The sequence below is a fragment of the Fluviicola sp. genome, from assembly GCF_039596355.1.
In the GTDB taxonomy this organism is placed as follows: Bacteria; Bacteroidota; Bacteroidia; order Flavobacteriales_D; family Crocinitomicaceae; genus Fluviicola.
This window is the reverse complement of the sequence record NZ_JBCNJW010000002.1, coordinates 288,358-346,028: the sequence shown is the minus strand read 5'-3', so window position 1 is coordinate 346,028 and position 57,671 is coordinate 288,358. Positions and strand designations below refer to the sequence as shown.

The window sequence follows — 57,671 nt, the reverse complement described above, 5'->3', positions numbered from 1 at the left end:
CCGTGGTCGCCAGCCAGGATCAACGGAAAAGATCCCCGTTTCAGAATGGATTGTGTTTTGTCGGCAACGGCTTCAAAAACCTGTTTATATGGAAGAATGTTTTTAGCAAATTCGGTTGTGCTGGTTTGGTCAAGAAAATGATTGAAATCCGGTAAAGGGTGAAGCGGGTAGGCGCTGAAATAAGGATTGTCTGTTTTTCGTGCAGCCGTCATAATCGCTCCGGGGCCTAACGATGCACCTCTTGTTCCGGCTGTTAATTCTGAGTTGTTTACAATGATTTCAATTTTTCGATGCATAACAAATTGTTAATACGGCAAAAATACATATTTGCTTTCGTCTGAATCGCTTAAGTTATTCAAGGGATCGAAACCTTTTCAACAATTTTCCGTATCGCATTCATGTTAAAGACCTTATATGTTCGTAAAGCGCTCAGCAATACTTTTTGGAATCTGCTTGCTTTTCCTGGCATCCTGTGCTCCCAAAAAGCCGCTTGTCAGGGAAGGAACGATCATTTATTCAGTAGATTACCCGAACTCGAAAAAGAATGCGTTCCTCTACAGTATTCTTCCCAAAGAAGTGGAAGTGAGCTTCCTGAACGGGGTTGTGAGACATGACGTCAGCCGGGCCAATCTTCAGAATATTGTACTGTTCGACTGTAACCAAAAACAAGTTGAGATTTATTTTCAATACGGCGAAGAAGCTTTTAAAACAAAATTGACCCCGAAGGAAATGCAAAACATGCTCCGCGATCAGGCAACATACGACATCCGGTTTACAGATGAAACCGATACGCTGGCCGGATTCCAGGTCAAAAAAGCCATTGCCCGCGGGAAGAAAAACAAATCGGATGTCATCACACTCTGGTACACGGAAGAGATCGGCTTGAAAGATCCGAACTGGTACAATACCTTTCACGCCGTTCCCGGAGTATTGCTGGCTTATTCGATTGATCGTTTCGGAATCCGGATGGATTACCGGGCGAAAAAGTTTATCCCGAAAATGGATCAATCCAAAGAACGTTTGTTTACTTTGCCGGCTAAAGGAACGCATATCACCTACCGTGAGTACGACCAGAAAATGAATAATCTCTTTGCAACTTTTGAATAATATGTCCCGAATTCTCTGTGCGATTTTGATCGTTTTGACCACTTTTTTATCTCATGCCCAGCAACCGTTTTCGGGTGTCCTGAAATACAAAGCCAGTTTGCTGGCTCCTGATACCAATGCGGTGATGCGGTCCTGGGGGGTTAAGCTCTATACCAACGACACGATTGTGCGGGTGGAAACGGAAACGGAGCAGTTCGGAGTGCAGGTTTATATCCGGAATATGCATCTGAACAAAGCGTATTTGCTGCTTCAGCTTGATGGAGAAAAGTATGCCATTCAAACAGATTTGTCTAAAAAAACAGACTCTATTACCGACAAAGGATATACGGTGAAGAAAAAATCCGGATCGAAGAAAATTGCCGGGGTGAAGGCGCGGAGATACTTTGTGAAAGACAAAAACACAGCCGGTTTTTACTGCTATTTCGCCAAGAAAATGCCGAACAAATACCTGCAGGTTTACCCCGAAGTGAGCGGTTTGGCAGTCGATTATTACATTCCTTCCCAGGACGGACTGATTCACTACGAACTGGTGGAAAAGAAACCGGAAACGCTTTCGCGGGATCTTTTCGGAATTCCTTCGGATTACAAGCGGATCAGCTTTGAGGAATTCATGCATATTTTTTATCAGAATAATGAACAGTAGTTTGTTTATAGTTAAAGCGTAACCAATCATTCAAAGCGGCTTTATGTCCTTATCTTCGTAAGATACTTCGTGAAGAATGGCATTGGAAAACGAATACAGGCAAAAAGGCGAACAAGAGGCAGAAGAAAAGATCAAGAAAAATCCGAAGGCTGGCGTGAAAAAAGAACGCAAGTCGACGGATAATGCTTTGCTGGATCGCCTTCTGAACCGTTTCGACAAAAAAAGATTCAAGACAATTATGGGGATCGCCATGGTGCTGTTCTCCTTCTTCACGTTCCTGTCTTGTTTTTCCTATTTCTTTACCTGGAAAGCAGACCAGGATCGTGTACTCAATACTTCTTTGTTCACATTTCTTTTTGACGGAAACCCGCTGCCGGTAGAAAACTGGCTGGGGAAATTCGGAGCCTGGATGTCGCACCTGTTCATGTACCGCTGGTTCGGAATTTCTTCGTTTGCCATTTCCTTCATCATTTTCCTGATCGGATTCAAGTGGACACTGAATATCTTGCTTCTTCCGATCCGCAGATCGATTGCCGTTGCGGCTTTGTTCATGGTGTGGAGTTCCATCTTCCTCGGATTTTTTGTTGAACACATTGATTATTTGGGAGGAACCTTCGGATTTACCATCAACCAATGGTTAAAACTCACAGTAGGCGGTTTCGGAAGTTTTATCGCGATCGTTTCCCTGTTGTGGATTGTACTGGTAGTTTTGTTCAACGCTGATATTGTGTCGTGGTGGAACAAAGCCAAAGGTGCGAAAGAATCGTTTTTTGAAGACGATCATCAGCCGCTTCCGGCAAATACCGTTTCCGATATTCACGTGGTGAACACGATCCGCGAAGACCAGATCAAAGCAGATACCCGTGCAGAAGAAGTGGCTTTTGACGAAGACGAGGAGGAAGAAATTGAAGAAGAGGACGAAGATTATGGCGACGGCGAGGACGACAGTTTCATCGTCATCCAGTCCGGAGTAGAAAAAATGCCGGAACCGGAAATCCCGGTGCTGGAACCGATCGTGGAAGAAGAAGAGGAGGAAAGTGATTTCAAAGTAAGCATTGCAGCAACAGATGCCACGCTTTCAGATGATGAATTTAATTCCATTCGCCAGGAATACGGTGATTACGATCCTACTTTGGATTTGGCAGGCTACATGCTGCCTCCGATTGATTTATTGAAAGATTATGGAAACGGACAGGTATCGATCAACAAACAGGAGTTGGAAGACAACAAAAACCGGATTGTTGAAACGCTGTCTCACTACAAAATAGACATTGCAAAGATCAAAGCAACGGTCGGGCCTACGGTGACGCTATACGAGATCGTTCCGGCTCCGGGTGTGCGGATTTCGAAAATCAAGAACCTGGAAGATGACATTGCACTGAGTTTGTCTGCCCTTGGAATCCGGATCATTGCACCGATTCCCGGGAAAGGAACAATCGGGATCGAGGTTCCGAACAGCAAGCCGGATATGGTTTCCATGAAATCACTCATTGCTTCGGAAAAATTCCAGAATTCGGATTTCGAACTACCGATCGTGATGGGGAAAACGATTACCAACGAAACCTATACGTTCGACCTCACCAAAGCGCCTCACTTATTGGTTGCCGGTGCTACAGGACAAGGGAAATCCGTTGGATTGAATGCCATCCTGGTTTCAATCCTGTATAAAAAACACCCGGCTCAGGTGAAGTTTGTACTGGTCGACCCGAAAAAGGTGGAATTAACGCTTTACAACCGCATCGAACGACACTTCCTGGCAAAACTTCCGGGAGAAGAGGATGCGATTATCACGGATACTTCCAAAGTGGTTAATACGCTGAATTCTCTCTGTATCGAAATGGATGCGCGCTACGAATTGCTGAAAGAAGCACAAGTGCGAACCATCAAGGAATACAATGCGAAATTTATTGCCCGCAGATTGAACCCGGAAAAAGGACACCGTTACCTGCCATATATCGTGGTACTGATTGATGAGTTCGCTGATTTGATCATGACTGCAGGTAAAGAAGTGGAACACCCGATTGCCCGTTTGGCGCAGTTGGCCCGCGCGATCGGAATCCATTTGATTGTGGCAACGCAGCGTCCGTCAGTGAATGTGATTACCGGTATGATCAAGGCCAACTTCCCGGCGCGTATCGCGTTCCGCGTATTGTCGAAAATCGATTCACGTACCATTTTGGATTCTTCCGGAGCAGATCAGTTGATCGGTCGCGGGGATATGCTGATTTCACTCGGGCAGGATTTGATCCGCGTACAGTGTGGATTCGCCGATACACCGGAGGTTGAAGATATTTGTAAGTTTATCGGGGAGCAGCGCGCATATCCGGGAGCGTTGATCCTGCCGGAATACGTAGGAGCAGATGGTGGTGAAGACCGCGATGTGGACCTGGATGATATCGATTCGATGTTTGCCGAGGCTGCGCGAATTGTGGTCATCAACAACCAGGGATCGGCTTCCTTGTTGCAGCGAAAACTGAAATTGGGTTACAACCGTGCCGGACGTATTGTGGATCAGCTGGAAGGATACGGCATTATCGGGCCATTCCAGGGAAGTAAAGCCCGCGAAGTACTGTTTGGCGATCTGGAAAGCCTGGAAGAGTACCTGCGCTCGAAAGGAATCACGAATTGATTTTCTTTTATGTTTGGTTCATCCTTCGACAGGCTCAGTATGTTAATAGTTCAAATGTTTTGACCTTAAAACAACTTTTCCATTCTTCATTTTCAATTTTGTATTTTCTTTTTAACAGAAATCTAACAGCATTTTTTAAGCCGGATGCATGAATTGTGGCACAATTTCTGATATTTGCACAGAAATTTGTGAAACATGAAATACTTAATTATTTGCTTAACTCTATTGGGAAGTACCTTGTCATACAGCCAGGACGCAAAGGCTGACGCTATTCTGGATAAAGTTTCGGCAAAAATAAAAGGACTGAAAACCTTCTACGTAGAATTTAGCGCAACCATTAAAAACAGTACAAACGGAACGAATTCCAACTTGTCCGGGAAAGGATGGGTAAAAGGAGATAAATACTGTGCAACATACGGTGAAACAACCTTGATTTCAAATGGTTTGAAAACCTGGAGTATCGTAAAAGAAGAGAAAACGGTGTATGAAACGGATGCTTCCGGAAGTGATGAAGAATCGATCAACCCAAAGAAATTAATGACGATCTGGGAAACCGGTTTCAAAAGCAAGTACGAGAAAGAAGAAACATTGAACGGAGAGAAAGTACACGTAATTTACCTGTACCCGAAAAACCCGAAAAAAGCGAATTACCACACGATTGTTATCTACATTTCAAAAGAAGATAACGAATTGAAAAAAGCGATCATGAAGTCAAACGACGGTACGGTTTCTACGTTTACCATGACGAAGTTTACTTCTAATCCGGCTATCGAAGACAGCAAGTTTGTATTCGACAAATCAAAATACCCTGGTTATACGGTGGTAAAAGACTAAGAAGAAAAATTGATTTATTACGAAAAAAGTCGGGGCGGAAAATTTTCCGCCCCGACTTTTTTATTCCAATTCCCTGCTGGTTATTTCAGATTTGATTTATCAGAACTCATACAATTCAACCAGCGCTTTTTTGAAGCGTTCTGCCGGAAGGAATTGTTTTTCCAATGCTACTGCAAACGGAACCGGAGTATCAAGCGACGCCACGCGTTTAACAGGTGCATCCAGTGCATCGAAACAGTTTTCATTGATCAATGCAACGATTTCACCACCGATTCCACCGGTCATACAGTCTTCATGCAAGACAATTACTTTCCCGGTTTGGCGCACTGCTTCGTAGATCGTTTCCGTATCCAAAGGCAAGAGCGTTTTCAGGTCGATGAGGTTGGCAGAAATCTCAGGATGCGCATCCAGAGTCTCCATTGCCCAGTGAACTCCCAATCCGTAGGTAATGATCGTTAAATCGTCTCCTTTTCGCACATATCCAGCTTTCCCGATTTCCGTTGTGTAGTAATCGTCGTGAATATCTTCGCGGATGCTTCGGTACAGGAATTTGTGCTCGAAGAACAGAACCGGGTTCGGATCTTCGATCGCTGCATTCAGCAATCCTTTTGCATCACCCGGGAATGCCGGGTAAACGACTTTCAATCCCGGAGTATGGAAGAACCACGCTTCGTTACTTTGGCTGTGGAACGGTCCTGCGGCTGTATTTGCTCCGGTAGGCATACGCACAACCACATCGGCATTTTGCCCCCATCTCCAGTGAATTTTAGCCAGGTTATTGACGATCTGGTTGAATCCGCAGGTTACGAAATCTGCAAACTGCATTTCAACAACCGCTTTCATGCCGCTGATGGACAATCCTAAGCCTGTCCCTACGATCGCCGATTCACAAAGTGGCGTATTGCGCACACGTCCTTTTCCAAATTGTTCTACAAAACCTTCTGTCACTTTAAATACACCTCCGTATTCTGCAACATCTTGTCCCATGATGACCAATTCCGGGAAACGCACCATGCTTTGTCTCAGGGAATCCGAAACGGCATCAATCAGTCGTTTTTCAGTTTTGGAACTGCTTGCAGGAGCAATTACTTCTTGCGTATATGGAGCGTAAAGATCGTTTAATTCTCTGTCGAGATCTGCTTCAATCGGGCTTTCAGCAAAAGCAATGTCCAATCCTGCCTGGATTTCGTCTTTGATTTCCTGGTGAACCTGTGCAACGAGTTCTTCTGTTAGAACGCCTTGCTCCAGCAGGTATAGTTCGAAGTTCGCAACCGGATCTTTTTTCGCCCATTCGTCCTGAAGACCATCCGGGTAGTATTTTGTTCCGGAAGCTTCTTCGTGTCCGCGCATACGGAACGTCATACATTCCAACAGGAATGGGCGAGGTTTCTGGCGGATTGAATCGGCAATTTTGCGCACAGTGCGGATCACTTCCAGGACGTTGTTTCCGTCAACCTGGAACGCATCCATTCCGTAACCGATTCCTTTGTCGATAAATTGTTTGCAGCGGAACTGCTCGTTGCTTGGAGTAGATAGTCCCCAGCAGTTATTTTCGATGGCAAAAATCACCGGAAGTTCCCATACTGCCGCTACGTTCAGCGACTCGTGGAAATCTCCCTCGGATGCTCCACCGTCGCCGGTGAACACGATGGTTGCCTGGTTGTTTTCTTTCAGTTTGTTTGCCAGGGCAATTCCGTCAGCAATTCCGAGCTGAGGCCCCAGGTGGGAAATCATCCCCACGATATTATAATCTTTTGCTCCGAAGTGGAACGAACGGTCGCGTCCTTTGGTGAATCCGGACATTTTTCCCTGGAATTGGGCAAACAAACGACTTAATGGAATTCCCCTGGTTGTGAAAACACCCAGGTTGCGGTGCATCGGAAGGATAAACTCTTCCTGTTTCATCGCGTAAGCCGAACCAACTGAAATTCCTTCCTGTCCCCATCCGGAGAACCATTTGGAAATTTTCCCCTGGCGCAGCAAAATCAGCATTTTTTCCTCGATTAATCGCGGCTTGGCCATTGCTTTATAAATGGTAAGCAGTTCGTCGTTTTCGAAACCGGTTCGATCGAAATCAATCAATCGTTTTGTCTTTTCTTTTTCCATAATAAATATCGCACGCAAATGTACTTTAAATTGAAAAGTGAAAAGTGAAAAATTGAAAAAAGGAAGGATTTATGATTACGAATTGGTCGGTTCGAGTGCACAGCGTATCGGGAACGACAAGAGTAGTCCAGTTATTCTCGAGACACCTCCGTTGTACTTTGGTACTCGAACTAACTGGAAATGGGGTGTTGAAACAAAAAAAAACCGCCCTGATTGCTCAAGACGGTTTTTCGGGACTTTTATTTTTTCGATTATACCAGACCCTGGTCAATCATAGAATCAGCAACTTTTACGAAACCTGCAACGTTTGCACCTTTCACGTAGTCAACCGTTCCGTCAGCTTCTTTACCGTATTTCACACAAGCCTCGTGGATAGAAACCATGATTCCGTGCAATTTAGCATCAACTTCTTCAGAAGTCCAGCTCATACGAAGAGAGTTTTGAGACATTTCCAATCCGGAAGTTGCCACACCACCTGCGTTAGAAGCTTTTCCTGGTGAGAACAATACTTTTGCTTTTTGGAAAGCCAGGATTGCTTCAGGAGTAGAAGGCATGTTTGCTCCTTCAGCAACACAGATTACTCCGTTTGCGATCAAAGCTTCTGCTTCTTCACCGTTCAATTCGTTTTGAGTAGCACAAGGAAGCGCGATATCAACTTTCACTTCCCAAGGGCGTTTTCCTGCAACGAACTTCGCAGAAGGGTACTGCTTCACGTACTCTTCGATACGTCCACGCTTTACGTTCTTCAATTCCATGATGAAATCCAGCTTCGCAGCATCGATTCCTTCAGCATCGTAAATGTAGCCGGATGAATCGGAAAGTGTTACCACTTTTGCTCCCAGCTGAGTCGCTTTTTCACAAGCATACTGAGCTACGTTTCCTGAACCGGAAACAGCAACGATTTTTCCTTTGAAAGAATCCTCTTTCGTAGCAAGCATTTCTTTCGCGAAGTATACCGTTCCGTAACCTGTCGCTTCCGGACGAATCAAAGATCCTCCCCAGTTGCGTGCTTTTCCTGTCAATACTCCTGTAAACTCGTTACGAATACGTTTGTACTGACCGAACATGTAACCGATCTCACGACCTCCAACACCGATATCTCCAGCAGGAACGTCTGTGTCAGCACCGATGTGGCGGGATAATTCCGTCATGAATGACTGGCAGAATTTCATTACTTCGTTGTCTGACTTTCCTTTCGGGTCAAAATCAGAACCACCTTTACCACCTCCCATTGGAAGCGTAGTCAAAGAGTTTTTGAAAATTTGCTCGAATCCTAAGAACTTCAGGATAGAAAGGTTTACAGAAGGGTGGAAACGCAAACCTCCTTTGTATGGTCCGATTGCAGAGTTGAATTCTACACGATACCCTCGGTTTACCTGAATTTCTCCTTTGTCATCCAACCACGGAACGCGGAAGATGATGGTTCTTTCCGGCTCAACAATACGGTCTAAAATCTTAGCCGTTTTGTATTTTGGATTTTCTTCGATGAATGGAATAACTGTTTCTGCAACTTCCTGAACAGCTTGTAAAAATTCCGCTTCATGTCCGTTTGAAGCCTTCACTTTTTCCATGAAAGCGTCAATTTGAGCTTGGTATTTACTTGACATAATAACTAATGCATTTATTTTACGTGGAGCAAATGTAATTAATTTTAAAAATGAGCATGAAAATTTATGGAACATTAATTCGCAATTGAATTTTAATCAATGGGAAGGCTATTTTGTTTGTTAAAAGGCAATTATTGATAATATTTTCGAAAGGAGTAGACAACCTAAACTTAATAATGCCGTCTTTTGTACAATTAAAACCCAAATTGAAATGAAAAAATACATCCTGCTATGCGCCTTTGGTATTGTCTTTTCAAGCTTTGAATCGTTTGGTCAGGTATATGAAAAGATATATGAATTGTCCGGAACAGAAGTTCAAACTAAAATGAACGAAAATAAGATTGCCGGAATTGATATTCTATCAGGGGTAAAAGCTCATCATGTAATTGGAATTACAGGTGTCGGACTTTCTCAAAGAGCAACGCTGGAAACAATTCTGAATAATGATCCACGTATTACTTCTTTTATTCTAAGTGAAGACGGAACCTCTTTGGTTTTGGAATCACAGGCCGTTTTGACGAAAGAAGAATTTGCAACCCTGATTCAGACTATTAACGGTGTCATTACCGGATATGCTGTCGAATACGCTATCTAACCACGAAACGAGATTTTAATATTATGAAAACAATCAAGCATACTTTACTGGGATTGGGGCTGTTTTTTGGCTTGAGCGCTGCTGCTCAGGTTTCCCCTGGATCTTCCTGTTCACAGGCTGGATGTTCCATCTCAGGATCTTATCAAAACCTCACTGGAGTATCCAGTATGGGAACCTATTCCTGTTTGTATTCTACCCCGAATCCAAACTGGCTGGCGATCGGTATTGCCAATTCAGGTAGTATTCATCTCACGCTTACGCAGACGTCCAGCAGCGGAAGTTTAATCGACGTGGATTTTGCTCTTTACGGACCGTATACAAGCGTTTCTGCCGGATGTCCGATCGGACCAAGCACTCCGACGGTTGACTGTTCTTATTCCGCTTCTGCAACTGAATATGTGGATATTGCCAATGCAGTTGCAGGACAGGTTTATATCTTGTTGATTACAAACTTCAACGGTCAGTCCGGAACAATCAGCTTGCAGCCGAATACTTCCACACCTTCATCCGGAAGTATCAACTGTGCAATCAACTTCGGAGCAACAACCTCTCAAACCCCGGCTACCTGTAACCAGCCAACCGGAAGTGTAACTGTAACACCGGTAGGAGGTTATGCTCCGTACACGTATTCCTGGAACATTCCCGGAAACCCTACAACTCAGACTGTAAATAACGTTGCTCCGGGAACTTACACTGTAACGGTAACATCCGGTCCGAACCCGACAACCGGGCAAACGGTAAACCCAACAACGGCAACTGTTACTGTTACCAATATCAATGCATCCTACAGTGCAACATCCACTCCTGCTTCCTGTCCGATGGGGCATAACGGAACTGCAACGGCAAACTTCACCGTACCAGGGAACCCTCCGGGTGTAACCGCAACGTACCACTGGAGTGATCCGGCAGGACAAACCACTCAAACTGCAACAGGACTTTTGCCCGGAACATATATCTGTACGGTTACTTTGTCTAACGGATGTACCGGAACAGCAACAGCAACAGTTGGAGCGAACCCGGTTGCCTATACAAGTACTTCCACACTGGTTTCTTGTCCGGGTGGATCCGATGGAACTGCAACAGCAAACATGAACCCGGTAGTAGGAACCTTGTCTTATTCCTGGAATGATCCGAATGCACAGACATCGCAAACCGCGACAGGTCTTTCTGCAGGAAGCTACAGCTGTGTCATCACATCCAATATCGGGTGTACCGGAACAGTAAACGTAACTGTATCTGAAATTCCGGGAATGATCGCAAACTTCGACAGTATCGGGAATGTAACCTGTAACTCTGCAAATGACGGAGTGTTGCGGGTTGCCGTAACTCAGGGAACAGCACCTTACACTTACTCGTGGGATCATTCTGTTTCTACTACGAACATGGCAAATGACCTGTATGTAGGAACAACAACGGTGACAGTGACTGACTATAAAGGATGTACCATCTCAAAAAGCCAGACGCTGACTCAGCCGGATCCGCTTCAGATTACCTTCCTGACCCAGGATCAGATTATTTGTCCGGAAGCTTCTACTACCTTGAGCGTTCAGGGAACAGGCGGAAGCTCTCCTTACACATTCACATGGAAAGAAAACGGAACCGTGATCGGAACAGGAACTTCGATTGTAGTTGATCCGCTGACAACTCAAACACAATACTGTGTGGAACTGACCGAACAATGTGGATCTCCAAGTACGGATTCATGTATGATGATCAACTTCCCGACTCCGATCGTGCCGATCTATAATCCGAATAAGCCATATTCTTGTTTGCCTGGTGATCTGGTATTCTATTTAGACACAACAAACATCGATAATGACGATCCGATTGACTCAGTAGTGGTTAGTTTCGGAAACGGAGATATGGGAGTAGTTTATGGAAACGACAGCATCCATTACATCTACACGGCTGCTGGAATTTACACCATGAACGTAACGGTAACTTCAGAATTGGGCTGTGTGACAACAGGAACTTACCCGGGAATTGCAAACATCATTGCAAACCCTGTAGCTGATTTCACGATGTCTGCAAACCCGACAACTATTTTTGAAACAGTGGTGGTCATGCAGGACAAGTCGAGCCCGAACGTGGTGAACTGGACGTGGTATGCTCCCGGATCCAGCCCGAATCACAGTACGTATCAAAACCCGACGTTCCATTATCCGGAAGGAGTGATTGCAACGTACCCGATCCAGTTGATCGTTGAAACACCGGAAGGTTGTGTGGATACAGTAGAACACATTTTGTCTGTTATCAGCGACATCATCTTCTACGCACCGAATGCATTCACGCCTGACGGAGACGAGTTCAACCAAACATGGAAGTTCTATGTTTCCGGAATCGATGAGTACAACTTCGAATTGCTGATCTTCAACCGATGGGGAGAAATTATTTGGGAAACACACGATGTGAACGCTGCATGGGACGGAACATACAACGGGGTTCCGGTTACACAGGGATCATATACCTGGATTGCCCGCGTGAAAGAAGTCTACACCGATGCCAAGAAGACATTTAATGGTGTGATCAACGTTTTAGAGTAACACTTCGACTACTTTATCATATCAAAAATCCCTGTCAATTGCGGCAGGGATTTTTTGTTTATAGGTACTCGATAGCGAGTATTTTGAGTTAGTTGACCGGTGAAATAATGAACCATTTGATAATTAATTACTTAAAAGTTTGATTTTACTATTTCGTAACATGGATTTTTGAAAAAACAAACACTTTCAACTTTTTGCAATTGTTTGTTTATCAGTTAATTGATTGCTTATTTGTGTTTTTTTTGCATTTGCTTTAATCTCAAGCAACCTGTACTTAAAAAAAACGTTTTTTAAGTACAACACAATTAAGTAATTATGAAGAAGATAGTTTTATTAAGTGCGTTGGTTTTTATGTCAAGCAGTGTGCTGAATGCTCAGGTCACTTTATGCCTCGGTCAGGATGCTACTGTTTGTGCAGGTCAAACCGTTCAGATTACGAATTGTTCGGGAGGAGGTCCGGTACTCACTAACGGAATTACTCTGGATAACGCTACTACTATTCCACAATTGCCGGATGATTGGTATTCGGCACTAATCCCCATCGGATTTACTTTTAACTTTTATGGAACGAACTACACACAGTGTGTCATCGGTTCAAACGGTTTGGTAAGTTTTAACAATGGGAATGCAAACAATTCCTGTCCCTGGTCATTGGTCGGTATGGGAACACTGCCATCTACCGTAAACCTGGCTACAACACGAAACTCCGCGATGCTGTTTTATTCGGATATCAATCCGTCTCAGGCTCCGATCGGGCCGATTAAGTATCAAACAATCGGTACGGCACCGAACCGGAAGTTTGTTGTTCTGTATGAAAGTGTGAACGCTTTCCAGTGTCCGAACACCTGTTATTACGGAGCCTTGATATTCTACGAAACATCCAATGTTATCGACATGATGATCGGTCAGAAACCAGGCTGTCAGGCATGGAACGGAGGGTTGGCAATCCAGGGACTACACAATCCTGCCGGAACAAGTGCAACTATTACGCCGGGAAGAAACAATACCGTTTGGAACGCCAACCAGGATGGAAAACGATTCACACCAACTGCACCGAACAACACATCAAATTATGCAGTTGCAACGGTTCAGTATTACACAGTCACTTCGACATCGAACAATTCCATTCAGTGGGCAAGTACATCCGGGGCAACCTATCCGTATAATGGCGGAGTTCTGAACTTGACGACCATTCCGCCGGGAACAACCGGCTATTACCTCACGGCAACTGCTTGTAACGCCGCAGTAGGAGGGGTGAGTGATACTTCTTTTATTACAAGGCAGACCGTAGCCGGAACAGCCACCGCACAAACCGATTATTGTTTCGGAGGTGTGGGTTCGGCAACGGTTACCCCGACGCAGGGAAGTGCTCCTTTTTCTTACTTGTGGTCTCCGGGAGGCCAGACAACGCAAACAGCAACCAATTTAGTTGCCGGGCCTTATACCGTTCAAATCACGGATGCGTTGGGTTGTTCAGCCAATGTGAATGTCAACGTACCGAATACGAATGCCACGTTTAGCGGAACTTCCACGCCGGTTAGCTGTCCTGGAGGAAGTAACGGAACAGCCACGGCAACCATGAACCCGGTGTTGGGAACAGTTTCCTATAACTGGTTCGATGCCGGCGGACAAACCAGTCAAACGGCAGCGGGATTAGCCGCGGGAACTTACCATTGCGTGGTTTCATCTACAACCGGTTGTGTCGATACCGTTGCAGTTACCGTTACGGAAATTCCGGGAATGGTTGCAACGATCATTGATCAGCACGATGTGACCTGTAACAGTGCAAACGACGGAATCATCGAAGTGAGTGTGGTAAACGGGACAGCTCCTTACACGTATTCCTGGAGTGCTTCCGCTTCGACCGGGCCGCGTGCAGATGACCTGTATGCCGGAACGCATACGGTGACGATTACGGATGCAAACGGTTGTGTAATTACCGTTACCGCAACGATTTCCGAACCGGCGCGTTTGAAAATCGTCAGCATTACACCAGATTCCACCATTTGTCCGGAAGCATCCATTTTGTTGACAGTTCAGGGGACAGGAGGAAGTTCTGCCTATACCTACACCTGGAAAGAGAACGGAACGATTATCGGAACCGGAAATGCGATCACGGTGGATCCGGTAAACAGCGGAACGGTTTACTGTGCGGAATTGACCGAACAGTGCGGATCACCTTCAACGGATTCCTGTCTGACCATTACTTTCCCGGTAACCATTGTTCCGAATTATACTGCAGACAAACCATATTCCTGTCTTCCGGGAGCGTTTACATTCATCAATAACTCGAACAATAAAAACGAAATAGACTCTGTGGTTGTTGATTTCGGAAACGGTGTAACTCAAACGTTCCATGGTGATACGGATTTAAACTATACGTACACCGAAGCTGGAATTTATACCATGAAGGTTACCGTGACCTCAATCTACGGATGTGTCACCACGAGTACCTTCCCGGGAATTGCGAACGTGATTGCAAACCCGGTGGCAGATTTCACGATGTCTGCAAACCCGACAACGATTTTCGAAACGGAAGTCAAAATGCAGGACAAATCGAGTCCGGGAGTGGTGAACTGGACCTGGTATGCGCCGGGATCGAATCCGAACCACAGTACGTACCAGAATCCGACATTCCATTACCCGGAAGGCACCGTTGGAACGTATGAGATCCGTTTGATCGTTGAAACATCACAAGGTTGTGTGGATACGGTAGAACATATTCTGTCTGTTGTCAGCGATATTATCTTCTATGCACCGAATGCATTCACACCGGATGGAGATGAATTCAATCAGAGCTGGAAGTTCTATGTCTCCGGAATCGATCAGTACAATTTCGAATTGCTGATTTTAGACCGATGGGGAGAAGTCATCTGGGAAACACATGATCCGAATGCTGCCTGGGACGGAACCTACAATGGGGTCATCGTTCAGAACGGAACATATATCTGGATAGCACATGTAAAAGATCTCTACACGGATCTCAAGAAAACATTCAACGGAGCAATTAACTTATTGAGATAAGCGTGGCTGAATTGCGCTGAACAATAAAGAATATAATACCAGCTACTTAGAATTAGATATAAACGCTCCGGCTTTTGGGTCGGGGCGTTTGTTGTTTCATAACTTTTGGTTTGGGGAAAAGCATTCGGGAAATTATTTGTGAGTAAAACAACCGGATGAGGTGAATGTTTTGTAATTTTTCGGCTCTCAAAAACTAGCGGTGAATCTTTTTAACAGGGAATGCTGTCCGATCGAACTTCGGATACGGCTTCTTTTTATAGAAACGAAGAAAGCATGAAAAAGACATTTTTGGTAATGATGCTGACCATACAGGCAGGAGCAGTATGGACGCAGACCGCAAAGGATTCGGTGAAAGAACGGATGGTGATACCCGAACTGAAAATCAATTTCAACAAATCGGGGACGCATTATTTTAAGGGAACCTTTTTAGCCCAAACCTGGCTGCGGTATTCTGATTTTAATCCGGGAACAACCATTGACGGAACAGCTAAGTCGCATTACACGGATATCGGGATCAGAAGATGGCGCGTTCAGGCTTTCGGACAACTCACCGACCGGATTTTCTTCTACACGCAATTCGGGCAGAATAACTTCAGTTTTCTCCAGCCGAGAGGAACCGGAGCCTTTTTACACGATGCCATTACCGAATACAAGATCATAAAACAACTACACATCGGTGGAGGTTTGACAGCCTGGGGTGGAATGTCGCGCTTTTCAGCTCCTGCGGTAGCCAACATTATGGGATTGGATGCGCCGATTTACCAGCAGGCAACCAACGGAGTCAACGACCAGTTTGCACGAAAACTGTCTGTCTACCTCAAAGGTGATATTTCGCGCTTAAACTACCGTGTTGCACTGAGCCGCCCGATGTCTGTACGAAACAGTACCGTGGCAATTCCTCCGATTAACCCGGTTTCCAATTTCAGTACGGAAGCACCGGAAATGCAAACTGCAGGTTACTTGTTCTGGCAGTTTTTCGACAAAGAAACGACAGCTGTTCCATACATGAGCGGAACTTACCTGGGAAAAAAGAAATTACTCAACCTGGGTATCGGCTGGGTGCAGCAAAACAAAGCCATGTGGCATTTGGGACTGGATGGCGATACCGTGCGTACAAGCCTGCTCTTGCTGGGCGCGGATTTGTTTGCAGATTTTCCGGTAGGGAAGAAAGGAGCTGCTTTCAATGCCTATCTTGCCTACAACAATTTCAATTTCGGGAAGAACTACCTGCGCATGAACAACGGAATGAACCCGGCAAACGGAGTCAATGCGGCTGCGGCTTCTCTGAACGGTCCGGGAGTCAATTTCCCGATGGTGGGAACCGGAGACATCTTGTTTTTCCAGGCCGGTTATAAATTCAAAGACGATCTGCTCCCGGACAACGGAACGCTGCTGCCCTATGTGCAGCTGCAGTATTCCCGTTTCCAGGCACTCAAAGATGCCGCGGTCATGTATGAAGGAGGCGTGAGCTGGCTGATTCATGGAACGCACGGCGGAAAAATGTCGCTTGGACTTCAAAACAGGGCTGTTTTTGCTAATAATTCGAATGGTGAAGCGGTTCAGACAGCGCGGAAAAACATGTTGGTACTGCAATATCAAATTTCTTTTTAACCTTTTTCCATTTTCGCGTTATACCGGTAATCTCACAAACAACATGAAATATTTCAGCATCCTGGCATTCGTTCTTTTGTTTCTTTTTCATGGCAAGGCACAGCGGGTTCAATTGTGTGATTCTGTTCCGCAGTTGAATTCAAGCATACTGACAGTTCTAAAACCGTACATGGGAAAGAAAATTCTACGCGGCGAATGCTGGGATGTTTTGAGTTTGGCGTTGAACGAAACGTATGCCAAATGGAACGGTTACGACGTTTTCGGAAAACCGTATGATTATCAGAAAGCATGCATTGCTCCCGGTGATATCATTGCATTCAAAGGAGTGAAATTTAGCGGAACTCAAAACGGGATGAAATACTTCGAAACGATGGACAAGCATTTTGCGGTCGTCAAAGAAGTAAAAGCGAATGGAGAACTGGTATTATGGCATCAAAATACCGGTAAATTCGGTCGGAAACTGGGGGAGTCCAGTATTTTTCTATCCGATTTGAAAAAAGGAAAGATGCAGTTTTTCCGCCCGGAATATTAATCTACCCGCATGCGGATGCGCCATTCTTTCGGGTACAGGTTATTGAACCGGTTTCCGAGGTGTTTGATCCAGCCGAGTTTGGTTCCTTCAAACGAAACCGTGTGGAATCCCTGCTTTTCCGCAGCAAGGGTGAACGTTTCGCCTTTCAGGTAATGCAGCGCTTCTTCCTTGCTCAACTGAATATCCGGGATGCGGTCAGAAAGCAGTTCGTTACCGAGTGCCAGTGCTTCATTCGGAATGAGTCCTTTTCGGGAAATTTCTCCCAGTTCTGTTCCCAGTTTGATCATGCGGAGTTGTACGTGTAATCGCTCAATCAATTCCAGCTGATCTGCCGGAACAGCAAACAGGTAGTTGTTCCATTGTACCAATTCCGATTGATTGGTGTCGACCCATTCCCCGAGCCAGTTTTCCGGCTTGATGCGGGTGAGTGTGCCTTTTTTCTTCGATTTGTTTTTCTGTACGCGTTCTTCCCCAAGTTTCCGGATCACCACCACGTAAAAACCTTCCGTTTTCAATTCGGAAGGAAGCGCGTAGTTCCCGATTCCGTTTCGTCCTTGTTTGGCATGCGGAATCTCCACAGTAACCAATTCCGAATCCGTTTGTTGCAGCATCCACTGCACATTGGATTCGTTTTCCTGTTCGTTGAATGTGCAGGTCGAATAGAGGAGGTAGCCGTTCGGTTTCAGGGAATCCCAAACATCCATTACAATGCGTTTTTGTCGAGCTGCACAGAGGTTAACCGATTCTTCTGACCACTCGTTTCGTGCGTCAGGATCTTTCCGGAACATGCCTTCTCCCGAGCAGGGAGCATCAATCAATATACAGTCGAACGTATTATTCAGTGTTTCAAAATCTGCCGGGTCGTTGTTGCTCACCAGCGTATTTTTAGCACCCCATTTTGTGAGGTTTTCTTTCAGGATGCGCGATCTGCTTTGGATCACTTCATTGGCGAGCAAAAGTCCTTTTCCTCCCAGGAAATCGGCAATCAGCGTACTTTTTCCTCCAGGAGCTGCACAAAGATCCAGCACAACCGGGTTTTCCGGTAATGGAAGCTGGCGGAGAATACAATCAATGAATTGCGAACCCGCTTCCTGCGGATAGTAGCGACCGCCGTGAAAATGCGGATCAAGCGTAAAAACAGGCCGTTCTTTCAGGTAAAAACCATTTTGAGACCAGGGAATGGCATCCAGTCCGTTGAAGACAGAAGCGCCTTTCAACGAATTGATCCGGATTGCAACGGGTTGTTCTTCGTTCAGTGCATCCAGCAGGGGTGTTCCCAGGAATGAATCACTGCTGACGCGTTTTACAAATGCTTCCGGAAGTTCAACTTTTTTCATGGCTTAACAAAAGGTAAGCGCGCATTGGCGCTGATATGTTGATCTGCAAACTGTTGGTTTTCGGCCAGGAATTTTCCGGCAATGGCAATCATCGCGGCATTATCGGTGCAGTATTCGAATTTCGGGATATAGACATTCCAGCCGAGTTTTTGTCCTTCTTCCTGTAAGCGGTTTCTGAGCCCGGAATTGGCAGAAACACCTCCTGCAATGGCAATTTCAGTGATGCCGGTGTCTTTGGACACTTTCCGAAGCTGTTTGAACAGGATTTCCAGGATGGTGTCTTGTATGGAAGCACAGAGGTCTGCCTTGTTTTCCTCGATAAAATCCGGGTTTTTAGCCACTTCTTTCCGGATAAAATACAGCACGGACGTTTTGAGTCCGCTGAAGCTGAAATTGTAGCCCTCTACCTGTGGTTTTGAAAACGAAAAGGCTTTCGGATTTCCTTCCTTCGCATAGCGGTCGATCAAGGGCCCTCCTGGGTAAGGAAACCCAAGTATTTTGGCTGTTTTGTCGAACGCTTCTCCGGCCGCATCGTCGATAGTAGAACCCAAAACGATCATATCGACCGGCGAATTGATGCGCACCAGTTGGGTATGTCCTCCCGAAACGGTCAAACAAATAAACGGGAAATTTGGGATCGGAGTTCCTTCTTGGATGAAATGAGCCAGGATGTGAGCATGCATGTGGTGTACAGCCACCATCGGTTTGTTGAGCGCCAGGCTCAGCGATTTGGCAAAAGCAGTTCCTACAACCAACGATCCCATTAATCCAGGGCCTTGCGTAAATGCGATTAAATCAATATCTTTCAGTGAAACGGACGCTTTTTTCAGAGCCGCGTCTACAACCGGAATGATATTTTGCTGATGAGCCCGCGACGCCAGTTCGGGAACAACACCACCATATTGCTCATGGATTGCCTGACTCGCCGTAACGTTCGATAAAATGGTATCGTTTTTGAGTACAGCAGCAGAAGTATCATCACAAGATGATTCAATTCCCAGAATTACTAATGATTGTTGGCTCAACTTTGTTAATTTTGTATGTAATACATGGCAAAAGTACTCAAAATACTAGGTAGAATAGTAGGGATTTCTTTTGAATGGGTGCTTTTGGTGCTCATTCTTTTTGCTTTTGCCATTAGAACGAGCCAATTTCAGACCTATCTGGGAACGCTTGCCACCAATTTTTTGTCCAAAGAACTGGATGCTGAATTCCGGATCGGGAAAATTGATGTGGTTTTTTTCGACAAAGTGTACCTGAAGGATGTATTGGTACGCGATCAGCACGGTGATACGCTGGCTGCGCTTCAGCAAATTATGGTTCGTGTAAAGGATTTCGACCTGGGCGGAGATTATATCCACCTGAAAAGTGTGGGTCTTTCGGACGGAAGAGTTGGTATAGAACGCGATTCCATCAACGGCGACTACAATTATGAATTCATTGCCGATTATTTCTCCGGGAAAAAAAGTCATAAGAAGAATTCCGATCCTCCGAGTGTAACGGTCGACAACATTGATATTGAGTGGGTGACGATTTCCTACGATGACAACCGGAAGGATTACGACGCTTTCGGAATGGATTTTAGTCATCTGAAGTTCAAAGACGTCATTCTGCACATCACCGATTTCCGGGAAGAGAAGGGAATCATGGCTTTTCAGCTCAAACACCTTCAAACACAGGAAAAGTCCGGGTTTTGGTTGAAAAAACTATTTGCAAAAGCATTGATCAACCCCGATAAAGGAGTCATGCTCAGCGATGTGGAGATCAATACGTCCCGGTCGGATGTGTATGCGTCAAAACTCCATATGTTGATGAGTACGCTCAAAGGATTCAACGATTTTGAAGACAGTGTTTCATTTGATGCGGTGATCGATTCATCGCGTGTCAGTTTCTGGGATATTTCCCTTTTCGGGCATGCGCTGGAAGGAATGAATGAAGTGGTTTCGCTGAGTGCCGTGGTGACTAAAAAAGTAAAAGACCTGAAAATCGATAACATGGATTTGCGTTTCGGCACACGAAGCGTCATCCGGGGATCCTATTCACTACCTGATTTCAGAAACCTGTCGGCATCGTCATTCCGGGAACACGTCGATTATGCACTCATCGATTTCAAAGATGTGGAAGGAATCCAGCTCCCCAAACGATCCGGGATGGCGCGTTTGAATTTTGATGAAATGGTCGACAGGCTGCAGTTTGCGGAAGTCCGGAATACCTTTGTTCACGGTTCGGTGGATCAGTTTGCCATTAAGAGTGATAAACTGCAATGCGTTTTAGGATCCGTTCAGCTCGACAATGAGATTACATTCAATAAACTTCCGGCAGGAGGATATGCGTTTAACCGTACGCAGGATGCCAATTACGATATTGCGATAGACAGTTTCAACCTGGGAATGTTCCTCGATAATCCCAATTTCGGGAATGTGGCCGGACAGGTTTACCTGAGCGGAATTGTGGGGCAGAAAGACGTGATTCGTTTGGAAACACTTTCCGGAGACGTGACCAGGTTCCACTTCAACGATTATACGTATTCGAATATTGCAGTCACAAACGGTTCGTTCATTAATAACATCCTGGATGCAAATCTGAAAGTGAATGATCCGAATCTGGATCTGGCATTCGACGGGGCAATAGATGTTTCCAAAATTCAGCATTTCGATTTCAAGGTCGAAATTGCCAAAGCCAACCTGGGGAAACTTCATTTCGATACCGACGAAGAATCTTCATTTGTCGGGAACCTGGACATGGATTTGACCGGAAATTCACTGGAAACATACGAAGGACTCATCAATGCCGATAACCTTGAACTGATCAAAGACGGTAAAAAACTCGGCCTTCCGGAAGTCGGACTTTACATTGAGCGCAACCAGGAAAGCGACCGTTTTGAGCTGAGAAGTGGTATTCTGGATGCAGATGTAAACGGAAAGATCAACTTCAACACCATTCCGATTGCGATCAATAACGGACTTTCCGATGCATTCCCATCTTATTTTGCTCCGAAGAGCTATCCACGCGGAACAGCAGATTCCAAAGATCATTTCGATCTGAATGCCACAATCAAGGATTCGAAAGCATTCCTGGATATCTTTTTGCCGAACCTGGATATTGCCTATGGAACCGTTGTCAAAATGGAACTGGATTCCCGGGTTCATCACCAGATGCTGGATATTCAGTCGACCAAAATCAGCTATGAAAAACTGATAAATGACAAAAGCGATGCATTCCTGACGAATATAGACCTGCACCAGGAATTCTCATCGGGAGAAGGAACACTGGTGTTGAAAGCCGGAAAAACACAGCTGCGTGATTCCCTGGACGTGGAAAATATCCAACTCACGATGGACGGGACGAAGAATATTTACAAGACAGACCTGATCTGGAACCAGGACGTTCCGAATACTTCAGATTTTGATTTCATTGTCGACGTGCGTGAAGAAGGAGAATTTGATATTCAGGTTAAGCCGTCTTATTTCTCGGTGAAGAACAACCGCTGGGAAATCATGAACACGGCGCAGCTGGTGTATTGCAAAAATCATTTGGAGATCAACCACCTGATGCTGGAAAGAGACAACCAGTTCCTGGCCCTGAACGGAATTTTATCAGAAGACAAAGAAGATTATTTAACGATCAATGCCCACGAACTGCATGTAGAAGAATTCTCATCTCTGTTGGGAGTAGGAATCAAAATGCAGGGAAGCCTGGATGGGACAGCACGTTTGGCAACACCGTTTACAGAAATCAAAGTAGACGGCGATATGGTACTGAAAGATTTGTTCCTGGAAGGCCAGGAAGTGGGGGATGTGCACGTAAACGGAATCTGGCTCGAGCTGGAACAGAAGATCGTTTTGAACGGAGATTTGAAGTATAAAAACCTGCAAACATTTGATTTCAATGGGTATGTGCTGCCATTTAAAAAAGACAACAACATTGACTTTGACCTCGAATTCCAGGATATGAACCTGTCGTTTGCCAATGCATTCATGGATCCGGAAGTTATTTCGGATATTGCGGGAAGTATCAAAGGAGTTATTCACGCTACCGGAAGCATTGACGATCCGTTTATCAACGGAAATCTGCAGCTGCGAAACGGCGGATTGAAGGTGGGAATTCTCGGGACTCATTACAGTTTGAGTGGTCCGTTGAGATTCGACGGGGAGAATGACGGTATCTATGGTACATTCCCGATCATAGACGACGAAGGAAATACGGCCTACGCACTGGCAACGGTCTTCCACAACAACTTCAAGGATTTCTCTGCCAGTTTCGATGTCATTTTTGATGAAACGGTAGGCGGTTTCCGCGATCCGCTAAGTAAACGGCCTCTGAATCCGACACAGAAGTTTATGGTGTTGAATACAGCATACAAGGAAGGAACGATTTACTACGGGAAAGCATATGCTACCGGAACGGCCAGTATTTTATTTGAAAAAGGGAATACGGAAATCTCCGTAGATGCGGAAACCAAAAAAGGAACGCATGTGGATTTGCCAATGTATGGAGCAAAGGAAATCAACGAATTTGATTTCATTGATTTCAACACTGATACAGCAACCGTTAAGAAGAAACTGGATTTAACCGGGGTGGATTTGAAGCTGAAGATCAAAGCAACTCCTGATGCCAATATCCGGTTGATTTTGGATAATCAAACCAATGAGGAAATCCGGGCAACGGGAAGCGGAGAGATTAATTTGAAAGTGGATCAGTTCCAGAATATCGGTATGACCGGTACGTATACGATTAACAGCGGACAGTATGATTTTGTATTGAACCCGATTCACAAGACATTTGAACTGGATCAGGGAAGTACAATTACCTGGACTGAGACTCCGTATGATGCTGCGTTGAAAATTAAAGCCTATTACAAGGTAAATGCCAGTCTGGATGAATTGAACCGGGAACAAATTGGTGGTTCTTCAACTACGAAATCAGAGGTGCGTTGTGTACTGAATATCACGCAAACGCTTTTAAATCCGTTGATCGACCTGGATATCGAGGTACCGAATGCCAGTGAATCCGGTAAAGAGGTACTGGCCAGAATCCGTTCGAATAAGGATGAATTGCAGAAACAATTCTTCACCCTCCTGGTGTTGAACCGCTTCCAGGGAGTAGGTACAAACAACGGAAGTTACGGCGGAGTAGCGGAAGTGATCGCTACGCAGATTAATGCGGCGCTGGAACAGCTGTCTAAAGATGTAAAAATGAATGTGGGGTATAACGACAACTCGCTCACCGGCGACAAGAATTTCCAGTTCGGTTTGCAACGTGCATATGGGGCGAAACAGAACATCATCCTGAAAACCTCCTTAGGAGTTTCAAACAATACGTCTACCGGAAATTCCAATAATTCCCTGATCGGAAGTTTTAACCTCGATTATTTGATCAACGACGACGGATCTTTCAGGGTGTCTATCTTCAACGAATCGAATGACAAAGGGATTTTAAGTAACAAGGATAAAGGAGAATTCACGCAGGGCGTCGGTTTGCACTACGAAGAAAGTTTCAACAACATTTCCGAATCGCGGATCATCGAATTTTTCACGAACCTTTTCAGAAAGAAGAACAAGGTAAACAACTCCAAACGTAAAAACCGCGTTCCGGTAGATTTCGTTCCGGGGCAGCAGCCTCCGGCATTGAATCCGGAAAACGAAGAGAAAAAAGAGCCTGAATCGAAAACAGAACCCCTTCCACAGTAATTACGAATCTCTCTTTGTCTGTTCGGGTCCCGAAGATCCGGGATATCGAGAACGACAAAAGAGTCGTTGGTTTCTCCAGTTGTTCTCGATAGACCTCCGTTGCACTATGGTACTCGAACTAACTGGCAACAGGAATTCTCCCTTTACAGCTCATTCTCAGAGCTTCTATAGTAAATTGGCAAAGTATCGCTGTTCTTATTAGGTGATTCGTTGCACTTTACTTATTTTTACCGCCATTGAGAAATTCTATGAAAAAAGTTTTAATTGCGAACAGGGGAGAAATTGCGCGCCGCGTGATCCGCTCATTGAAGAAGATGAACATTGCAACGGTAGCGATCTATTCCGATGCGGACGCCAACGCTCCGCACGTTCATGAAGCAGACGAAGCAGTGTATGTAGGAAAATCTCCGTCTTCTGAATCGTATTTGCAACAAGATATTATTTTGAATTATTGTAAGGAGCTGGGAGTGGAAGGAATTCACCCCGGATATGGTTTCTTGTCTGAAAATGCCGGTTTTGCCAGAAAGGTGAAAGAAGCCGGAATTCAGTTTATCGGGCCGTCTCCTGAAGCAATGGAACTTATGGGAGATAAATTATCTGCCAAACAAGCGGTGAAAAACTACAACGTACCTTTGGTTCCGGGGGTAGATGAAGCCATTACGGATGTAGAAGCAGCAAAGAAAATCGCTGCTGAAGTTGGTTTCCCGATCCTGATCAAAGCTTCTGCCGGAGGTGGAGGAAAAGGAATGCGTTTGGTAAACCATGTAGATGAATTCGAAGAACAGATGAAAATGGCGCAGAGCGAAGCGCGTTCATCTTTCGGAGATGATGCTGTTTTTATCGAGAAATTCGTTACGAAACCAAGACATATTGAAATCCAGGTTTTTGCAGACCGCCTGGGGAATGTCGTTTACTTGTTTGAACGGGAATGTTCTATCCAGCGCCGCCACCAGAAAGTGATCGAAGAAGCACCTTCTGCTGTTTTGACAGAAGAACTGCGTCAGAGAATGGGAGAAGCAGCCGTAAACGTTTGTAAAGCGTGTAATTACGAAGGAGCAGGAACAGTGGAATTTCTATTGGATGCCGATTTGAACTTCTACTTCCTGGAAATGAATACCCGTTTGCAGGTAGAACACCCGGTGACAGAAGAAATTACCGGAACAGACCTGGTTGAATGGCAGGTGCGCGTGGCACGCGGTGAGCGTTTACCGAAGCTCCAGGAAGACCTGGTGATTCATGGACATTCCATCGAAGTGCGCGTGTATGCAGAAGATACCCTGAACGGATTTATCCCGGATATCGGAACTTTGAACCGTTACCGCAGACCACGTAAAGACCTGGCGCGCGTAGACGATGCTTTCGAAGAAGGAATGGAAGTGCCGATTTACTACGATCCGATGATTGCCAAATTGGTTGTTTGGGGAGAAGACCGGGAAGAAGCGATGGAAAAAATGATTCTTGCAATTAATAACTACCAAATTTCAGGAGTAAAAACTACCCTGGATTTCGGGAAGTTTGTGATGATGCATCCGGCGTTCCGTTCCGGAGATTTTGATACGAACTTCGTAAAACACTATTTCGAAGATCCGAAAGTGATGTGGGAAATGTTTAAAGACGAGAAAGCGGCTTTGGAAGCAGGAATTTCACAAGTTTGGAAAGACCTCACTGAAAAAGCGAATAAAAATGCAGCTTCCCGCAACATTACGTCGACCTGGAAACTGCATGCACATTGATATTTAGTTGAAATGAGATCAAGCAAAAGTGGGGCACGATTTATCGTGCCCCACTTTTCTTTCCGGCAGATCGAATCAGGACTCTCCATTACCTCCTTTTTCGTATTCCCGGAGCATTCACCAGAAGATTAAAGCAACCGTATTCTCAGGCCTAGCTGTAACCTGCTGTTGCGATCAAAACTCTGGTTGAAAGCATTGTTTTTGGTAATGTCAGTGAAGCCGTAGTGGTATTGGGCCTGAACAGACATAAAACGGCTGAATTGATAAACATACCCGATGGATACCGAAAAGTTGAAGCGGTTAAACGTACTGTAATACAATTTGCTGTTCACTCTTTTTGGAGTTTCATCCGTATATACTTTGATTTCATACCGTTCTCCCGGATCCGTCAGTAAGTACTCAATTCCGAGCCCGGCAGTTACCTGGTGTTTGCTCCCGATCTGATAGCTTGCCTGAGGATACAGGCTGATATAATTCAGAGTCGTTTTATTCAGGATAATTGTTTTTTTATCGGATTTCGTTGTATCGCTGATCAATCTGCGGTATGAAACAAGGGGAAGGGAATGATATTCCAATCCCACTCCGATCCTGATTTTCTCTGAAAGCTGGTAATGGTATGAAAAACCAATGGCTTCTTTGAAAAGCACGCGATTCTGTAATTCTTTCACTCCAAACAAGGTGTTCACCCCGAGGTTTACGAAAAGCTGGTGTTTAGACACCGGAGGAGTTTTAGCATCGGCCGCTATTTTCAGGCTGTCAATTACCGGTTTGGGAGTGCTGTCACTACTAAAGGCGAGTGAAGCAGGCTTTACCGGTAAAGTGCCGGGAGTTGCGTACAGTCCGGAATCAATTGCAGTTTTTTCGTTCGGAGCATCTGAGTTCACCGGACGGGAAGACAGGTATTCGGTATCATCCGTCACCTCACCGGCTCCGTTCTTTCGTTTATCTCCGGTTAAAGCACTGTAAAAACGGGTTTTACGCGTATGTTTTGCAGCAATTGAAGTACTTGTAGGTGTGTAAGCCACACGTTTTTGATTCTTAAGCGGCTTGCTGCGTGCACTGGTGTTAGCCTGCTGAGAAGACCTTTCTTTGAGAGTAAGATTCACCGGATTCTCCGTGGGGGTATGGACACCGTTGTTGTGCGTTGTCATGTGGGATTTTCCATGCTGATCCCGCTGAAGCGTGTTGGGCTTAGCAGCTATTTGATGAGTGGATGTGATCGCTTTTTCAGCTGTTTTTTTGGAGGGAGCAGCATTCAAAGTGTCTTTTGTGAAAAAGTAGATTCCCCCCAGTAAAATGCAGGAGAACCCCAGGGTGGAAGTGAACCACCAGATCAGGATGCGCTTTCTTCGCTTTTCCTTTTCCGCATCGTACAGCGCAAAGGCATCCTGCATGTAACTTTCTTTGAATTCCAGTCCTTCGGGAATCGGATCAAATTCTATGTTGTTAAAATCTTCCATCGCTTGGAGTTAATTGATGTCTAACATTTTGCGCAATTTCTTCTTGGCATCCGAATAATGCCACATGCTTGTATTCTCATTGATGTCAAGTAACGCAGCAATTTCATGATGCTTGTAACCATCAATGGTATAGAGATTAAAGACATTTTTGGTCATCGGGGGCAATAAATTTGCCTTTTCCCGGATCAATTCGATTTTTTCCCGGATCATCTCGTCGTCGTCGTCCCAGGTTGTTTGAGAGAATTGAGAAATATCTTCTGCAGGAAAAAAACGTTCCTGTTCGCGTCTTTCCTTTTTCAGTTCATTCAGGATTGTATTGATGAGGACACGCTTTGCCCAATAATCAAACGGATTTTCAGGATTGTACTTTTTCAGGTTCATCAGAATATTTACAAAACCGAGGTTGAAAAAATGTACGGCTTGTTCTTTTCCATTTGAGTAGCGATAGGCAGTGCCAATAAATTTGGCATAGCATTGCTTGTAAAAGAGCTCCTGCGATCTCCTGTCCTCCTCCACACAGCGTTTTATCAGTTCCAGTTCCACGGAATATGTTTTGTACTGTTAAAATTTAGCTGTTAAGCCGATGGATAAAAGAGGCCCGCCAAGTCCTGCTTCGGTAAATAAACTCATGCTTTCACTGAAATTGTAACGCAAACCGTAGCACAATCTGCTTGCAATAGGAAAACCACTTGAGACACTATAAAAGGACTCATCCCCGAATCCGAATACGTTTTTTTCCTTGACCTGGTCAATGACCAGGTTTACTCCCAATGCAGCGTAGAAATAGGTATTTACTTTCGGACGGTCAACAAAAAAATGACGGGTATAGACCATTTGAAAACGTAAACGGTGCATACTGTAGAGTAGTTTCGAGTCAGAAATATCATACATGGAAGTCGCTGTATTCCAGGTAGAATCGGTTCGGATACCCGAAGCCCGGTAGGCATTGTATGTTACCATGCAGCCGATGCTGTTTTTCCGGTCCCATTTGTAATCGAAACGCAGGTAAATCGGTTTGATCTTGATATCTGTTACGACTCTTCTGGTATGCGAAGATTGAATGTTGTTCACGCTGTCTATCAGGAGATACTCTGTTGTTTCATAATTCGGAGTATAGAAATAACTGACTAAACCATATCCCAGGGAAAGATTGATTTTTTTGTCTGATTTCTCGCTCGTCTGCGTATAACCCCATACCGGTAAAAACAGCAGGATTAACAGTGCATATTTCCGGAATAAATCTAATTTCTTTGTTTCCATATCATTTGCTCCAAAGTGAATTATCTATATGTAAACAACCAGGCAATCATAAACCTTGGGTCGTGAATGATTTTTTTTTGAAAAAATAATTCCGCCAAAATTAGGCGGAATTAAGGAAATGGAATGCTTCTCGTTAAAAGTGTCAGAAACGCCAGTGAAATCCGCAGCTGAACAACGGACCACCAAGCCCGATTTCAGCGTTCGTACCGAAATGTTTGGTGAAAGAATACCTGAGCCCTGCAAACGTTCTCAACGAAATGGGGATGAATAACGTGAAGGGATGTTCACGGCTTGGTGCATTATTCCCATTGAGGGTTAATTTACGGATCTCGCTGTTAATCCCGGCACCACCACCGAAGTAAACATCCAGGTTCGGATTGGTGAGAGGCAAGTGGTATGCCAGTCGGACTTGTGCGTTAAAACGATTGACGATGAATACCGCTTCACTTTTTGTCCCGGTGGCAAATTCGGTCATGGTTCCGGAAGATTTTCGTTGGGAGTAGTAAAAATCCAATCCCATGCTGAATGACGGATTTAATAAGTGATCCCAGCGTATTCCGAATGTTCCCAGGTTTTGAAAGTTATTGAAATCAAAGGAATCCTGGTCATTATTCTGCGTCCACATCGCTTGAAAATTAAAAAACATGCGTTGTCCGTAAGTGATATCCAGATAATTCTTCATCTTCGGAGCAGGCTCAGGATCCTCCTGGGCCGTAGCGAATTGTCCAGCCAATAAAAGGATTCCGGTAAAGAGGTGCGTTTTTCTGATGATGTGTTTCATGTTGTTTGAATTTTTGTTGGTTCTATTTAACAGACAATTTCCAGGGCCAAAACCTTGGGAGAAAAGCCCGGAAAATTTTAAAAAATCAACTTTTTTAGATTTTGATGATGTGCCGGGAGAAATATGCTTACTCCTGGAAAATAAAAGAGCTGTCCCTTATTGAGACAGCTCCCTACCTATTAATTATGAAGTAAGGGTTGATAGTGGTATTATTCTTTCATGAACTTCACCCGTTTGGATGATCCGTTGGAGAAGTAGAGTTCACAAAAATAGATTCCGGGTGAAAAATGAGCGGTTTCAACCTGGTAGTATTCAGAATTGTTGCCCGACAGATCGAAAACTCGTTTTCCATGAATGTCTTTAACAGATATGCGCTCAACTGGCTGATCGCTTTGAATGTGAAGTTGGTCCACAACCGGGTTCGGAGCGAGTTGAATTTGAACCGTATTCTCAGCTATTCCTGCTGTGCTCGCGTTGTTGTATACAAACTTCAGGTCATCCAGGAGAAGTACATTCGAAATAACGGTGCTGTCTAATGAATTGGAGATGATGATTTGCAGAGAGTCAGGAGTTTGGTTGTTCGTATAAACGATCGGAACGCTGAAACGGACGTAATTTGAATTAGCCGCCCCCTGAAAAAGAGTTTCCCCGATTTCTTCAGTGGTATTCGTACTGGTATTCCGTCTGGAAAATTTGGAATAAATGATAAATGGGGCGTTATCCGCAGAAGTTAATTTATACCAACCAACCAGTGAATCGGGACGTTGCGTGAAGGGTTGTCCCGTGGTGCTTTCTCCGCTCGATAAATCGATGGAGCCGAGTAGGGCTATTCCCCGGATGGTATCCATTTCTCCATCCACTTCTGCTATAACTGTTTTTAGTTTTAATGCATAGGTTCCGCTGTGTGCATCGGTTGATTTAATAGCAGTTGCGGGAGCTCCGGCTAGTGTATATAAATTCATAGTCGCCCAATACTGCGGATCTTCAAACGTACCCTGATTGGTCCAATTTTCGAACCCGCCATTTGGAACAGGTTGCGATTGCGCGTTGATTAAGCTTGTTGTACAAGCAAATGCAATAAATAAGAATTGTTTTTTCATGGGATTTTGTTTCTTGTTTCCTTCATAAACAGCAGTGGAAGAAAAAACCTTTGGTCGGGGGATGAAAAAAAGTGGTGTGATGTATTTAATTCATTGATAATGAGTTTTCTTTTATGGTGAATCCAAAGAGGTTCAAAGCATTGAACAGGAATCTTTTCAACCCTTTGAACCGGTTTCGGGCAGTGATCGCAGTACGAACGGATAGTATGTATTCCCTCCGTTACGTAGTCGGATAGGCTTCCTGGTATAGTTTGGTAATTGCTTCAACCAGCTCGTAATCGCGTTCAGTGATTTGGTTTTCATCGTGTGAATAAACAGCAATACTCAGTTCCGAACAATACCTGATGGTCAGGTCGGGATGATGATTCATGCGATCTGCTAATTGTGCTACCCGGAGTACGAATTCCGCCAGTTCTGTCTGGCTTTTAAAGTGCACGGTCGTTCTATAGTGCCGTGCGATGAGGTTCCAATGCATGTGCGTATTGTTTAGAAAGGATGTGAATGCTTTGTTCGAGTTGTTCCATCTTGCTGAGTACAAAGTAATGCTGTTGTACTTCACTGGTACAGAACGTCGTTTGAAGAATCTGCTCCAGGTCGAACGGAAGATGGGAAACCGTTCCCGAACCGGACAAACTGGATTGTGCTTCGTGAAAAGAAGAGAGGATTCCCGCTCCGAAAATCCGGAGTCCGTCATGCTCCCGAATCAGTCCGAATTCGATCGTAAACCAGTACAAACGTTGCAGTTGCAGCAGGATTTCAGGATTATTCCGGTGCTGACTTCCCAGGATTCCGAATGCGTGTACAAATTCCGAGTATCCCGGATGAGCGAGCAGGGGAATGTGCCCGAAGATATCGTGAAACATATCGGGCTCCTCCAGGTAATCCAGTTTGTCTTTGGAACGCAGCCAGGTAGAGGACGGAAATTTTTTCTCTGCGAGCAAATCAAAAAATGCCTCCACTTCGATCAGACCGGGAACGCATGCAATCTGCCAGCCGGTGCGGGAGGAAAACCACTCGTCGATGCGCCCGAAATGAGGAAGTTCATCCGGATTTAAAACCGAGTGCATAGACTCCAGGGCCTCCAGGTATTCGTGCGAAGCTTTGTTTTGCAGGTTGTCGATCTGCCGTTTGAATAAAATTGACCAAACGGCCAAGTCATCCGGGGTGTACTGTTCAAATTGTTGCCTCATGTTGAAATGAAAAAAGAGTAAATAAAAAAAGCCCGGCTCAAAAAGAACCGGGCTTCACAGCTATCAAGTTTGCATAACGACTTATTCGGTTCCTGGTTTCAGAAACAGATAATAAGCGCTGTTGTGCATGTTTTTGTTCATAAAAGCAAAGATAGAAAATTGTTTACAAAATCACAAATAAAAGACTCTTTGTTTGAATTTTATCAAAAAAGACACCGGAAACTTTGTGTAAAAAGAAGATAATTCCATTCCGGAAAACCTCCCACCGGAAGGAATCAAATAAAAAACAAAATTCCGGTATATTTCACCGATTTAGTAATTGCTATTTCCTTGAAAAAACCTAACTTTAGCGCACCAAAATAAAAAAGTTGTCATGAACTTACACGAATATCAAGGAAAATCGATCTTACAGAAATACGGCGTGGCAGTACAGCGCGGTGTTGTTGTAGACAAAGTAGAAGATGCAGTTACTGCAGCTAAAAAATTGACTGAAGACACGGGAACAGGATGGTATGTGGTTAAAGCACAGATTCATGCCGGTGGACGTGGAAAAGGAATCGTTGAGGAAACGGGGTCCAATGGTGTGGTTTTGGCAAAAGGTATTGACCAGGTTGAGGAGAAAGTAAAAGGAATCCTCGGAGGTCATTTGGAAACAGCTCAAACAAACGGGAAAGGGAAATTGGTGAGCAAAGTATTGATCGCTGAAGACGTTTATTACCCGGGAGAAGCTGAAGTAGAAGAGTTCTACATGTCAGTATTGCTGGATCGTGAGAAAGGTCGTAACATCATCATGTACTCTACAGAAGGTGGAATGGATATCGAAACAGTTGCACACGACACTCCGCATTTGATTTTCAAAGAAGAAATCGATCCACGTGTAGGAATTCAAGGATTCCAGGCGCGTAAGATCGCGTTCAACCTGGGATTGTCAGGAGAAGCATTCAAGCAAATGACGAAGTTCGTTGTGGCATTATACAGTGCTTACGAAGGATGTGATGCTTCCATGTTTGAGATCAACCCGGTATTGAAAACTTCCGATAACAAAGTCATTGCAGTAGATGCGAAAGTAACCCTGGATGGAAACGGATTGTTCCGTCACCCGGATTATGCTGCTATGCGTGATACTTCTGAAGAAGATCCGTTGGATGTAGAAGCAGATGCTGCAGGATTGAACTTCGTGAAACTGGACGGAAACGTTGCTTGTATGGTAAACGGAGCTGGTCTGGCAATGGCTACGATGGATATCATCAAGTATTCCGGAGGTAACCCGGCAAACTTCCTGGATGTAGGTGGTACTGCAGATGCTGAGCGCGTTGAAAAAGCATTCCACATCATCCTGAAAGATCCGAACGTGAAAGCGATTTTGATCAATATCTTCGGAGGAATCGTTCGTTGTGACCGTGTTGCTCAGGGAGTTGTTGACGCTTACAAAAACATCGGAAACATTCCTGTTCCGATTATCGTTCGCTTGCAGGGAACAAATGCTGAGGAAGCAAAACGTTTGATCGATGAATCAGGTTTGAACGTACATTCAGCAGTATTGTTGCAAGAAGCAGCAGACAAAGTAAAAGAAGTATTGGCGTAGTTTTAATAACTACATCAGGATCATATTATAGAACCCCGATTTCCTTTAGGAACGTCGGGGTTTTTGTTTTTTTGACATGGGAAAACCGAATAGACAAGAGGTGAAGTTTGCCTCGATTATGAGCTTTATAGCGACGTTTTTCGTTTCATTCGTCATTGTGATGGTAAACCTGGGATTTAAGCCCAATTTCATGCTGGTATGGATGAGAAGCTGGGGAATTGCTTTTGTACTCGTTACAATGGCTATTTTGTTCCTTGCACCACAAGTCCGCAAACGGATCAAATGATTTCAAAACAGCTGAATAAGCATTGAATTTAACGAAAATGAACCCCGACTTCCGGAAGGAACATCTGGGCTTTTTTTGTATTGTGAACAGGCTTCAGGGGATAGGCTGTCCCAATATTGGGAAATTGGGAAATGGCGAATTTGGGTCGGAAATTCACTTGAATTCAAGGCCTCATTTTTTTCTTATTACTACGTAATAAGGATTTTCCCTCCGAAATTTTTTTTCAATCACCTGCACCAACGTATGATTTTTTTTACGTTACTTTGCCCCCGATTGTAAGAATCAAGAACAAGTATTAACAATTTTAAAACCAAAGCAAATGTTCAAGTTACAAACTACATGGAGTGCACCGACTGGCAAGGCTAGTCTGCATGGGCTTTGGATTTTCCACTGAATTGACTTTTAAACAAAACAGCATATGAAAATCCGGAGCCATTGAGGTTTCGGATTTTTTGTTTTTAGTCGTTGGCAAACCGCCGGATTTACATTTCCCCGAAATCTCTTATTCAGCTCATACAGAGCAGCAACAAATCAAGGCAGGAAGAAAATTTCAAGATCAAGGACTTCGGGAATTTTCTGCATGAAGTTCACTGTGGTGAATGACTTGTGGGAAATTTCCGGATCGCGCAGAGATTGGGTTTTAATTCTGTCAGCTTAAGAAAAAATTATGGGAAATAAACTCAAGGGGAAAGACCTGCTGAAAATAGGCTTCCCCAACGATAACTCTGTGAATATCGCCCTTGGGCTGATCAGCAGATATAAGAAAAAAGAAAGTAAAGAACGTGTTCTTGCAGAACTATCAGAACTGCTTCATTTTCCGGATGAATACATCGGAGACGGGATTTGGGGGAAAGTAGCGGAAGGGCTGGTTGCCCCGGTAGAAGTGAAATTCAACGAATTGAAAATCGAACGCTCGCCGTTTTTGATCTACGGTGAAAATGAGATTGACGAACAAACGAAACACCAGTTTTATCAATCATTGAAACTGCCGGTTTCGGTTCAGGGAGCGTTGATGCCTGATGCGCACTACGGTTACGGACTACCGATCGGTGGAGTACTTGCAACAAAAAATGCAGTGATTCCCTACGGAGTGGGAGTCGATATCGGTTGCCGCATGTCGATGACCATTTTTGATGCGCCGGCTTCGTTTTTCAACGGGCGAACGCATCAGCTGGAAAACCTGCTTTCGGATCATACCAAATTCGGGATGTACGAAACGCACAAGGTTCGGCACGATCACCCGGTTTTGGAAAGCACGCTGTTTCGCGAAATTCCGTTGCTGAAAAAACTGCACGGAAAAGCATACCAGCAGTTGGGAACATCCGGCGGAGGAAACCATTTCGTAGAATTCGGAGTGGTAACCATTACGGCAAACGATGCCGGAATTCCGCAGGGAGAATACCTCGGGTTGCTGAGTCACAGCGGTTCACGCGGATTGGGAGCTGCAGTTGCGAAACATTACACGCAGGCGGCAATCAAACAATGTCCGCTTCCGAAGCAAGTGCAGCACCTGGCCTGGCTGGATCTGAATACACACGACGGGCAGGAATACTGGAAAGTGATGAACCTGGCAGGAGAATACGCCAAAGCCTGTCACGACGATATTCACGCACGATTGACCAAAAAGTTGGGGCTCCGCATGTTGATGACGATAGAGAACCACCACAATTTTGCATGGAAAGAAACCGTGAACGGCGAAGAGTGTATTGTGCACCGGAAAGGAGCTACTCCGGCAGGTTTGGGACAACTGGGAATCATTCCCGGAAGTATGACAGCTCCCGGATTCATTGTCCGCGGGTTGGGAAATGAGTCGAGTTTGAACTCGGCATCCCACGGAGCAGGGCGCCAGTATTCACGTTCACAGTGTAAGGGACGCTTTACCAAAAGTGAAATGATGAAAGAACTGGGCGATTCCGGGGTGAGTTTGATCGGCGGGGCAGTAGACGAATGTCCGCAGGCATACAAAAACATTCATCACGTGATGGGGAACCAGCAGGAATTGGTTGAAACGATCGGGACGTTCACGCCGAAGATTGTTAGAATGGACAAGAGATAAGCTGCTGCTTATCGATAAAAGTCAAACGTTAGTGCAGACATGAAAAAGCACACAACAAGAACAAATGGAAACAACGATTTTACATATTACAACCGCAAAAGGTCCGGCAGAATGCCAGTTGGCGGCCGGGAAAATCCTGGGCGAACTACTGGCAGATCTGCGAGGTAAAGGCTTACAGGTCGAAACGCTGGAACGCACACCGGGATCCGAAAACGGAACCATTTTATCTGCAACCGTGCAAGTAAAGGGATTGAATATCCAACCACCTGTTCAATCCTGGTTAGGGACGATTTTATGGATTCAAAAGAGTCCGTATCGTCCCAATCACGGGCGCAAGAATTGGTTTGTGGGGATTCACGAAGTACCTGTTCCGGAGAAATTCGCCTGGCGTGAAGACGAACTGGTTTTTCAATCTGTGAGAAGCAGTGGTTCCGGCGGACAACACGTGAACAAAGTGAGTTCGGCCGTTCGTGTCCTTCACCCGCCAACGGGAACCATGGTGTTCGTACAGGAAAGCCGTTCACAGCTTCAGAATAAGAAAATAGCCCGTGAACGCATTCGTGAAAAACTGGAGAAAGTGCAGATTCAGCAACTGATCGATAACATAAATCAACGCTGGTCACAGCACCACGAACTGGAACGCGGAAATCCTGTCCGAACCTTCTCTGGAATGGATTTTAAGCCGAAAAAAGAGGTGAAAACCTTCAAGAAACAGCGAAGTAAGTTGAAGCAAGAACTATACAAGGAATTGAAATTATGACAACAAATCAGTACCTGATCAAAGCATTGGAAAGCTATCCGTATGATCTGGAACAATGCATGGAATCCCTGAATTATGCGATGGCATACGAGGGAAATAACCCGATTGCACATTGCCTGATGGGAAGAGTGAACCTGGAAATATTCAAGGATTATCCGGCTGCAAACAGCTGTTTTCGCGAAGCATTGGCTTCCGATGTCGAATACACGGAAACCTATTCTTATTTCCTGGATTGTTTACTCCTTCAGGCAGATTTTGAAGAAATGACCAAATTACTGGCCTTTGCCCGTCAGCGAAAAGGAATCGATCACGGCGTACTCTTCTATTACGAAGCTTTGCTCTTCGAACGGAAGATGAAGTTCAAAAAAGCCCTGAAATTGGTTAAAGAAGCCATGCTTCTGGCTCAAAATACATCCTTTATGTCCGATCTGGAAGACATGAAGCGACGTATTGAGAAGAAGGTGGAGCTGAAAAAGTAGTAAATGACAAGAAAAAAAGCCATTTGTCAACCGACGGATGGCTTTTTTCTGCTTGTTGTTTTTACCGGAAAAAAGTATCTTGCAGTAGATTACACAACCAGCACCAAATGAAATGCTCCGTCCTGATCTTTTGCTTGCTTCTCGCAGGTTCCTGGTTTGCACAGACTTCTGAAATTCAAGGAAAAATCCTGGATCAGGAAGGAAAAAATGACATTCCTTTTGCAACGATTTATAACCGCAGTCTTAAAAAAGGAACGATCGGAAACGTGGATGGCTTTTTCAAAATTCCGGTTGGGAAACTCTCAGATACGATTGTAGTAACAGCTGTGGGGTATAAAACCACGACGATTTCCCTGAAAGAAAACACCACCTTTTACCAGGTTCGGATGAGTGAAAACATTGTGGAATTGTCAGAAGTAACGGTGAAACCAAGCGATAATACCTACTTATATGAATTGATCGGGAAGTGCCGGCAACGCCCCAATAAAATCCGGGAAGAAGCCAAAGCGTATTACGAATTGAAAACGTTTATCGATAACCGCCAGGTGGAATTGGTGGAAGGATTTTACAATGCCAAAATCTCCGGATATGAGCTGAAAGGACAGCAGTTAAAGGCAGGTCGCCTGGCGATGAAACAATACGACGATCAAAGCCGGATGTTTGTTTCGGTGGAAAGTTCTAAAGCCATTTTATTGTCAGAAGTGACGGAGGAAAGTCCGTATTTTCCGGCGAATCCCTTTTCCCTGAATGCCAAAAGACTACGTAAGAGTTTTTACCTCGACATGGACCGCAAGTACCTTGATGACCAGGGAGATTCGATGATGATTGTCAGCTATTTCCCGAAAGTGAAAGACGGAAATTACTACCGCGGGAAAATATGGATCAATTGCTCTAAAATGGTCATTCAAAAACTGCAAATGGAATGTACGGATTGCAAAACACATCCTTTTCTGCCACTTTTTCGAACAGACAGCATTACCGGGGTTGATCTGCAGGTGACCAAAACCTTTGTTCCGCGGAAAGACAAGCAGGTTTTTGCCCACGTGGATTTTAATTACTCTATTGCGTTCCGGAGCCGTTTTGGGATGAACGGCGATCAAAGCTACCGGATCCGGACAAATGCGTTGTTTTTTGCGTACGATTACGACCAGACCTTTTTCATCCCGCGATTTGAATTCAACCGCCATGCGACCGATTACCGCAAAATTCTGTCTATGCCATACAATGATTTTTTCTGGCAGAACAACGATGAGTACCGTTTGAATGACAGTAAAAACAGCAACCAGATTTTCTTCATGGATTCTCTTTCCGTCACGAACCTGAATATTCGCACCACCAAAAGATCACCGATTAAAAAGAATTTTTACAAGGAACCTTACGTGAAATGGTCAGTGAACCGCGTGATTTTTAAGGAAAGCATCCCGGATTCATTGCTCAACAACTTTTCACGGGTATCGATGGATAAGAGTTTCAACCTCGCAGTACAGGTGTTTTTCGACCGGAACAGCTACCGGGATTCAACCGATATTCTGACCTGTGCAATTTTTGATCCCTATGAAAGTTACTACCTGCTCCCGATTGATCAGAACACGCATTGTTTCATCAATATTTACTTTGACCTGATCGAAATGGAACGGCGGAAACTGGATGCAAAACTCAAAAGCAAGTCCTGGACGCTGGAAGAAGCCGAAGGAATCTATAACCGCTTTTTAACAGACTGTACGGCTTTGAAAGAGAAATATTACCGGTCGGTAGATCACGGACGTAACCTGGCAGAACTGATCAAATGGAACCGCCTGGTCAAAAATGCCCTGAAGATTGATAATATGGCGTTATTCGGAATAAGTGAAAAATAATACCGTTTAGTCAATGGTTTGAAATTCAATGCTTCGATTGTTGGAAGCGATGCATCATTCCATTAGTTTTAAAAACAAATAAATCTGACCCGAAAAATATGAAGAACCGTCTTTTTAAAATCCTGTTTCCGGTAACGATCATTGGTTTAGTTGCTTGCAATGACCTCCATCGTTCACCCGTAATAGACGGAACATACACCGTTGTTCCTACGATCGATACTTCCGGAACGACGATCGAAACCCGTATTCTTCCGCCTGAAGGCTACAAACGCAATCAGCTGGACAGCACCGGATTTGGATTTTATCTGCGGAACCTTCCCCTGAAAAAACACGGTTCGCCGGTTCACCTCTACGACGGTTCGCTCAAAGGAAATCAGCATGCGCATGTTGCCGTCGTTGATTTGTCCGTTGGGAAGCGGGATTTACAGCAATGCGCTGATGCCGTGATGCGGCTGCGGGCAGAATACCTGTTTCACCAGGAACGCTACTCCGATATTCATTTCCGTTTTGTGAGCGGGTTTGACTGTGCCTATTCCAAATGGCGCGAAGGAAGCCGGGTGCTGATCCGCGGGAATTCCATTTCCTGGCAGAAAACGGCTGCTCCGGATAAAAGTTATGCTTCTTTTTTGAAATACATGGAAACGGTTTTCAACTATGCCAGTACACTTTCCCTCGACAAAGAATTGCGTTCCGTTGAATTAAAAGACGTAGAAATCGGTGATGTACTGATTCGCGGAGGGGCTCCCGGACATGCTGTTATTGTGGTGGATCTGGTTGAAAATGCCCAGGGAGAAAAACGGGTGCTTTTAGCTCAAAGCTATATGCCAGCACAGGAAATCCAGGTGCTTCTAAACCCGATGAACCCGAAAGAATCTCCGTGGTATGACCTGGAAGAACGCATGAAAATCTATACACCCGAGTGGACTTTTGAAGCTTTTCAGTTGAAACGATTTTAATAAGTGAGAATTCAAAAATTCAAAATGCAAAATTGAAAATGTAAAAGTCAGAAGATTAAATTGAAAAATGCAGAAAGGGTTGTTTTTATGAATTTGACGTTATTGATTGATACAAATGGATTCATTCCGCTTTTTGATTTTTTGCATTTTGCATTTTGAATTTAAGCTATCTTTGCATACATGAATTTCTTGAATAGAGATATGATTAAATATAAAACAGCCGAAGAAATCGAATTAATGCGCCAGGCAGCTCAGATTGTGAGCCGAACACTGGGGAAAGTAGCCGAAATCATCCGTCCGGGAGTAACACTTCTGGAACTGGATCAAATGGCAGAAGCATACATCCGTTCGCAGGACGCGATTCCGGCATTTCTAGGCTTATACGGTTGTCCGAGTACCTTACTGATCTCGGTAAACGAACAGGTTGTTCACGGTTTACCTACCGATCGCAAGATCCAGGAAGGTGACATCGTTTCTGTTGACTGTGGAGCTGTCTACAAAGGATATTACGGAGATCACGCATATACGTTTGCCATCGGTGAAATTTCCGAAGCGAAACAAAAATTACTCGACGTCACATTGGAATGCCTTTACCTTGGAATTGAGCAGGCAAATACTTCAAACCGCCTGGAAGATATCGGTTGGGCAATTCAGACGCACGCAGAAAAACACGGTTACGGAGTGGTTCGCGAGTTGGTTGGACACGGTTTGGGAAAAACCTTGCACGAAGATCCGCAGGTTCCGAACTATGGAAAACGTGGAAGAGGTAAGAAAATCATGAACGGGTTGACTATTGCGATCGAACCGATGATCAATATGGGAACCGAAAAAGTAATCCAATTGGAAGATAACTGGACGATTGTGACCGCTGACGGACAGCCAAGTGCGCATTTTGAGCATGATGTAGCGGTGGTAGACGGAAAACCGGTGATTCTTTCCACGTTCGGTTACGTCGAAGAGGCTTTGGCGAAAAAGAATGCTTAGCGAGCGGATTGTTCTGCTGGCTGTTCTGACCGCAGGAATGTTTGGCTTGTCTACGTATATGAAAGACGGCGTCTTCCTGCTTCCACTTGTGCTCTACAAAGTGGGACTTTTCCTGGTTGCCCTTATCTTGCTGATTGCAAACAAAGCAAAAATCCGCTGGCAGGAGGGAGCCTTGCTGCTGTGGACATTTTCCCTGCTCCTGTCGTCAAAATTTATCTATGAGATTTTGTTTAGCCAGAGTTATTTGGCCGAACATCACGACCAATTCCTGGTGTTTTCAACCCGGTGTCTGCTTGGGTTTGTCGTTTTCTTTTTTGTCTGGCAGATTCTCATTGCGCTGCAGGACAAAACCAATTTCCGCTGGTTGCAGATCATCAATGCGTCCCTGATCATGATTTGTTTTTTCATGAACATGTTTGAGTGGATGATCGTACCATTCTGGATGTGGATGCTGAGTGTTTTCCTGAGCAGAAACGAAAATCCGCTTCATAAATCGATGGCTGGGTTGTACGGATTCGTCTTCCTGAGTGCCTGGATTTCGGCGCTTTATTTCGGGAAAGAAGCCATTCTGGCTGTAACCTTAACTGAATTTTAGGTTATGTGATCAGAATCACCGCTCATGAAAATTTGTTACTTCATTCTCTTTTTCTTTCCCTTTTTTCTTCAGTCCCAGACGGTACAGGAACAGATTCAGCTTGTCCTGAAAACACAACCCCGGAACGTTGAAAAATACACCAAATCTACCCGGAAAGATGTTCTTTTTCTTGAAACGGCTTTCAATAATGCCGTTTTTTCAGACAAGGAAATCCTGCAGTCGGTGAAGAACAAAGTGATTCTGAAAGTAGAATTAGTCTATACGACCTACCGGAAATCCGAAACGTTTGACCAGCACAGTTTGAACCGCAAACGTCTGGAAGGATTGTTTTTATCCGCTCCGAACTGCCTGAACCAGGAAGGAATTGAGTGGGTGTTGCTGGCTCAGACGGGATGCACGTCCGCCGAAGCCGGAAAAGAGTTCTTCCACGGATTTGTAATCACGTACCGCGACCTGCCAGATGCCGTTTTAACCAAAGTGGAAACCAATTTTATCCGGGAAGTGGCAGCAGGAAAAATCAAATCGTATGCATACGACACGTATTTGAAGCGGGAAACGGAAAAAATAGAAAAAGATTCGCTGGATGCTATTGAACCGGTGATCGAACTTCCGAAATTTCCGCACAGCGAACAGGCACGGATCAACTACTTTTCGAAATACCTTCACTTCCCGGCAGAATCATCCAAACCGGCTAAAATTGATGTACAGTTCCTGTTGAGTAAAGAAGGGAAGATTACCAAAATTGTATTTCCGAACAACCCGGAACCTTCTCCCTACAAAGATGAGGTACGCGATTTCATCCAGAATATGCCCGACTGGACTCCTGGAACCATCAACGGAAAACCCAGCGAATGCATGATCCAGTTTTCAGTCGATTTCATGAACCGGGGAAGTGTGATTCCCTCACCGCTGGAAATTTTTGCGACGGAAGTTCCACCCAAAGCACGCGCCAAAATGCCGGCATACGATTACAATGCAATCAAACCGACTCCGACTTCAAACCAGGTTTCCAACGCACTGCAAAAAGTCAACTGGAGCAATGCAACGCTGGTTTGCGACGTAACCGGAAGCATGGCTCCTTACAATGCGCAAATCGTTGAGTTTATCAGCAGTCAGATGAAGAGCAAACAACAGGCGCCGCAGCAATTTGTGTTTTTCAATGATGGTGACAACCGGAAAGACAAATCAAAGAAAATCGGGCAGACAGGTGGAATTTATACCTGTAAATCATCCAGCCTCGATTCGATCACGGAATTGATGTTGGCAACGATGGACAAGGGAACGGGAGGAGATTTACCGGAAAATAACATCGAAGCCTTGATGAAAGCACTGGAAGTTTACCCGAAAACCCAGAAACTGATCCTGATTGCAGATAATTACGCTTCTCCGCGCGATATGTCGCTGGTAAAGAATATCGGAGTTCCGGTGCATATTCTCGTTTGCGGAGGAAGTGTTTTGAACGAAGATTACATCGACCTGGCATACCAAACCAAAGGATCATTCAGCTTCAATGGAAAGGAATATACTGATTTCCATAGTTTTGAAGAAGGAGCTACGCTCCAGGTCGGAAAAATAACGTATGTGCTCCGGAAAGGACATTTCATCCGGAAGAGAGATTAGTACGAATTCGTACCTGTTTCATTTTTTTTTCGATATTTGATTGAAACCAATATCAATCCATAACATGGAATCTGACAAAGAAAGGATTGTCCGGCTGGAGGAATCATACCGAAAACTCTGGCAGGAACACGAAGACCTGAAGCTCCGAATCAAGGAAAATTATGCCGAATTCAAACTCCTGCGTGACCAGTATGGAGTTGAAAAAATAGAACTTCCGGCAAGTGCACCGGTTTCGGGTGAACAGGTTATGAAACAAACCACTGCTATTCCGGTTCAAAAAACCACAGCTCCGGTTTCGCCACAGGTACAGCAACCGGCTGTGAAGAAAGAAAAAACTTCCTGGGAACAATTTATCGGAGAGCAATTACTGAGTAAAATAGGGATTGCGATTGTACTGATAGGAGTTGGAATCGGGGCGAAGTACGCCATTGACCACAACATGATCGGAGCGGCCGGCCGGGTGATGGCTGGTTTTATCATTGCGCTTGTACTGGGTGGATTTGCTTTTTTCTTCCGGGAAAAATACCGCTCATTCAGTGCTGTTCTGGCAAGTGGTTCCATTGCGGTGGCTTACTTCATAACCTATGCGGCATACGGCTATTACCAGCTGATTCCGTCTTCTGTTGCATTTGGTGTTTTACTACTTTTAGTGCTTATTGCCGTTTTCCTGGCCATGTATTACGACATGTCCGTCATTGCGCATTTGGGACTGCTTGGTGCGTATATTTTGCCTCCGCTGGTTTCCGACGGATCGAAACATATTTCGTATTATTTGCTCTACATGCTGATCATCAATATCGGGATGCTGGTGATCTCCATTGCCAGGAAATGGCCTACGATTCAATATCCGGTCATTATCTGGACGGCTTTTATTTTCCTGTTCTGGTTCAATTCGGACTTCAGTTATAAAACAAATGATCCGGTGATCGCAGCTCCATACCTGTTTGCGTTTTTTGCCCTGTTTGTATTTGGTATTGTGGGCCGGAACCACTGGAAAAAAGAAGCACTTGTCGGACATCAGCTCGTTCAGTTGGTTTTGGTGGGAATCTGTTATTTCGGAGCAGTCGGCTTTGTATTGGATAAATCCCCGGTTTGGCATACTGTTTTGTATAACATTGCCGGAGTAGGAGTTTACTACCTGAACAAAGTGTTGTTTGAGCGCGAAAACCGCCAGGAGTTCAAACGGATTTTCCAGGCACTCTCATTGTTTGGCATTTCGAACCTGCTGACTTCTTTTTGCGGTGATTATTCCTACATCTATGTCATGATTACCGGTGTGTTACTGCTTTTCTGGTTGTCGAAAGAGATTGAAGGCAGTCTGGAAGAAGTGATCGGAATCATCCTGCTGGCCTTGGCAGCTTTGGCTATCCTGATCGAAATGTTCATTCACCTGACAGGCGGAGACGAGCAACCGTATTATCAAAACGAATTATTCATTACTGTTGGGTTGTCGGTTGTAGCGATGGGAGTTACTTTTTTCCTGCTTTCGAAATACCAGGCAGATTACTACAAAAGTATTGCGTGGCAGACGGCGGGTGTTTTTGCCTTTTTCTTCCTCGTTTTTACGGGCATTTATGGTATTCAGCTGAACCAGGAATACGTGGAGCGTATTGAATTCGCTCAGAAGGATACCGATTTGAAAGCAAGTATTCTCAGAGCAGAGGTAATGGCGTGTTACCGCTATTCACTGCTACTGTGGCAATATGCATGGATTGCTGTTGCAGTGGGAATGATGGGGGCGTTCCGCACCTGGATTCTGAAAAGAACGGAGAACTTCTCGAGTGGAGTATCCGTTATGGGAATCATTTTCCTTGGAGCGGCACTTTTGGGGATGACGGTTTATATCTCCGGTGTTGAAACACTCGTAGAAAACGGAAGGTATTGGAATTCGTTCAACCTGGCGCATTATGTCCTGTTTGCAGGAGTTGTGTTATCCATTTTAGTATTGCGGAACTATCAAACCCGCGAAAACTGGACGAGAGCCATGAGTTTGCTGTTGATCCTGTGGATGCTTTCGCTGGAATTGGTATTGTGGTCGCTGGTTTCCGGTTTCGGTGCGGGCTACAAAATCCTGTTGTCGCTGCTGTGGGTGTCTTTCGCGGTTTCTATGATCGTTATTGGGATCAAGAAAAAAGAGCCAATCATGCGGGTGACAGCCATGGTAATTTTGGGAATGACGATTCTGAAGCTGTTTTTCTACGATTTGAGTACGCTGAGCACGATTTACAAGACCATCGTTTTCATTGCAATCGGAGGGTTGCTGTTGGTTGGTGCGTATTTCTACCAAAGTTTGTCGAAACAGGAAAAGGTGGAAGAGTAGAGACTTGAATTTTTAAGGTTGTGAGGAGGTCAAACTCCTTGCAACCACATAATTTTACAAATTGATAATCCAGATAGACTTCGGCGTGAGCTCAGTCGAACGCTATCAGGATGTGTGGAATGTCCGGTTTTATTGGGCTTGCAGAGTTGTTTTGCTATTTTTTCCGGCAATCTGAAAACACCTTAAAACCAAAGTCCGATACTCAGAATCCCTTCCCAGCGAATATTATTCGAGTGGTTGTTGTAATAAAAAATCCGCTCGCTGGCTTTCGTTTTGAGCATCCGTGATTCAATGCGCACAAACGCATTCGGAATCGGTTTGTATTCAAATCCGAGTGTTCCTCCCAGAATATCCAGCCCGGTGAGTGTGTGATTTTCGTTTTCGATTGGCCCGGTCAGGATTTCATCCGGATCACTGAACAGTTCAACACGCGTGTAAGCGGCAATGAAATGTGTGAACCGGTATTTAAAAGCGGCAATTCCGGAGAAAATATAAGCCGTTTTATTCGGTGCATTGAGCTTGCTGTTCAGCTGATAGCCAAAATTTCCCTCCAGCCCGAGAACGATGTGTTGCGTCTTGAACACACCGATGTAATTGGTGTAATGCCGGAAATGGCTTTTGGTGACATAACTCGGATATTCGTCGCAAGTTATGGAACTCAGGGAATGAGACCAGCGTTTGCCTGTATACCCGATCGAAAAGCCGATAGCCTTATTCTTGTTGGTTTCTACAAACGTACTGAACCCGTTGAAAACGTTGATTTGGTAAGTCCATTTTTCCGACTGCTGCCAGGTGAGTTTGGCTCCCCCCAGGAAATACGGTTCGAAATAGGTGGTCATCGAAATACTCGAAGTGATGTTTTCCCGCGGCTGAATTGATTCCAACCCGATATGTGTGCGGAAATAACCGGCATCCAGCCAGAGCTTTTTGTAGATCCGGAAACCCGCATTGGCTTCCTGGATAAAATTGAGGTTTTGCGACCAGGCGCTCAGCGGAATGTCGCCGTAGAACAAGGTTGCAACACCGCGCATGCGCTGACTCTCGTACTTCGCGGAAATTTGAAGGATATTGATCCCGAACTGGTTGTTTTTGGGTGACGAAGTGGGGAATTTGGAATAGCCGCCCGGCCCGAGAGTATCGGAATAATAACTGTAATACGTATCGATATACCCGGAAATCTTGACTTTCCCGGTCGTATCGTATTCCTGGGCATACGGATTGATCCGCGTTCCGGTAAAAGTCAGATCGGTTGTGTCTTTTTTGAAGATCTGTGCCTGTCCGGGAAGGAAGATCACACAAACGAACAGGAACAAAAGCGTGCCTTTCATGTAGCGTTTAGAGTTTTGTCAAAATTACTATTTCCTGCAAAATGAAAACAATGGAAGGGTTTCTCTTTGAATGAAAGATCGTTTGAAAGGAACCTGTTTACAGGCTTGTGACCAGCAGGCTTATGAATTTTTTCATTTTCAATTATCAATTTAGCCGTACCTTTGCACCATGGTAAAAATCCGGGATATTGAATTGGGGGAATTTCCGCTGCTTTTAGCGCCGATGGAAGACGTAAGTGATCCGCCGTTCAGAGCCTTATGTAAAAAGCACGGGGCTGATTTGATGTACACAGAATTTATTTCTTCCGAAGGATTGATCCGTGATGCGATCAAGAGCCGTCAGAAACTGGATATTTTTGATTACGAAAAACCAATCGGGATCCAGATTTTCGGTGGAGACGAAGAGGCAATGGCTATGTCTGCACGCATTGTGGATGCAACCAACCCGGATATTCTGGACATTAACTTCGGTTGTCCGGTGAAAAAAGTGGTATGCAAAGGAGCCGGAGCAGGTGTTTTGAAAGATGTAGACCTCATGGTTCGTCTGACGCAAGCCTGCATTAAATCTACCAAATTGCCGGTAACGGTAAAAACCCGTTTGGGCTGGGACGATTCGATGATCAATATCATGGAAGTGGCGGAACGATTGCAGGACATCGGGGTGGAAGCCTTGTCGATTCACGGACGCACGCGTGCTCAGATGTATAAAGGAGAAGCCGACTGGAGATACATTGCGGAAGTGAAAAACAATCCGCGCATCAAAATCCCGATTTTCGGAAACGGAGACATTGACTCACCGGAAAAAGCGGTGGAATACAAGAACCGCTACGGTGTAGACGGAATCATGATTGGTCGTGCAAGTATCGGTTACCCATGGATTTTCAACGAAGTAAAGCATTATATGGCGACCGGGGAACATTTGGAAGTTCCAAGTGTGAAAGACCGCGTAGAAGCTGCCCGGGATCACCTGATGATGAGCGTGAAATGGAAAGGAGAGCGTTTGGGAGTGGTGGAGATGAAACGCCATTACACCAATTACTTCAAGGGAATTGCACACTTCAAGGAATACCGCACCAAATTGGTTACCTCATTTGATTTACAGGAAATCCTGGATATGCTTGCGTACCTGGAAGAAAACGCAGCAGAATTTACGTTTTCAACTGCGGGATAGCTGTTTGCTGGCTTCGACTCCGCTCAGCCAGCATCATACATTCCAATATCATCAAGAGATTTTTTCGTGCTGGCTGAGCAGAGTCGAAGCCAGCCTTTCTTATTGCGCCGCGTATGTATACTTCACCTTCACATGCTCAAACGGAGCATAACGCGTTCCGGCAGTAAAAGTCAGTTTTTTGGCAGCATTTTCTGCTTTCATGCGTGAAGGCGTAGACTTGATCGTTGATTCGTCACCCAAAATTTTTGTTCCGGTTACTTTTCCTTCGCGGTTTACAGCGAGCTCTACCACCACTGTTCCGCTAACGGTACTTGAAATGGTGAATTTTTCTTCGGTATTCAACAGTTTTCGGCCGGAATCTACAAGAGTTCCTGAAATAACCTGAGAATCAGCATAGGAATAACTGAAAAGCGCAATCGCCAGTAGAAGGATTTTTTTCATTGTTCAAGTTTACGAAATTTCTGCCCAATTCGGCTTGTCCTGGAGTCTTTTTATTGCTTCCATTCTCAGGAAGACGTGTTCCGGTTTTTCCAGTCTCGGATCATCCGTTAAAAGCTCCCGGGCCTTTTCGCGTGCCAGTGCAACAAGCGGGCCATCTTTCGCCAGATCCGCAATTTTCAAGTCCAGGTTACCGCTTTGCTGCGTTCCCATAATATCCCCCGGGCCACGCAGTTCCAAATCGACTTCCGAAATTTCAAATCCGTCGTTGGTGCGAACCATGGTATGAATGCGTTTTTTCGTATCGGCAGAAAGTTTGTTCCCGGTCATGAGCAAGCAGTAAGATTGCTCTGCTCCGCGTCCCACGCGTCCCCTCAGCTGGTGCAATTGCGACAAACCGAAGCGTTCGGAACTCTCAATTACCATCACGGAAGCATTCGGAACATTTACACCGACTTCGATTACGGTTGTAGCAACCATAATCTGTGTTTTTCCTTCCACGAACAACTGCATTTCGTAGTCCTTTACTTCGGGTTTCATTTTTCCGTGAACAATGCTCACGCGGTATTCCGGAAGCGGGAACGACCGGCTGATTGCTTCGTAACCATCCATCAGGTTGTTGTAATCCAATGTTTCGGATTCCTGGATGAGCGGATAAACGACATAAACCTGTCTTCCGAGCGCAATTTCTTTCCGGATAAACCCAAAAACCAGCGACCGGTCTTTCTCAAAATGATGCTTGGTCGTAATGGGTTTTCTGCCCGGTGGAAGCTCGTCGATGACGGAAACATCCAGATCGCCGTAATAAGTCATTGCCAGTGTTCGCGGAATTGGTGTAGCAGTCATGACCAGGATATGTGGCGGAGAATCATTTTTCTTCCACAAACGCGAACGTTGCTCCACGCCAAAACGGTGCTGTTCGTCGATTACCACGATTCCAAGGTTTTTGAACTGCACAACGTCTTCCAAAAGCGCATGTGTTCCCACCAGGATGTGGATTTCTCCGTTGAGAAGCTGTTCGTGGATGACTTTTCGTGCTGCTTTTTTGGTAGAACCCGTCAGCAAAGCAATCCGGACAGGTGTTCCGTTCAATAATTCCTGTAAACCGACAAAATGCTGGTTGGCGAGGATTTCAGTCGGAGCCATTAAAGCGCCCTGCAATCCGGAGCCGATTCCCATGAGCATCGTCAGCAATGCGACAACGGTTTTTCCGCTTCCCACATCTCCCTGCAGCAGGCGGTTCATTTGAAAACCGGATCCGATATCACGGCGAATTTCTTTGAGTACTTTCTTTTGTGCATTCGTCAGCGGAAAGGGGAGATTGTTTTCGTAAAAATCATGAAACAATTGTCCCACATCCGAAACAACTTGTCCTTTATTTTTCTGCAGGTTGATCGCTTTTCGAAGCAACAGTTCGATTTGTAGATTTAGTAATTCTTCCAGTTTGAATCGTGCTCTGGCTTTTTGGGCCAGTGTTACATCAGCTGGCATGTGCACGGCGCGGATTGCGATTGCAAAACCCGGAAGTTTGAGTTCCTGAACCAGCTTCGGAGGAAGTGTTTCATCGAAACGCACATTTGCCGCCAAACCGAGCAGGTTTTCGATCAGTTTCTGAATTCCTTTGGTGTGTAGTCCGGATGCGTTGAGTTTTTCCGTAGACGAATATACTGGCTGCCATCCCAAAGCCGCTTCCGCTCCGGTGTATGGATTCAATTCCGGATGGGAAATGTTCCAGGTATTGACGTAGGGTTTGGCTTTTCCGAATACGACGTAGTCTGTATGGAGCTTCAGGTTCGGAAGGATGTATTTGTAGCCCTGGAACCAAACCAGATCAATGATTCCCGTTGAATCCTGGAATTTGACATTCAGTCGTTTCTGCCGTCCGGTTCCGCTTTCCTGCACCGAGATAATCTGACCTTTCAATTGTACGAAGCCGTCAATAGCCGGAATATCTTTGATGAGGTGAAACCGGGAGCGGTCAATGTACCGGAAAGGAAAATGATAGAGTAAATCCAGGTAGGTTGTGATGCCCAGTTCTTCTTTCAGCAGTTTGGCTCTTTGCGGGCCAACACCTTTTAGAAATTCGATTTGAGTTTGCAACCATTGGTTCATGGTACGAATTTAATAAAATCCCGGGGTGTTTTCAATCGGGAGAAAGAGTTCTTTCGAAAGCAAACTCCTGTAAATGATAAATGGAGTCCAGACGGGCGTCCGAACTCCATTCACTAATCAACCTAACCTAACCACCTAAATCATTACAAAGATAAATCTATTTTTGGAATTAAAAAAACAATTTTCAATTAAAAATTTCTTAATACGGTTTTTCCGTGACGAATGGTAATTTTGAACTATTTTTTAAATTCTTTCAAACCATCTTCCAGCCATTTTTGGAACACTGCCGGGCTTCCGTGATTCTGATAATCCGCAGAACCTACCGGGATATCCTTCCCATCCGGAGTCTGAAGTACATAGTATGGCTGTGATGAAGTTTGGTACTCTCCAATTTGTTTTGCTGTCCATTTATTCCCGATCGTTGATAAGGAGAAATCACGACCGTTTAGCTGGATCGTTTTCTGCTCGTTCTTCGGTAATTCTGTTCGTTCGTCTACGTATAAAGAAACAATGACCACATCGTCTCTTAACTTTTCAATAACGCCAGGTTCTCCCCAAACGCTTTGTTCCATCTTCCGGCAGTTGACACAACCCCATCCGGTGAAATCTACGAAAAGCGGTTTGTTCACTTTCTTAGCGTAAGCCAGCGCTTTGTCGTAGTCGGTGAAAGCCGGAAGTCCCTGCGGTCCTTCGTGCATGCCTTCTTCCAAATGAGCAGTTGCTGCTACGGTTTGACCACCGCCGCCCAATCCTTTCGGAGACTCTGCATAGAAATCCGGAGGGAGGAATGCGTTCACCAGTTTCAATGGTGCGCCCCACAATCCAGGGATCAAGTACATGGTAAATGCTAAAGTCAGAGTTGCAATCATGGTTCTTCCTACGGAGAGTTTGTCAACCGGGCTGTCGTGTGGCAAGCGGATTTTTCCAAAGAGGTAAAGTGCGAGCGTTCCGAAAACGGCAATCCAGATAGCGATGAATAGTTCACGCTCCAATAAGTGCCACTGCATCGTTGTATCTGCGGTAGACAAGAATTTGAATGCAAATGCAATTTCCAGGAATCCAAGGAATACTTTTACTACGTTCAACCAGCCTCCCGAATTCGGCATGGAATTCATCCAGGAAGGGAAGATGGCGAAAAGCATGAAAGGCAGTGCCAGTGCTAATCCGAATGCAAACATCCCGACCATCAAAGCTGATCCCCCGCCGTAAGCAGAAAGTCCGCCGAGTAATCCGCCCAAAATTGGTCCGGTACACGAGAAAGAAGCTAAGGATAATACCAGGGCCATGAAGAAGATTCCGACAATTCCTCCTTTATCTGCTTTGGAATCGGCTGAATTGACCCATTTTGCAGGAAGCTGAATTTCAAATGCTCCCAGGAAGGATAAACCGAATAAAAAGAGCATCAGGAAGAAGAAGATGTTGAACCAAACATTGGTAGACAATGCGTTTAAGATGTGCCCGGCTCCGGTTGCAACCACAAGTCCTCCTAAGAGTACGTGAATCAAAATGATAGAGCCTCCGTAGATGAATGCGTTGCGAATTCCCTGTGCACGCGATTTACTGCGTTTGGTGAAGAAACTAACCGTCATCGGAATCATCGGGAAGACACACGGCATGATCAGGGCTAAGAAACCGCTGAAAAATGCTCCGATAAACACTCCCCAAAGCGGTTTTTGCTCTTGCTTAACAGGAGTTTTCTGTTGATTGTCTGCTTTCTGTCCGGCTTCCGGAGTGTTTTTAGTATCGTTAGTTGTCGGTGCAATAGATGCTGTTGATGCAGAATCCGAATTATCCGCAGCGTTTTCAATGGAAGACTGGTCTACCGCATTCGGGTTTCCTTTTACAGTGATCTTCCCGCTTGAAGCGTATGGCGGAAGACAAATTGCATTGATTTCACAGGTCTGAAACTCATATTTATAAGTCAGTGTGAAGTCTTTTTTATTCAGGACTTTGATTTTTTGCTTGAAAACAGCCTTTCCGACATGGTAAACGAGCGTTTCATCCAGGATTTCATCGAATTCGCTGTGAGGTTTGGATTCGGTCATTTTACCGACTAGTTCAAAGTCTTTGGATTTCACCAATTGGACGGTAGTTGCCAGGTTTAAGGATCCTTTCGGTAACACAAGCGGTCCGATTTCCCAATTCGGGATAATCGAAGCTTCAATGATTACGGTTGCAAAATCGCCTTGTTGTTCAACTCTTCCGCTCCATTTCACTTTGTCTTCTGCGTATTGAACTTGTGCATGCGTTTTGGTGATAACGGATAAACCGACTAATAGAATAAGACTTTTAAAGAATGAGGTCATAAAGAAACAGATCGGATTGTTATTGAATGGTTATTGAAAAATCGATATCGACAGGAGGGAGGCACATCACGTCGTTACAGACCATGAATGTGACGTATCCTTTAATGACTTCTCCTGCTTTTGGTTTTACTATTTTACGTGTGAAAACGACTTCGTTTTTGAAGAAATCCAGTGCTGCTTCAAAGTTTTCGTCGTATTCGTGAATGGCTGCCGGTTCTTTCACTTCGCCTTCGAATTTCACGTTCGGATTTTCGATAAAAGTAAAACTGGTCGGAACCGGCCCTATGGTGTTGTTAATATGCTGGCTGTAAAGATGCCAACCTTCAGAAATAGAGGCTTTTAATTGAATCTCCTGTGTTTGAGGATTGTACGAGAAGTTCCATTTTACACGATCCTGTGCAAACAGTGACATGCTGCATAACAGGAAGGAACATAAAAAAAGCAGTTTGCGCATCATGGGCTTTAGTCTTGTTTATTCCAAAGCTACGAAACGAAAACTGCTTGTTAACAATGAGTTTGTATTGTTTTCTTGAAAAGCTAAAACTTCAATTCAACAATGTGATCGATGGGAATCCACATACCGCCTTTCAGACAGATGTATTTTTGACCGGTGGCCCAAATGGTTGTGTTGACTCTTTTAAGTCCTTCATCGTCATGGAAGATGATTCCGACTTTGTGGTGGTAACCATTACCTAACCTGGTTGCTTCTTCCAGCTTTGCGAGGATATCTGACTGCTGTTCGAATTCAACCTGGTGTTTGAAAGACAAATCTTTCACTATCTCCTTTTCTATTGTAACTGGTTCCATAGTCAATGGGGTTTAAGAGTGTACAAATCGAAATTTAATGAAAAATTAATTTATAAAACACATTTTAAGAAAAAAAAACAGACGCTGTGTTTCAGCGTTTCGAAAGTTTGGCAATCAGAGTGGTAGAAGCAGATGCAGCGTGTTTTTGAGAGACGGCAATTCCGGGAATCCAAACAATTTCTTCTCCTGATTTGAAAACCGGGTAAGTACTCCGCCATTGCTCCGGAATCCCATGGTCTTTCAATAGTTTGTAGACTTTGCTTTTTCCGGGAGTTCCGATTTTTTGAATCCTATCTGTTTCGAAAGCAGTACTTTGAATGGGTTTTGATGCGCATTTGTTCAGATCGATGTATGCTTCCCAGGTCGAAAAACGATCCGGTAAGATTTCAACCTCCTGAATCTTGAATTCCCAATGGCTTGTTTGCAGGAAATTTGCATTCCAGGAAATACCTTCTTTTGTCCGGAACAGGTAAGTGTTATCAATTTTTGAACTCAGTTTTGCCTGTTCCAGTTCCCCGATGCGCTGCATGACCCAGGCAGGCCATGTGAAGAAATTGCAAATAAGAATACGTTCTTCGATGCTGATTGCATTCCATTCGCGGAAGCTGATTTGGCTGTTGTGCCTCCACTGTGTTAATCGTTCGTGCAGGTTTTCGCGCAGGGATTGTTGTTCCTCCCTGAATTTCAGTTGCAGGAATTGAACGGATGCGGAAAGCTCCGGGATGCTTTGTTGAAGTTCGGGAAGCAGGATGTTCCGGAACTGGTTTCGCTTGTAGTTGTTTTCGGCGTTGCTGGCATCTTCGCGCCAGGAAAGGCCTTTTTCCAGGGCATAGTTCCGAAGCTCTTCTTTGGTTAACGAGAGAAACGGACGAATGATCCCGTTACGTTCCGGGTGCATGCCGCCGAGTCCGAAGATTCCTGCCCCGCGAATGAGTTGCAGGAAGAACGTTTCCACCTGGTCGTCCTGGTGATGTGCCAGTAAGATGTGGTTGTCCGGATGCTGCTGAATGAAGTATTGAAAGTGTTTGTGCCTGAAATTCCGTGCGGCTTCCTGCAGGTTGATTCCGTTTCCTTTGGTCAGTTCCTGCGGACAGCGTACTGCTTCTATTTCCAGCTGGTGTTTTTTCGCCAGGTTTCGGACAAAGGCTTCGTCTTGTTCACTTGCTTCCCCGCGCAGCTGGTAGTTGATGTGCAGGATGGATGGTTTGAATCCCATTGAAACCAATGCTTCGAGCAACACGGTGGAGTCGAGTCCACCGGAGCAGGCTACGCGGAGATTGAATTGCTCCAATCCCGATTCTCGAAGCACATTTTCTACCACTGACATGTTCCGAAAAGGGCTAAGATTTTTCCCACTTTAGCGCGGCATTCTTCGTATTCGGCAGCTGCATCGGAGAGAATGGTAATAGCTCCGCCTACTCCGCAGGACAATTGCTTCCGTTTCGGGTTGTAGACAATTGTCCGGATGAGTACATTCAGGTCGAAATCGCCGTTGGGGTAGATAACGCCGAAGGATCCGGAGTAAAATTCACGGGAAAAGCCTTCGTAGTATTCGGAGAGTCCGACAGCTGCTTTTTTCGGAGCTCCGGTCATAGAACCCATCGGAAAGCCGGCTTGCAGGATGTCCGAAAAACGCGTATTTTCTTTTAGTTCGCAGGAAACGGTCGAAATAAGCTGGTGTACGGTCGGAAACGTATAGACTTTGCAGAGCTCATCTACTTTGACACTTCCTTTGGTTGCGATTTGTGAGAGATCGTTTCGTACCAGATCTACAATCATGATGTTTTCGGCCCGTTCTTTCGGGTTTGTTTCCAGTTCGTGAATCCGTTTCTGATCTTCGGCTGTTGTTGCGCTGCGTGGAGCTGTTCCTTTGATCGGTTGAGAAATGAGCTGTTTTCCCTGTTTGCGGATAAAGCGCTCCGGACTCGCGGAAGCCAGCATCCAGTTGGTGTTTTCTACCAGTGCGGTAAAAGGTGTCGGATTGTGGTTCCAGAGTGTTTGAAAGAAGGGTTGAATGCTTTCCAGTTCGATTCCGTCTGCTTCAAACAACTGGCAGAAATTAATCTCGTAGACATCGCCAAGCTGAATGTGTTCCTTGAGCTTGTTTACCCGTTCGATGTATGTTGCCCGGTCAATTTTCGCTTTCCAGTGAATAGCGCCGGAAAGGTCGGCCGGAGTTTGAAACAGTTGTTTTGCCGCTTCCAAATGCGCCGGTGTGTTTTTTCCTTCTATGAAGGTATAGTCATCGTTTTGCAGCAAGTATGTGCTTTCCGGAACCCAAACCCGAAGTAGTGGAAGTTCATTTGCTTTGCGTTCGACGTTCAGGATATCGGCTCCCAGTTGGTAGTTGATGAGCGTGAACAGTGTTCGGTCTTGGTGCTGTTCAATGAATGCATCCAATTCGTGCCACTGCCGGGTTGATTCCAGTTGGAATGCGTTTTCACAACCAATCCCGATGAGGAATGTGTCTTCCGAGTTTCTGAAAAGGGCACGTTCAAGCATGGTGCAAAGTTACGAATTGGATCTGCTTTTTGCGCATATGAGGTTTGGGAGAGTGATTGATGTTGATCTGACTCTGGACGTAATATTGCGGAATTACGTCCGGAGTTTCTTTTGGAAAAGGATTAAATGAGGTGTTTCTGACCACATTTTGAACCGAATCCGCAACCGAATTCGAACGAACTTTCACCATTGCACGGTACTTAATTAGCCGGAAACCACTAAATTCGTTTAAAATCAAAATATGCTATACCGCATTTTAAGGGCAATTATTTCATTTGGAATCCGGCATTATTACAGGGATATTCAGGTGGTCAACCAACAAATCCTGGACAAGGAAAACGGACCTTTGATTATCATTGCCAATCACCCGAATACACTGATGGACGCCTGGATGGTGGGATTCGCCAACCGCAGAAGGGTTCACTTTATGGCAAAAGCCACTTTTTTCAATTCGCCGCTGAAACGCAAACTCCTCGGAGCTTTGGGAATGATTCCAATCAATAGGAAGTCGGATGGAGCTGTGGCGGGTGTCAATAACAAAGATTCATTCCAGGCTTGTTACGAATTGCTGGAAAAAGGAGAAATCCTGGTTGTTTTCCCGGAAGGGACGAGCTTTTTGGAGCGGAAACTGCGGGAAATCAAAACCGGAACGGCACGGATTGCATTGGAGGTAGAAAAAAGAAACCAGGGAAAACTAGGATTGAAAGTGGTTCCGGTCGGATTGAATTATATTTCGGCAGATTCATATCGTGGAAAAGTGCTGGTTCATGTGGGGAAACCCATTGAACTGGATGATTTGTGGAAAGAATACGAAGTGAACCAGGGAAATGCGGCAAAACTGCTCACGGAACGGTTTCGGGTTGAATTATCACGCGTATTTGTGAATATGGAAGATTCCGCGCGGGAGGATTTGGTGGAACAGCTGCGTAAATTATTTGTGACCAAATACACCAAGCGTACCGATGTGGCGAATGAAATGGATTTCATGAAATCGGTGCAGAGCCGTTTGGAAGAATATAGCCTGACCAGCCCGTGGAAAGTGGATGAAATTCATACGGAAACCGGAAAAGTATTGGCTTCGATGCAGTTTTTGGGAATCAAACCGGATTTCCTGGACCGGCCGTATCGTCCGGGCTTATTTTTGAGACAATTTGTTCAAAGCTGGCTGTTTATTATTGTAACGGTGCCACTTTTTGTGATCGGTTTCATTCACCACGTTATTCCGTATTGGTTTATCGGCTGGATTGTACCTAAAATCAGTAAGGACGTGGAATATCATGCTCCGCTGGCAATTTTGTTCGGTTTGGTGCTTTATCCGCTCAATTATGTAGGATTTGGTTTGCTGGTTCATTTTTGTTTTGACTTCACCTGGCTCGAAACATTGGTGTATTTGGCGGCACTTCCCTTGTTCGGAACATTCGCACATTTTTACATGCGGTACATGTCGCATTTGAATTCCAAACAGCGTTTTGGGCGTTTTGCGCGCAGAAGAAGTGCGATTCTTCAAAATTTGAAAGAACAACGCGAACAATTGAAAGAGTTGATTTTTAGAGATTAAGCCCGTGTTAAATCGGCGTAAAGCGATCCGGGATCATTTTTTTTTTACTTTTTTTACTGAAAATCCTTTGATAGAACGATGCATTTATTAATTTTGCGCCTGTCTTAGTGAGACCTGAGACACGTTCTTTGTAACATCATTGGAGGGATGGGTGAGTGGCTGAAACCACC

44 protein-coding genes and 1 tRNA gene (2 of these 45 only partly in view) are annotated in these 57,671 nt (G+C 44.9%); 25 read left to right on the top strand and 20 right to left on the bottom strand.

Features of this window, described 5'->3' with window-relative positions; translation table 11 throughout:
- Nucleotides 1-296, bottom strand: the 5' portion of a protein-coding gene (locus ABDV94_RS06710; RefSeq protein ID WP_343605858.1) for an arginase. It extends 658 nt beyond the left edge of the window; only the first 296 of its 954 coding nucleotides appear in the window; it begins with the start codon at nt 294-296; the stop codon falls past the left edge of the window.
- Between the two features lie 118 nt (nt 297-414).
- On the opposite strand from ABDV94_RS06710, the gene ABDV94_RS06705 reads away from it, so the two are divergent.
- The 4 genes from ABDV94_RS06705 to ABDV94_RS06690 all read left to right on the top strand — a co-directional run bounded on the left by ABDV94_RS06705 (nt 415) and on the right by ABDV94_RS06690 (nt 5,213).
- Nucleotides 415-1,107: a hypothetical protein gene (locus tag ABDV94_RS06705; protein ID WP_343605856.1), complete on the top strand. Its 693-nt coding sequence runs from the start codon at nt 415-417 to the stop codon at nt 1,105-1,107.
- 1 nt (nt 1,108) lies between these two features.
- Entirely contained in the window at nt 1,109-1,750 is a 642-nt protein-coding gene (locus ABDV94_RS06700) for a hypothetical protein (protein ID WP_343605854.1), read from the top strand.
- A 76-nt stretch (nt 1,751-1,826) separates the two neighbouring features.
- On the top strand, nt 1,827-4,379 hold the full coding sequence (locus ABDV94_RS06695; RefSeq protein ID WP_343605852.1) for a DNA translocase FtsK: 2,553 nt from the start codon (nt 1,827-1,829) through the stop codon (nt 4,377-4,379).
- 195 nt (nt 4,380-4,574) lie between these two features.
- A complete protein-coding gene (locus ABDV94_RS06690) occupies nt 4,575-5,213 on the top strand; it encodes an outer membrane lipoprotein carrier protein LolA (protein WP_343605850.1) in 639 nt (212 codons plus the stop codon).
- 99 nt (nt 5,214-5,312) lie between these two features.
- Here the strand turns inward: ABDV94_RS06690 and ABDV94_RS06685 are convergent, their stop codons facing one another.
- Nucleotides 5,313-7,319: a dehydrogenase E1 component subunit alpha/beta gene (locus tag ABDV94_RS06685; RefSeq protein WP_343605849.1), complete on the bottom strand. Its 2,007-nt coding sequence runs from the start codon at nt 7,317-7,319 to the stop codon at nt 5,313-5,315.
- Between the two features lie 251 nt (nt 7,320-7,570).
- Nucleotides 7,571-8,926, bottom strand: coding sequence for an NADP-specific glutamate dehydrogenase (gene gdhA / locus ABDV94_RS06680; protein ID WP_343605847.1), 1,356 nt, complete (start codon nt 8,924-8,926; stop codon nt 7,571-7,573).
- 211 nt (nt 8,927-9,137) lie between these two features.
- On the opposite strand from gdhA, the gene ABDV94_RS06675 reads away from it, so the two are divergent.
- The 5 genes from ABDV94_RS06675 to ABDV94_RS06655 all read left to right on the top strand — a co-directional run bounded on the left by ABDV94_RS06675 (nt 9,138) and on the right by ABDV94_RS06655 (nt 17,231).
- Entirely contained in the window at nt 9,138-9,521 is a 384-nt protein-coding gene (locus ABDV94_RS06675) for a hypothetical protein (protein ID WP_343605845.1), read from the top strand.
- A 23-nt stretch (nt 9,522-9,544) separates the two neighbouring features.
- On the top strand, nt 9,545-12,064 hold the full coding sequence (locus tag ABDV94_RS06670; RefSeq protein WP_343605843.1) for a gliding motility-associated C-terminal domain-containing protein: 2,520 nt from the start codon (nt 9,545-9,547) through the stop codon (nt 12,062-12,064).
- Between the two features lie 315 nt (nt 12,065-12,379).
- Complete coding sequence (locus ABDV94_RS06665; protein WP_343605841.1) at nt 12,380-15,088, top strand: gliding motility-associated C-terminal domain-containing protein; 2,709 nt, start codon at nt 12,380-12,382, stop codon at nt 15,086-15,088.
- Between the two features lie 273 nt (nt 15,089-15,361).
- Nucleotides 15,362-16,699: a hypothetical protein gene (locus ABDV94_RS06660; protein WP_343605840.1), complete on the top strand. Its 1,338-nt coding sequence runs from the start codon at nt 15,362-15,364 to the stop codon at nt 16,697-16,699.
- A 43-nt stretch (nt 16,700-16,742) separates the two neighbouring features.
- The gene (locus tag ABDV94_RS06655; RefSeq protein WP_343605838.1) at nt 16,743-17,231 is read left to right on the top strand and encodes a hypothetical protein; all 489 of its coding nucleotides are present in this window, start codon (nt 16,743-16,745) and stop codon (nt 17,229-17,231) included.
- On the opposite strand, the gene ABDV94_RS06650 is transcribed toward ABDV94_RS06655, so the two are convergent.
- Nucleotides 17,228-18,568, bottom strand: a complete 1,341-nt coding sequence (locus ABDV94_RS06650) for a hypothetical protein (RefSeq protein ID WP_343605837.1) — start codon at nt 18,566-18,568, stop codon at nt 17,228-17,230. The genes ABDV94_RS06655 and ABDV94_RS06650 overlap by 4 nt on opposite strands.
- Nucleotides 18,565-19,593 (bottom strand): tRNA (adenosine(37)-N6)-threonylcarbamoyltransferase complex transferase subunit TsaD, encoded by a 1,029-nt coding sequence (tsaD, locus tag ABDV94_RS06645; RefSeq protein WP_343605836.1) that lies wholly within the window; start codon nt 19,591-19,593, stop codon nt 18,565-18,567. Before tsaD ends, ABDV94_RS06650 begins: the two co-directional genes overlap by 4 nt.
- Before the next feature lie 24 nt (nt 19,594-19,617).
- Here tsaD and ABDV94_RS06640 point away from each other — a divergent pair, with 24 nt between their 5' ends.
- Nucleotides 19,618-24,258 carry a translocation/assembly module TamB domain-containing protein gene (locus tag ABDV94_RS06640; RefSeq protein ID WP_343605835.1) on the top strand — a complete coding sequence of 1,547 codons (4,641 nt, stop codon included), beginning with the start codon at nt 19,618-19,620 and terminating at the stop codon, nt 24,256-24,258.
- Nucleotides 24,259-24,506: 248 nt separating this feature from the next.
- The gene (locus ABDV94_RS06635; RefSeq protein ID WP_343605834.1) at nt 24,507-25,991 is read left to right on the top strand and encodes an acetyl-CoA carboxylase biotin carboxylase subunit; all 1,485 of its coding nucleotides are present in this window, start codon (nt 24,507-24,509) and stop codon (nt 25,989-25,991) included.
- A gap of 128 nt (nt 25,992-26,119) precedes the next feature.
- Here the strand turns inward: ABDV94_RS06635 and ABDV94_RS06630 are convergent, their stop codons facing one another.
- The 7 genes from ABDV94_RS06630 to ABDV94_RS06600 all read right to left on the bottom strand — a co-directional run bounded on the left by ABDV94_RS06630 (nt 26,120) and on the right by ABDV94_RS06600 (nt 31,782).
- Complete coding sequence (locus tag ABDV94_RS06630; RefSeq protein ID WP_343605832.1) at nt 26,120-27,451, bottom strand: outer membrane beta-barrel protein; 1,332 nt, start codon at nt 27,449-27,451, stop codon at nt 26,120-26,122.
- Nucleotides 27,452-27,460: 9 nt separating this feature from the next.
- Nucleotides 27,461-27,994, bottom strand: a complete 534-nt coding sequence (locus ABDV94_RS06625; protein WP_343605831.1) for a sigma-70 family RNA polymerase sigma factor — start codon at nt 27,992-27,994, stop codon at nt 27,461-27,463.
- 18 nt (nt 27,995-28,012) lie between these two features.
- A complete protein-coding gene (locus ABDV94_RS06620) occupies nt 28,013-28,711 on the bottom strand; it encodes a hypothetical protein (RefSeq protein ID WP_343605829.1) in 699 nt (232 codons plus the stop codon).
- 142 nt (nt 28,712-28,853) lie between these two features.
- Entirely contained in the window at nt 28,854-29,492 is a 639-nt protein-coding gene (locus ABDV94_RS06615; protein WP_343605827.1) for an outer membrane beta-barrel protein, read from the bottom strand.
- Between the two features lie 209 nt (nt 29,493-29,701).
- Nucleotides 29,702-30,592, bottom strand: coding sequence for a T9SS type A sorting domain-containing protein (locus ABDV94_RS06610; protein ID WP_343605826.1), 891 nt, complete (start codon nt 30,590-30,592; stop codon nt 29,702-29,704).
- A 220-nt stretch (nt 30,593-30,812) separates the two neighbouring features.
- Nucleotides 30,813-31,067, bottom strand: a complete 255-nt coding sequence (locus ABDV94_RS06605) for a 4a-hydroxytetrahydrobiopterin dehydratase (protein ID WP_343605824.1) — start codon at nt 31,065-31,067, stop codon at nt 30,813-30,815.
- Nucleotides 31,036-31,782: a phenylalanine 4-monooxygenase gene (locus ABDV94_RS06600; protein ID WP_343605822.1), complete on the bottom strand. Its 747-nt coding sequence runs from the start codon at nt 31,780-31,782 to the stop codon at nt 31,036-31,038. Before ABDV94_RS06600 ends, ABDV94_RS06605 begins: the two co-directional genes overlap by 32 nt.
- 373 nt (nt 31,783-32,155) lie before the next feature.
- Here ABDV94_RS06600 and sucC point away from each other — a divergent pair, with 373 nt between their 5' ends.
- The 11 genes from sucC to ABDV94_RS06545 all read left to right on the top strand — a co-directional run bounded on the left by sucC (nt 32,156) and on the right by ABDV94_RS06545 (nt 45,279).
- The gene (sucC, locus tag ABDV94_RS06595) at nt 32,156-33,367 is read left to right on the top strand and encodes an ADP-forming succinate--CoA ligase subunit beta (protein WP_343605820.1); all 1,212 of its coding nucleotides are present in this window, start codon (nt 32,156-32,158) and stop codon (nt 33,365-33,367) included.
- A 118-nt stretch (nt 33,368-33,485) separates the two neighbouring features.
- Nucleotides 33,486-33,653, top strand: a complete 168-nt coding sequence (locus tag ABDV94_RS06590; RefSeq protein ID WP_343605818.1) for a DUF2798 domain-containing protein — start codon at nt 33,486-33,488, stop codon at nt 33,651-33,653.
- Nucleotides 33,654-34,320: 667 nt separating this feature from the next.
- Nucleotides 34,321-35,709, top strand: coding sequence for an RtcB family protein (locus tag ABDV94_RS06585; protein ID WP_343605816.1), 1,389 nt, complete (start codon nt 34,321-34,323; stop codon nt 35,707-35,709).
- Nucleotides 35,710-35,773: 64 nt separating this feature from the next.
- Nucleotides 35,774-36,469 (top strand): peptide chain release factor H, encoded by a 696-nt coding sequence (gene prfH / locus ABDV94_RS06580; protein ID WP_343605814.1) that lies wholly within the window; start codon nt 35,774-35,776, stop codon nt 36,467-36,469.
- Nucleotides 36,466-36,948 (top strand): hypothetical protein, encoded by a 483-nt coding sequence (locus tag ABDV94_RS06575; protein WP_343605812.1) that lies wholly within the window; start codon nt 36,466-36,468, stop codon nt 36,946-36,948. Before prfH ends, ABDV94_RS06575 begins: the two co-directional genes overlap by 4 nt.
- Nucleotides 36,949-37,055: 107 nt before the next feature.
- Nucleotides 37,056-38,804: a carboxypeptidase-like regulatory domain-containing protein gene (locus tag ABDV94_RS06570; RefSeq protein ID WP_343605809.1), complete on the top strand. Its 1,749-nt coding sequence runs from the start codon at nt 37,056-37,058 to the stop codon at nt 38,802-38,804.
- A gap of 98 nt (nt 38,805-38,902) precedes the next feature.
- Complete coding sequence (locus ABDV94_RS06565; protein ID WP_343605807.1) at nt 38,903-39,760, top strand: DUF4846 domain-containing protein; 858 nt, start codon at nt 38,903-38,905, stop codon at nt 39,758-39,760.
- A gap of 201 nt (nt 39,761-39,961) precedes the next feature.
- The gene (gene map, locus ABDV94_RS06560) at nt 39,962-40,744 is read left to right on the top strand and encodes a type I methionyl aminopeptidase (RefSeq protein WP_343605805.1); all 783 of its coding nucleotides are present in this window, start codon (nt 39,962-39,964) and stop codon (nt 40,742-40,744) included.
- Nucleotides 40,737-41,339, top strand: coding sequence for a hypothetical protein (locus ABDV94_RS06555; protein WP_343605803.1), 603 nt, complete (start codon nt 40,737-40,739; stop codon nt 41,337-41,339). The genes map and ABDV94_RS06555 overlap by 8 nt, the downstream gene beginning before the upstream one ends.
- 24 nt (nt 41,340-41,363) lie before the next feature.
- Nucleotides 41,364-42,959 carry a hypothetical protein gene (locus ABDV94_RS06550; protein ID WP_343605802.1) on the top strand — a complete coding sequence of 532 codons (1,596 nt, stop codon included), beginning with the start codon at nt 41,364-41,366 and terminating at the stop codon, nt 42,957-42,959.
- 64 nt (nt 42,960-43,023) lie between these two features.
- Nucleotides 43,024-45,279: a DUF2339 domain-containing protein gene (locus ABDV94_RS06545; protein ID WP_343605801.1), complete on the top strand. Its 2,256-nt coding sequence runs from the start codon at nt 43,024-43,026 to the stop codon at nt 45,277-45,279.
- A 182-nt stretch (nt 45,280-45,461) separates the two neighbouring features.
- Here the strand turns inward: ABDV94_RS06545 and ABDV94_RS06540 are convergent, their stop codons facing one another.
- On the bottom strand, nt 45,462-46,607 hold the full coding sequence (locus ABDV94_RS06540; RefSeq protein WP_343605800.1) for an outer membrane beta-barrel protein: 1,146 nt from the start codon (nt 46,605-46,607) through the stop codon (nt 45,462-45,464).
- Nucleotides 46,608-46,776: 169 nt separating this feature from the next.
- On the opposite strand from ABDV94_RS06540, the gene dusB reads away from it, so the two are divergent.
- The gene (gene dusB, locus ABDV94_RS06535) at nt 46,777-47,778 is read left to right on the top strand and encodes a tRNA dihydrouridine synthase DusB (protein WP_343605798.1); all 1,002 of its coding nucleotides are present in this window, start codon (nt 46,777-46,779) and stop codon (nt 47,776-47,778) included.
- Between the two features lie 99 nt (nt 47,779-47,877).
- Here the strand turns inward: dusB and ABDV94_RS06530 are convergent, their stop codons facing one another.
- From ABDV94_RS06530 to ABDV94_RS06500, 7 genes are all read right to left on the bottom strand, one after another.
- The gene (locus tag ABDV94_RS06530; RefSeq protein ID WP_343605797.1) at nt 47,878-48,219 is read right to left on the bottom strand and encodes a hypothetical protein; all 342 of its coding nucleotides are present in this window, start codon (nt 48,217-48,219) and stop codon (nt 47,878-47,880) included.
- Between the two features lie 9 nt (nt 48,220-48,228).
- Nucleotides 48,229-50,328: an ATP-dependent DNA helicase RecG gene (gene recG / locus ABDV94_RS06525; RefSeq protein WP_343605795.1), complete on the bottom strand. Its 2,100-nt coding sequence runs from the start codon at nt 50,326-50,328 to the stop codon at nt 48,229-48,231.
- A 236-nt stretch (nt 50,329-50,564) separates the two neighbouring features.
- On the bottom strand, nt 50,565-52,634 hold the full coding sequence (locus ABDV94_RS06520; protein WP_343605793.1) for a cytochrome c biogenesis protein CcdA: 2,070 nt from the start codon (nt 52,632-52,634) through the stop codon (nt 50,565-50,567).
- A gap of 19 nt (nt 52,635-52,653) precedes the next feature.
- Complete coding sequence (locus ABDV94_RS06515) at nt 52,654-53,088, bottom strand: protein-disulfide reductase DsbD domain-containing protein (RefSeq protein ID WP_343605792.1); 435 nt, start codon at nt 53,086-53,088, stop codon at nt 52,654-52,656.
- Nucleotides 53,089-53,171: 83 nt separating this feature from the next.
- Complete coding sequence (locus ABDV94_RS06510) at nt 53,172-53,441, bottom strand: hypothetical protein (RefSeq protein ID WP_343605790.1); 270 nt, start codon at nt 53,439-53,441, stop codon at nt 53,172-53,174.
- A 91-nt stretch (nt 53,442-53,532) separates the two neighbouring features.
- On the bottom strand, nt 53,533-54,768 hold the full coding sequence (gene tilS, locus ABDV94_RS06505) for a tRNA lysidine(34) synthetase TilS (RefSeq protein ID WP_343605788.1): 1,236 nt from the start codon (nt 54,766-54,768) through the stop codon (nt 53,533-53,535).
- A complete protein-coding gene (locus tag ABDV94_RS06500; protein WP_343605787.1) occupies nt 54,756-55,943 on the bottom strand; it encodes an anthranilate synthase component I family protein in 1,188 nt (395 codons plus the stop codon). The genes tilS and ABDV94_RS06500 overlap by 13 nt, the downstream gene beginning before the upstream one ends.
- Nucleotides 55,944-56,184: 241 nt before the next feature.
- Between ABDV94_RS06500 and ABDV94_RS06495 the strand changes: the two genes are divergently transcribed.
- On the top strand, nt 56,185-57,501 hold the full coding sequence (locus ABDV94_RS06495; protein ID WP_343605785.1) for a lysophospholipid acyltransferase family protein: 1,317 nt from the start codon (nt 56,185-56,187) through the stop codon (nt 57,499-57,501).
- 141 nt (nt 57,502-57,642) lie between these two features.
- Nucleotides 57,643-57,671, top strand: a tRNA-Ser gene (locus ABDV94_RS06490) (it continues 58 nt past the right edge of the window).

Bases quoted from the DNA above. Each gene is read 5' to 3' on its own strand.
- ABDV94_RS06705 (WP_343605856.1), top strand. From the start codon at position 415: ATGTTCGTAAAGCGCTCAGCAATACTTTTTGGAATCTGCTTGCTTTTC.
- ABDV94_RS06700 (WP_343605854.1), top strand. From the start codon at position 1,109: ATGTCCCGAATTCTCTGTGCGATTTTGATCGTTTTGACCACTTTTTTA.
- ABDV94_RS06695 (WP_343605852.1), top strand. From the start codon at position 1,827: ATGGCATTGGAAAACGAATACAGGCAAAAAGGCGAACAAGAGGCAGAA.
- ABDV94_RS06690 (WP_343605850.1), top strand. From the start codon at position 4,575: ATGAAATACTTAATTATTTGCTTAACTCTATTGGGAAGTACCTTGTCA.
- ABDV94_RS06685 (WP_343605849.1), bottom strand. From the start codon at position 7,319: ATGGAAAAAGAAAAGACAAAACGATTGATTGATTTCGATCGAACCGGT.
- gdhA (WP_343605847.1), bottom strand. From the start codon at position 8,926: ATGTCAAGTAAATACCAAGCTCAAATTGACGCTTTCATGGAAAAAGTG.
- ABDV94_RS06675 (WP_343605845.1), top strand. From the start codon at position 9,138: ATGAAAAAATACATCCTGCTATGCGCCTTTGGTATTGTCTTTTCAAGC.
- ABDV94_RS06670 (WP_343605843.1), top strand. From the start codon at position 9,545: ATGAAAACAATCAAGCATACTTTACTGGGATTGGGGCTGTTTTTTGGC.
- ABDV94_RS06665 (WP_343605841.1), top strand. From the start codon at position 12,380: ATGAAGAAGATAGTTTTATTAAGTGCGTTGGTTTTTATGTCAAGCAGT.
- ABDV94_RS06660 (WP_343605840.1), top strand. From the start codon at position 15,362: ATGAAAAAGACATTTTTGGTAATGATGCTGACCATACAGGCAGGAGCA.
- ABDV94_RS06655 (WP_343605838.1), top strand. From the start codon at position 16,743: ATGAAATATTTCAGCATCCTGGCATTCGTTCTTTTGTTTCTTTTTCAT.
- ABDV94_RS06650 (WP_343605837.1), bottom strand. From the start codon at position 18,568: ATGAAAAAAGTTGAACTTCCGGAAGCATTTGTAAAACGCGTCAGCAGT.
- ABDV94_RS06640 (WP_343605835.1), top strand. From the start codon at position 19,618: ATGGCAAAAGTACTCAAAATACTAGGTAGAATAGTAGGGATTTCTTTT.
- ABDV94_RS06635 (WP_343605834.1), top strand. From the start codon at position 24,507: ATGAAAAAAGTTTTAATTGCGAACAGGGGAGAAATTGCGCGCCGCGTG.
- ABDV94_RS06630 (WP_343605832.1), bottom strand. From the start codon at position 27,451: ATGGAAGATTTTAACAACATAGAATTTGATCCGATTCCCGAAGGACTG.
- ABDV94_RS06620 (WP_343605829.1), bottom strand. From the start codon at position 28,711: ATGGAAACAAAGAAATTAGATTTATTCCGGAAATATGCACTGTTAATC.
- ABDV94_RS06615 (WP_343605827.1), bottom strand. From the start codon at position 29,492: ATGAAACACATCATCAGAAAAACGCACCTCTTTACCGGAATCCTTTTA.
- ABDV94_RS06610 (WP_343605826.1), bottom strand. From the start codon at position 30,592: ATGAAAAAACAATTCTTATTTATTGCATTTGCTTGTACAACAAGCTTA.
- ABDV94_RS06605 (WP_343605824.1), bottom strand. From the start codon at position 31,067: ATGCATTGGAACCTCATCGCACGGCACTATAGAACGACCGTGCACTTT.
- ABDV94_RS06600 (WP_343605822.1), bottom strand. From the start codon at position 31,782: ATGAGGCAACAATTTGAACAGTACACCCCGGATGACTTGGCCGTTTGG.
- sucC (WP_343605820.1), top strand. From the start codon at position 32,156: ATGAACTTACACGAATATCAAGGAAAATCGATCTTACAGAAATACGGC.
- ABDV94_RS06590 (WP_343605818.1), top strand. From the start codon at position 33,486: ATGAGCTTTATAGCGACGTTTTTCGTTTCATTCGTCATTGTGATGGTA.
- ABDV94_RS06585 (WP_343605816.1), top strand. From the start codon at position 34,321: ATGGGAAATAAACTCAAGGGGAAAGACCTGCTGAAAATAGGCTTCCCC.
- prfH (WP_343605814.1), top strand. From the start codon at position 35,774: ATGGAAACAACGATTTTACATATTACAACCGCAAAAGGTCCGGCAGAA.
- ABDV94_RS06575 (WP_343605812.1), top strand. From the start codon at position 36,466: ATGACAACAAATCAGTACCTGATCAAAGCATTGGAAAGCTATCCGTAT.
- ABDV94_RS06570 (WP_343605809.1), top strand. From the start codon at position 37,056: ATGAAATGCTCCGTCCTGATCTTTTGCTTGCTTCTCGCAGGTTCCTGG.
- ABDV94_RS06565 (WP_343605807.1), top strand. From the start codon at position 38,903: ATGAAGAACCGTCTTTTTAAAATCCTGTTTCCGGTAACGATCATTGGT.
- map (WP_343605805.1), top strand. From the start codon at position 39,962: ATGATTAAATATAAAACAGCCGAAGAAATCGAATTAATGCGCCAGGCA.
- ABDV94_RS06555 (WP_343605803.1), top strand. From the start codon at position 40,737: ATGCTTAGCGAGCGGATTGTTCTGCTGGCTGTTCTGACCGCAGGAATG.
- ABDV94_RS06550 (WP_343605802.1), top strand. From the start codon at position 41,364: ATGAAAATTTGTTACTTCATTCTCTTTTTCTTTCCCTTTTTTCTTCAG.
- ABDV94_RS06545 (WP_343605801.1), top strand. From the start codon at position 43,024: ATGGAATCTGACAAAGAAAGGATTGTCCGGCTGGAGGAATCATACCGA.
- ABDV94_RS06540 (WP_343605800.1), bottom strand. From the start codon at position 46,607: ATGAAAGGCACGCTTTTGTTCCTGTTCGTTTGTGTGATCTTCCTTCCC.
- dusB (WP_343605798.1), top strand. From the start codon at position 46,777: ATGGTAAAAATCCGGGATATTGAATTGGGGGAATTTCCGCTGCTTTTA.
- ABDV94_RS06530 (WP_343605797.1), bottom strand. From the start codon at position 48,219: ATGAAAAAAATCCTTCTACTGGCGATTGCGCTTTTCAGTTATTCCTAT.
- recG (WP_343605795.1), bottom strand. From the start codon at position 50,328: ATGAACCAATGGTTGCAAACTCAAATCGAATTTCTAAAAGGTGTTGGC.
- ABDV94_RS06520 (WP_343605793.1), bottom strand. From the start codon at position 52,634: ATGACCTCATTCTTTAAAAGTCTTATTCTATTAGTCGGTTTATCCGTT.
- ABDV94_RS06515 (WP_343605792.1), bottom strand. From the start codon at position 53,088: ATGCGCAAACTGCTTTTTTTATGTTCCTTCCTGTTATGCAGCATGTCA.
- ABDV94_RS06510 (WP_343605790.1), bottom strand. From the start codon at position 53,441: ATGGAACCAGTTACAATAGAAAAGGAGATAGTGAAAGATTTGTCTTTC.
- tilS (WP_343605788.1), bottom strand. From the start codon at position 54,768: ATGTCAGTGGTAGAAAATGTGCTTCGAGAATCGGGATTGGAGCAATTC.
- ABDV94_RS06500 (WP_343605787.1), bottom strand. From the start codon at position 55,943: ATGCTTGAACGTGCCCTTTTCAGAAACTCGGAAGACACATTCCTCATC.
- ABDV94_RS06495 (WP_343605785.1), top strand. From the start codon at position 56,185: ATGCTATACCGCATTTTAAGGGCAATTATTTCATTTGGAATCCGGCAT.